The following is a 57,671-nucleotide window of genomic DNA, read 5'->3' on the forward strand; positions in this document are numbered from 1 at the left end:
CCGCCGGACGGCCACAACACCACCCACCCGAACCAACCTAACGAAGTACTACTAGCGCATCGCGGCGCTGAGGAGGCGGGTGACCTCGGGGGTGAGCGCGGCGCCCCTGGTGGAGAGCCAGGCCAGCCGGTTGCGGCCGCTGAAGGCGGCGAGCCTGCGCGCGTCGAGCCTCGTGAGGTGACCCGGCCCGCTGAGGACCGGGGTCAGCGCGATCCGGTTCCAGGCCGTGCCCCGGCCCAGGGAACGGGCCACCTGCGGGTGCGCGGCACGGACGGCCGAGGCGACCGGCCGCAGGCGGGCCCCGGTCGCCGGGGCGCCGACGGGGGCGAGAAGGTTGACGGTGGCGATCTCCGCCCCCTCGGCCCGCGTGGCGCGGAGCATCTCCTGGTCACGGCGGGTCAGGCCCGCTCCGGTGACGGGCAGGGTGAAGCTCACCATTAGAGGACGGCCCTCGCGGGCGGCCTCCCGCTGAAGGACGGCGATCGCCCGCGCGCGCCGCCGCACGGTCTCGGGCTCCGGGGACGAGGCCCGGCCGTGGATCTCGAAGTCGACGTACGCGGCTCCGAAGGCGGTGATCGCCCGGCGGTAGGCGGCGGTGAGCCGGTCCGGGTCGGTGCAGGCCGACGCGAGCTCGCGCCCCGTGGGCCCGCCGAAGGCGAGACCCGCGTGCCCGCCCGCGGCGCGCAGGCGGCCGAGCCGGTCGGCCACCGGGTCGTCGTCCGGTTCCCGGAACCCGCCCCAGGCGGGAACGCAGCTCTTCCGCCCGGCGACGAGATGGCCCAGCGTGAACCACCGCAGGTGATCCCTCCTGACCGCCCTGGACAGGTCGAAGCGCGGATCGCGTGCGGTGTCCACGAACGTCACGAAGCCCGACGGGCGGGAGACGGCGGGTTCGCCGCCGGGGGCGGGGCTCCTGCCGGGCACGGCCGGCGATCGCGTTCCCGGGGGCGTGGCCACGCCTCCCGGGCGATCGCCGCGGGGCGCCCACTCGCCCGTCGCGCCGGAGGGCAGCAGCCAGATCGCGGTGCCGGTGCCCGCGGCGAGCGCGATCGAGGCCAGCACCACGAGGGGGCGGGGCGGGGTGCCGGGCTCGCGGGCCCGGAGGGTGGTGCGGCGACGGGGACGATCGGTCGCCACGGGCATGTGATCCCCTCCTCGACGGCGGGACGATCGCTGTCTGTGCTCGATCCGCTACCCGATGGTCCGGAGGGCAGAACGTTAGCAAGTGCGCACGCCACGGCGCGGACTTTCTACGGATGCCGTCCGGAGTGCCCGGATAATGGTCCGCATGAAGTTGAGGATCTTCACTGAACCGCAGCAGGGCGCCACCTACGACGAGCTGCTCGCGGTCGCGCTGACCGCGGAGCGGCTGGGGTTCGACGCGTTCTTCCGCTCCGACCACTACATGCGGATCGGGGCGGGCGACCCCGGTCCCGGCCCCACCGACGCCTGGATCACCCTCGCGGGCCTGGCCAGGCAGACCACCACGATCCGTCTCGGCACGCTGGTCAGCCCGGCCACCTTCCGGCTGCCCGGGCCGCTGGCGATCAGCGTCGCCCAGGTGGACCGGATGAGCGGCGGGCGGGTCGAGCTGGGGCTGGGAACCGGCTGGTTCGACGCCGAGCACACCGCGTACGGCATCCCGTTCCCGCCGACCGGTGAGCGTTTCGGCAGGTTCGAGGAGCAGCTGGAGATACTGCTCGGGCTCTGGACCACGCCGGTGGGGGAGACGTTCTCCTTCGAGGGGGCCCACTACCGGCTGGCCGACTCCCCGGCGCTGCCCAAGCCCGCGCAGAGCCCCAAGCCGCCGATCATCATCGGCGGGACCGGTGCCACCCGGACCCCGCGCCTGGTCGCGCGGTTCGCCGACGAGTACAACGTGCCGTTCCGCACCCTGGAGGACAGCGCCGCGGCCTTCGACCGGATCAGGAAGGCCTGCGAGGCCGAGGGACGGGAGCCGGTCACGCTCTCCGTCGCGCAGACCGTCTGCGTCGGCTCCAACGACGCCGAGGTCGCGCGGCGGGCCGAGGCCGCCGGGCAGGACCTCGCCGCGCTGCGGGCCGTCGGGCTGGCGGGCACCCCCGCCGAGGTGACCGAGAAGATCGGCCGCTTCGCCGAGCTGGGCGTCGAGCGCGTCTACCTGCAGATCCTGGACCTGGTCGACCTCGACCACCTGGAGCTCATCGCGGAGGAGGTCATGTCCGATACGTGACCCGGCTGGGGCGGGCCGGTCGCCCCGTGGACGGCCCCGGCGTCGGGCCGGGCGACCCGCGGGCGACCCCGGCTGGGGCGGGCCGGTTAACCCGTGGCCGTCCCGCCGGCCGTGCGGCACACTGAACCGGGTGTTGCTGACGATCTCCACCACCGTACGGCCCGCCACGGATCTGGGCTTCCTGCTGCACAAGCATCCCGACCGCGTCCAGGAGTTCGACCGGTCCTACGGTGTGGCGCGCGTCCTGTATCCGGAGGCGGGCGAGGAACGCTGCACGGCCGCGCTGATGCTCGAGGTGGACCCGGTCCGCCTGGTGCGCTCGCGCGACCGCGCCACACCGGACCACACGCTGGGCCAGTACGTCAACGACCGGCCGTACGTGGCCTCGTCGCTGCTGGCCGTGGCGCTGGCCGACGTGTTCCGCACGGCGCGCACCGGGCGCTGTGCCGCCCGCCCCGACCTCGCGGCCGGGCCGATCCCGCTGGAGCTCACGCTGCCGGTGCTGCCCTGCAGGGGCGGCCCCGAGCTCGCGCACCGGTTCTTCGAGCCGCTGGGCTGGCAGGTCGAGGCGCGGGCCCTGCCGCTGGACGAGGCGTTCCCCGAGTGGGGCGACTCCCGTTACGTCCGGCTGACGCTGCGCGGGGAGGTCCGCCTGGCCGACGCGCTCAACCAGCTCTACATCCTGCTCCCGGTGCTCGACGACGCCAAGCACTACTGGGTCGCCCCCGACGAGGTGGACAAGCTGATCCGGGCGGGCGAGTCGTGGCTGGCCGCCCATCCCGAGCGCGGCCTGATCACCCGCCGCTACCTCGGCCGCCGCCTGGCGCTGACCCGGGCCGCCTTCGCCCGGCTCGCCGAGATCGGCGACGACGTCGAGGAGGAACTCGACCCGCCGATCCCGCCGACCCAGGAGGAGCTCGCCGCCCCGCCCCCGGGATCCGCCGCCGCGGCCCCGGAACCCGTCGCCCCGTCTCCGGGGCCCGGCACCCGGCCCTCGCCGGGCGTCTCGTCTCCGGAGCCCGCCGTCCCGGTCCCGCATCCCGTGGCCTCCGGGCCCGCCGCCGCGTCTGCGGGGCCCGGCGCCGGGCGGCCGCTGAACGTCCTGCGGCTGGAGGCGGTGCTCGAGACGCTGGAGCGGCTGGGCGCCACCAGCGTCATCGACCTCGGGTGCGGTTCCGGCCGCCTGGTCGCCGCACTGCTGGAGCGGCCCCGCTTCGCCAGGGTCGCCGGGACCGACGTGTCCTCGCAGGCGCTGGCGGTCGCGGCCAGGCGCCTGCGTCTCGACCGGATGCCCGAACGGCGCCGGGAGCGCCTGGAGCTGTTCCAGGGGGCGCTGACCTACACCGACGACCGGTTCGCCGGGTACGACGCCGCGGTGCTGATGGAGGTCGTCGAGCACGTCGACCTGGCGCGCCTGGGGGCCCTGGAGCGGGTCGTCTTCGGGACCGCCCGGCCCGGGCACGTGCTCGTCACGACCCCGAACGTCGAGTACAACGTCCGCTACACGTTCCTGCGGGGCGAGCGTCATCCCGACCACCGCTTCGAGTGGACCCGCGCGGAGTTCCGGGCGTGGGCGGCGAAGGTGTGCGGCGAGTACGGCTACCGCGCCGAGTTCCTGCCGGTGGGGGACGACGATCCGCAGGTGGGCCCGCCCACCCAGATGGCCGTGTTCGGCCCGGTGGACGCGCGCGGCCCCTCGGCCGGTGGCGCGGACGATGGCGCGGACGATGGCGCGGACGATGGCGCGGACGGTGACGTGAACGGTGGGGGCGGTGGCCTGAACGGTGGCGTGCGCGCGGGTGACGGTGCGGGCGTGAACGGTGTCGTGGGAGGTGGAGATGGCTGAGATCGTCGTACCGGAGATGTCGCTGGTCGTGCTCGTGGGGGTGTCGGGGAGCGGGAAGTCGACCTTCGCGCGCCGGCACTTCGGGCCGACCCAGGTCATCTCCTCCGACTTCTGCCGCGGGCTGGTCTCCGACGACGAGAACGACCAGACCGCCACGGCCGACGCCTTCGACGTGCTGAACTACATCGTCGGCACCCGCCTGCGGCGCGGCCTGCTGACGGTCGTGGACGCCACCAACGTCCAGTGGGAGGCCCGCAGGAAGCTCGTCGCGCTCGCCAAGTCGCACGACGTGCTGGTGGACGCGATCGTCCTGGAGGTGCCCGAGGAGCTCGCGGTCGCGCGCAACGAGAGCCGGCCCGACCGGGACTTCGGCGCGCACGTGATCACCCGCCAGCGCAAGGACCTGCGCCGCTCCATGGCCAGGATCTCCCGCGAGGGGTTCCGCCGGGTCCACGTGCTGCGCGGGCCCGAGGAGGTCGAGGCCGCCACGGTCGTCACCGAGAGGGCGTGGAACGACCGGCGCGAGCTGACCGGCCCGTTCGACGTCATCGGCGACGTGCACGGCTGCCGTTCGGAGCTGGAGACGCTGCTGCGCGCCCTGCGGTGGGAGATCGAGCCCGGCACCGCCGGCGCGGTCCACCCCGAGGGCAGGACCGCGGTGTTCGTCGGCGACCTGGTGGACCGGGGTCCCGACTCGCCGGGCGTGCTGCGGCTGGTCATGGGCATGGTCGCGGCCGGGACCGCGCTGTGCGTGTCGGGCAACCACGAGCAGAAGCTGGCCCGCGCGCTGGGCGGGCGCAAGGTCAGGGTGGCCCACGGGCTGAAGGAGTCGCTGGAGCAGCTCGCCGCCGAACCCGAGGAGTTCCGGCGGGACGCGCTGGCCTTCATGGACGGGCTGGTCAGCCACTACCGGCTCGACGGCGGCGCGCTCGTCGTCGCCCACGCCGGGCTCAAGGAGGCCTACCACGGCCGTGCCTCCGGCCGGGTGCGCGCCTTCGCGCTGTACGGCGACACCACCGGCGAGACCGACGAGTACGGCCTGCCGGTGCGCTATCCGTGGGCGCGGGAGTACCGGGGCCGGGCCATGGTCGTCTACGGCCACACCCCGGTCCCGGAGCCCGAGTGGATCAACAACACGATCTGCCTGGACACCGGCGTCGTCTTCGGCGGGAGGCTCACCGCGCTGCGCTACCCCGAGCGGGAGATCGTCTCGGTGCCGGCCGAGCGCATGTGGTACGAGCCGGCACGGCCGCTGACCGCCCCGGGCCACCGCGAGCCCGGCGTGCTCTCGGTCGAGGACGTCCGGGGCACCCGGCACGTCGAGGTGCGTCACGGCGGCGGCGCCGTCAAGGTCCGCGAGGAGAACACGGCCGCCGCCCTGGAGGTCATGAGCCGGTTCGCGGTCGACCCGCGCTGGCTGGTCTACCTGCCGCCGACGATGGCGCCCGCGGAGACCTCGCGGCTGGAGGGCTACCTGGAGCACCCGGCCGAGGCGTTCGCCGAGTTCGCCGCCGCCGGGGTGAGCCGGGTGGTGTGCGAGGAGAAGCACATGGGCTCGCGGGCGGTGGTGGTGCTGGCGGCCGACCCGGAGGCGGCGGCGGCGCGGTTCGGCGTCACCGACGGCAGCGCCGGGGCGGTCTACACCCGTACCGGCAGGCCGTTCCTCGCCGACACCGGCGCGCTGGTCGACCGGCTCAGGCGGGCGTGCGCGCCGCTGATGGAGGAGCTGGGGTCGGACTGGCTGGCGCTCGACTGCGAGCTGCTGCCCTGGTCGGCCAAGGCCGAGGGGCTGATCCGCGAGCAGTACGCGTCGGTGGGGGCCGCGGCCCGCGCGGCGCTGCCGGAGACGGTCGCCGTGCTGGAAGCGGCGGCCGGGCGCGGATTGGATGTGGGCGATCTTTTGGACCGCACCCGCCGCCGCTCCGACAACGCTGCCCGTTTCCGCCAGGCATATGCGCGTTACTGCTGGCCTGTCTCCGGGCTGGACGGGATCCGGCTGGCCCCGTTCCAGATCCTCGCCTGCGAGGGCCGGGCGACCGCCGCCACCGAGCCGCACACCTGGCACCTGGAGACGCTGTCGCGGCTCGACGACCCGCTGATCACGCCGACCCGGCACGTGTTCGCCGACACCTCCTCGCCGGAGTCGCTCGAGGCGGCGACCGCCTGGTGGGAGGCGCTGACCGCCGAGGGCGGCGAGGGCATGGTGGTCAAGCCGGTCCGGACGCAGGACGGGCGGAGCCGGGTGCAGCCGGGCGTCAAGGTGCGCGGCCGGGAGTACCTGCGGATCGTCTACGGACCCGACTACACCGAGAACCTGGACGTGCTGCGCCGCAGGTTCCTGGGACGCAAGCGCTCCCTGGCGCTGCGCGAGCACGCGCTGGGCCTGGAGGCGCTCTTCCGGCTGACCGGGGGCGAGCCGCTGTGGAGGGTGCACGAGGCGGTCTTCGCCGTCCTGGCGCTGGAGTCCGAGCCGGTCGACCCGCGCCTGTGACGCCCCCGTCCGTGATTTTTCGACAAAGCCGGATGAAGAAGGAGACATCTCCCGAGGTGTGACGATCGCCGTATCCGTCCTGGTCCCTAGGCTCTGAACACGCCGGAGGGGCCGGAGCGGGTCGCCGGCGGGCGGGCGGTGGCGCACGGTGGCGCACGGTGGCGCGCGGTGGCCCGGGAAACCACCGGCATTCGATGTCTCAGGCCCCTTGTTACGGGGGAAAGGACTCTCATGGCCGGCACTGCCCCTTCGGGGAACTCCAGTGAGAACATCGGGCACGTCGTCTTCATCACCGCCGCCGCGGCGATCGGCGGCTTCCTCTTCGGGTACGACAGCGCCGTCATCAACGGCGCCGTCACCGGCATCGAGAAGTACTTCGAGGTCGGCCCGGTGCAGACCGGCTTCGTCGTGGCGATCGCGCTGCTGGGGTCGGCCCTGGGCGCGTGGATCGCCGGAGGGCTGGCCGACCGCTGGGGCCGCACCAGGACCATGCAGGTGGCCGCGATCCTGTTCGCGATCAGCTCCGTCGGCCAGGCGCTGCCCTTCGCCGTGTGGGACCTGGCCTTCTGGCGGGTGCTCGCCGGCGTGGGCATCGGGATGGCGTCGGTGATCGGCCCCGCCTACATCGCGGAGGTCGCCCCGCCCGCCTACCGCGGGCGCCTGGGCTCGTTCCAGCAGCTGGCCATCGTCCTGGGCATCGCGGTCTCCCAGCTCGCCAACTACGCGATCGCGGAGCGGGCCGGGGGTGACGTCAACAACGAGCTGCTCGGCCTGCAGGCCTGGCAGTGGATGCTCGGCGCCTGCCTGGTCCCGGCCCTGCTCTACCTGGTCTTCGCGACGATCATTCCCGAGTCGCCGCGCTTCCTGGTCGCGGCGGGCAGGTCGGCCGAGGCGCGCAAGGTGCTCGGCGAGGTCGAGGGCGAGCACGGCGACCTGGACGCCCGGATCACGGAGATCGAGAACTCGCTGCGCAGCGAGCACCGGCCCCGCCTGCGCGACCTGCGCGGCTCCCGGCTGGGCCTGCTGCCGATCGTCTGGATCGGCATCCTGCTGTCGGTGTTCCAGCAGTTCGTCGGCATCAACGTCATCTTCTACTACTCGGCGTCGCTGTGGCAGTCGGTCGGCATCAACCAGTCGGACTCGCTGCTGATCAGTTTCTCCACCTCGATCATCAACATCGTCGGCACGTTCATCGCCATCGCGCTGGTCGACCGGATCGGCCGCAGGCCGCTGCTGCTGATCGGTTCCGCCGGCATGGCGGTGGCGCTCGCCGTGGCCGCGTGGGCGTTCAGCGCCGGAGTCCCGAGCGGCGAGCAGGTCAGGCTGCCCGAGACGCAGGGCACGGTCGCGCTGGTCGCCGCGCACGTCTTCGTGCTGTTCTTCGCGCTGTCGTGGGGGGTGGTCGTCTGGGTGCTGCTGGGCGAGATGTTCCCCAACCGGATCAGGGCGGCCGCGCTCTCGGTGGCGGCCGCCGCCCAGTGGGTGGCGAACTGGCTGATCACGGTCTCGTTCCCGTCGCTGTCGGAGTGGAGCCTGGCGGGCGCCTACGTGGGGTACACCGCCTTCGCCGTGCTCTCGTTCTTCTTCGTGATGTTCAAGGTGAAGGAGACGAAGGGCCGGAAGCTGGAGGACATGGGATGACCCCGCCCTTGGCGCGGCGGGGCGGATCCTGGTAGAAGGTGTGGCACCGAGGAGGTGCCCGGTGGATCTCATTCCCCTGGAGTTCGAAGCGTTCGACCGCCGCATCGCGGGGGTCTCCGGCGACCGTAACGTCGAGCGGCTCCACCGGGGCACGCGCTGGGCCGAGGGGCCCGTCTACGTCCCCGCGGGCCGCTACCTGGTCTGGAGCGACATCCCGAACGACCGCATGCTGCGGTGGGACGAGATGACCGGCCGGGTGGGGCCGTTCCGGCGGCCCGCCGGGTACGTCAACGGCAACACCCTCGACCGCGAGGGCAGGCTCGTCTCCTGCGAGCACGGCGCGCGCCGGGTGACCCGGACCGAGCACGACGGCTCGCTCACCGTGCTCGCCGACCGGTGGCGCGGCAAGCGGCTCAACAGCCCCAACGACGTGGTGGTGCGTTCCGACGGGTCGGTCTGGTTCACCGACCCGCCGTACGGCATCCTGAGCGACTACGAGGGGCACCGGGCCGAGCAGGAGATCGACGGCTGCCACGTCTACCGCGTCGACCCGCGCACCGGCGAGGTGAGCGTGGTGGCGGACGACTTCGCCCGCCCCAACGGCCTGGCCTTCTCCCTGGACGAGCGGCTGCTCTACGTCGCCGACACCGAGCGCCGCCACGTGCGGGTCTTCGAGGTCACCGACGGCGGCGCCCTCACCGGCGGCGAGGTGTTCGCCGAGCACGAGGGCGAGGGGAGCTACGACGGCATGCGCCTGGACGAGACCGGCCGCGTCTGGGCGGCCGTCGGCCCGGCGATCCACGCCTACCACCCGGACGGGACGCTGCTCGGCAGGCTGCTCCTGCCGGAGAGCGCCTCCAACCTGGTCTTCGGCGGCCCCAAGCACAACCGCGTCTTCATCACCGCCACGACGTCCCTGTACTCGATCATGCTGAGCGTCCGGGGCGCCGAGCCGGTGTGGGCGCGCCGGTAGGACCGGGAGGCGTCCGGGGGCCGGGCCGTGCGGACGGGGCCGGGGGTGCCGGCCACGCGACCGGGCCCGGAGGCGCCGCCGGACGGCTCGCCGGCGGCCGCCCGCCCGCCGGGCGTCGCGGTGGTATTGACCGGCCCGATGGCAGCGATCACACTGATGTGACGCCGATGTGACCTTTGTCCGGCAAGGGGTCGCGTGCCTGTTTCGGGCGTGCCGGTGACCACGTATCGCTGTGACGGACGAATTTCCGCGATGTGAGGTGTTAACGCTAACATCCGCGGGCCGACAAGAGGAACGGGTGTGACGCGCTCGTGTCCCCGCGACGCGGCCGGACCGGCCGCACGCGACAAGGAGAAACGCATGTCGAAGGCCTTGTCCCGGGTGGGCGCGATGCTCGCCGCCTGCCTGATGTTCATGTCCTGGCCGCTGGCCGCCCCGAAGGCGGCGGTCGCCCTGGAACCCTTCACCGGTTACCTGATGGCGCACTTCACCGGTGAGTCGGCGAACGGCGAGCAGATCCACCTCGCCCACAGCGACGACGGGCTGCGCTGGACCGACCTGAACAACGGCGCCCTGGTCCTGCGCTCCACGGTCGGCACGCGAGGGGTCCGCGACCCCGCCCTCGTCCGGTCCCCCGCCGGCGACCGGTACTGGATCGTCGCGACGGACCTGCGCATCGCCGCCGGCACCTCGTGGAGCGACGCCGCGAACCGGGGGAGCACCTCGCTCGTCGTGTGGGAGTCGGGCGACCTGGTGAACTGGTCGGCCCCGCGGCTGATCAACGTCGCGGGCGCCATCCCCGGTGCCGGCAACGCCTGGGCGCCCGAGGCCGTGTACAACCCCGAGACCGGCGACTACGTCCTGTACTGGGCGACGAACTCGCCCCGCAACGGCGTGACCAAGCACCGCATCTGGTACACGCGCACCAGTGACTTCCGCAGCTTCGCGGCACCGCAGCTGTACATCGAGCGCGGCGGCAGCCAGGGCGTCATCGACACGCAGATCGTCGAGGTGCCCGGTGCCGTCGGCGGCTACCGGTACTACCGGGCCTCGGCCGACGGCCACATCACGATCGAGGCGAGCAACTCGATCCTGGGATCCTGGACGAACCTCGGGAACCTGTCGCACATGGGGATCTCCAACGGCACGGGCGGCGGCAACGTCGTGGAGGGCCCGATGTGGGCGCAGTTCAACGGCCGCGACGAGTGGGCCCTGTGGCTGGACCAGTACGCCACCGGCCGCGGCTACATGCCCGTCACCTCCACCGACCTGGGCAGCACGCGGAACTTCCGGACGCGCTCCGACCACGGCATGGGAACCAACCGCAAGCGTCACGGCTCCATCCTCAACCTGACCGCCGCGGAGGAGAACCGCGTCCTCGGCCGCTGGGGCGCCACCGCGCCGGTCAACCGCATCCAGTCGTACAACTTCCAGACCCGGTACGTGCGGCACGCGGACCTCGACGTGCGCATCGACGCCAACGTCAGCCCCGCCCAGGACGCGCAGTTCCGGCTGGTACCGGGCCTGGCGAACGGGAACGGCTACGTGTCCTTCGCGTCGGTGAACTACCCCGGGTACTACCTGCGGCACTACGGGTTCGACTTCGTCCTCGCGCCCGACGACGGCACCGCGACCTTCGCGGCCGACTCCACGTTCCGCCAGGTCCCCGGGCTCGCCAGCGCGTCGTGGGCGTCCTTCCAGTCCTACAACCACCCCGACCGCCACATCCGGCACTACGGCTACCTGCTCCGGCTCGACCCGATCAACGACGCGCAGGGCCGTGGCGACGCGACCTTCCGCGTGACGTCGTGAGGTGGTGACGGCGTGACGTGGTGACGGCGTGAGGTGGTGACGCCGTGACGCCGTGACGCCGTGACCTGGTGACGGCGTGACGGCGTGACGGCGTGACGGCGTGACGTCCGGCGATCGGCCGGGCGGTCGTGAGGGGCACCGCGGACGGTTTCCCGCCGGCCTTTTCGGACAGGCGCAGTTAGTACAAAACTCCCGAAACGGTCAGCATCCCCACATAGGGTGGCGATCACCTCCCCTCGGAAACCCCGCGGACGATCCCACTTGGAGAACAGGTGCGAACACCCCCCTCGATCAACGGCCGCAGGTCATGGCGGCGCGTGCTGACGGCCGCGACGGCCGCACTGGCCACGGTGGCCGCCGCGCTCGCCATGACGGTGGCGGGCGCGGCGCCCGCCACGGCGGCGCCGGCGACCGTGGTCGGCGTGGCCTCCGGCCGCTGCCTCGACGTGATCGGCAACAGCACGGCCTCCGGGACCGGCGTCAACATCTACACCTGCAACGGGCAGGCCAACCAGTCCTGGACCTTCACCGCGGCCGGTGAGTTCCGGGTGTACAACGCCACGATGTGCCTGGACGTGGTCGGCCAGGACACCACCGCCCCGGCCGCGCTGCAGATCTACACCTGCACCGGCGGCGCCAACCAGCGCTGGAGGATCAACGCCGACGGCACCGTCACCGGAGTGCAGTCGGGCCTGTGCCTGGACGTGACCGGCGAGAGCACGGCGAACAGCGCCCTGGTGGGGCTGTGGACCTGCACCGGGCGCGCCAACCAGAGGTGGACGACGTCCGCGGGCGCCTCCGACACCCAGCCCCCGACGGTGCCGGGCGGCCCGCGGGTGAGCGGCCTGACGTGCGACACGGTGACGTTCGCGTGGAACGCCGCGACCGACAACGTGGGCGTGGCCTTCTACGACGTCTACCACGACGGCCAGCAGATGAAGACGGTGAGCGGCACCACGCTGTCCACGAGCCTCACCGTGGTCCCCGGGGCGACCTGGGGCCTCTACGTCAACGCGCGCGACGCCGCGGGCAACGTCTCACAGGCGAGCACCACGGTGACGATCACCCCGCCGCAGTGCCAGGCCGACACCCAGGCGCCGAGTGCCCCGGCGCGGCTCGCCGCCTCGGTGTCCGGCACCACGGTGACGCTGAGGTGGACCGCCTCGACCGACAACGTCGGGGTCCGGGCCTACGACGTCCACCGCGGCGGCGCCAAGGTCGGCACGGTCAACGGCACCCCGCCGGCCACCACCTTCATCGACAGCGCGCTGTCGGCCGGCACGGCCTACCAGTACCACGTGGTGGCCCGCGACGGGCAGGCCAACGTCTCGGCGCGCAGCAACACCGTGACGGCGACCACCGGCGCGGCGTGCGCCACCCCGGTGTGCACGGTGACGCAGGTCGCCACCGACACCGACATCCCGTGGGGCCTGGTCACGCTCCCGGACGGCACGATCCTCTACGGCCGCCGCGACGCCGACGACATCATCCGCCTCGACCCCGCCACCGGGGCGAAGACGACCGTGGGCACCGTGCCGAACGTGGCCGGCACCGACGGCGAGGGCGGCCTCCTCGGCCTGGAGATCGCGCCCAGCTTCGGCAGCGACCGCTGGGTGTACATCATGCACACCTCGCCGACCGACAACCGGATCGTGCGGATCAAGCTGGAGAACGACAGGCTCAACACCGCCACCGAGCAGATCCTGCTCAGCGGCATCCTGCGCAACAAGTACCACGACGGCGGCCGCCTGCGGTTCGGCCCGGACGGCAAGCTGTACGCCAGCACCGGCGACGCGCAGAACGGCGACCACGCGCAGAACACGGCCCACCTCAGCGGCAAGATCCTGCGGATCAACCCGGACGGCGGCGTGCCGTCGGACAACCCGTTCGGCAACGCCGTGTGGAGCTACGGTCACCGCAACCCGCAGGGGCTGGCGTTCGACTCCCAGGGCCGGCTGTGGGAGCAGGAGTTCGGCAACAGCGTCATGGACGAGACCAACCTCATCACCAGGGGCGGCAACTACGGCTGGCCGGCCTGTGAGGGCACCGGCGGCGCCTGCGGCACCGCCGGGTTCATCGCCCCCAAGCGCACCTACCCCACCGCGGACGGCTCCTGCTCCGGCATCGCCGTCGTGCGCGACGCGCTCTACGTGGCCTGCCAGCGGGGCACCCGGATGTACCGGGCGGTGATCAGCGGGAGTTCCCTGACCAACGTGCAGTCCTACTTCAACGGCACCTACGGCCGGCTGCGCACCGTGGAGCCCGCCCCGGGCGGCGGCCTGTGGCTGACCACCTCCAACACCGGCGACAAGGACAGCACCCCCAACAACAGCAACGAGAGGATCCTGCGCGTCACGCTCGGCGGCTGACCGGGCGCCGAGACGCCCGGCGCCCTTCGGGTCGCTCCGAAGGCCGCCGGGCGTCCCCGGGGCCCGCGGCGGCGCCGCGGGCCCCGGGCGGGCGGCTCCTAGGAGAACGCCCAGGTGAACAGGTGCAGTTGCCCGTCCTCGGGGGTGGAGAACGTCAGGCTCCGCACCTTCTTGGCCGGGTCCAGGGCGATGGGCCGCGACGCGTAGACGTGGGCCGGCACGGGCTGGAGCGCCCACGAGCCCCAGAACAGCCGGTGCGGGGTGCGGGCCACGACCTCGTTGCCGAACCGGGGCTCGTCCGAGCCGAAGTCCAGGATCCAGTCGCTGAGGCCTACCCGTCCCGTGCCGGTCGTGCCGTCGGTGTAGGTGACGGTGACGTCCGCCTCGGGCCAGCCGTTCACGCCCGTCCCGAGGAAGGCCACGCCGGTGGCGCCGTCCGGCGCCGCGACCTCCAGCGGTCCCGCGCCGGTGCGGACGTTGTCCCACTCGCCGCGCCTCCTGTCCGGCCAGGTGAAGGTGAAGTCGCGCCACGTCACCCGCGCGCCCGGGGTGAGGCCGGCCTCGGCCAGGTCGTGCGAGGAGAGGCTGAAACCGGGCCCGTCGATGTTGGCCTCGCCCGGAGCGGTGACGTCGCCGATGCCGGCGTTGTTGTGGTGCCACTCCGGGGTGCCGCGACCGGCCACGTTGAGCCGCACCGAGGCGGTGAGGTCGCCCACCACGACCGGCACCGTCAGCATGCCGCGCGCCGTGCCGCCGGACACCGAGATCCTGACCTCCTGACGGGCCTGCCCGCCGGCGGTCAGGGCGAGCGTGCCGCGCGCGGGCGACACGGTGACGCCGGCCGGGGGCCTGGCCTCCCAGGTGAGGGTGGCGGCCCGGCCCAGCGACCGGACCGCGAGCTCCGTCGTGAGCGTGCCGCCGGGCTCGACCGGGCCGCTGCCGCGGCTGAACCCGGCCAGGTACGGCCTCGTCCCGGTGCCGAACGACGGCGGCGCGTCCTCGGGGGCGGTGCCGAAGGCCCGGTTCGGGGACGTGCCGCGGACGAAGTCCAGGCGCCCGCCGCCGGTCGCGAACGACTCCGGCAGCCACGCCCGGCTCGTCGCCGCGCCGTTCACCGTGAGCGAGCGGACGTACTGTCCGGAGCCCCGGGCGTCCACCACGATGTCCCCGGCGTCGCCGCCCGGGCGGTCGATCGTGACCCGCTCGAACAGCGGGGTGCTGACCAGCAGCTCGGCGCGGCCGGGGACGGCGGGGAAGAGCCCCAGGGCCGACCACACGTACCACGACCCCATCGCGCCCAGGTCGTCGTTGCCGACCAGGCCGTCAGGCCCCGGCCCGTACAGCTCCTGCTGCACGCGCCGCACCAGCGCCTGCGTCCTGTAGGGCCGGCCGGCCCACGCGTACAGCCACGGCGACGTCATCGCCACCTCGTTGCCCAGGTAGGCGTACGGTTCGGCGGGACCGGCGTTGAGCTTGGTGAAGTAGGTGTCGAGCCGGGGCACGACCTCGCGGGGGCCGCCCATCGCGGTGAACAGCCCGGCCGGGTTGTGCGGCACCAGCCAGTGGTACTGGGCGCCGTTGCCCTCCATGTAGACGTCCGGGTGGGCCGGGTCGAACGGAGCGGTGAACGCGCCGTCGCCCTGACGCGGCTGGACCCAGCCGGTGCCCGGGTTGTAGAGGTGCTGCCAGGCCTGCGAGCGTCCCATGAACTCCGTGGCCGTCGCCCGGTCACCGAGCCGGGAGGCGAGCTGGGCGATGCCGAAGTCGGCCACGCCGTACTCCAGCGTCGCCGACGGGTCGTTGGGGACGTACCCCTGGCGCATGTACGCGGCGTTGCCCGGCCGCTCGTCGTACTGCAGCAGCGGGTGCCCGATGTCGCGGGGGCCGGTCCGCCTGGCCGCCTCGGCCATCGCCCGCAGCGCCGCCGGCGCGTCGAAGTCGCGCGCGCCGAACGCGTACACGCTGGCCAGGATCGAGTGGTACGGGTCGCCGACCATGACGCCGGTGACCGCGGTCTGGTGCGACCAGCGGTCCCACACGTTGCCGAGGGCCTGGGCGTTGTCGTACATCGACCCGGCGATGTCGGAGGCCACGTCCGGCGCCAGCAGCGCGAGCAGCTGCACCTGGCTGCGGTAGATGTCCCACCCGGAGAAGGTCGCGTAGTGGTGGCGGCCCGGCCTCACCCGGTGCGGCTCGTAGTCGCTCCCGGTGTAGGTGCCGTCCACGTCGTCGGAGACGTGCGGCTGCAGCAGCGTGTGGTAGAGGTTGCTGTAGAAGGTGCGCTGCTGGTCCTCGGTCCCGCCGCCGACCCGCACCCGGCCCAGGCGCTCGCGCCACACGCCGGCCGCCTCGCGCGCCACCTGGTCCACGCCCTTGCCGGCGATCTCGGCCCGGAGGTTGCGCCGGGCGCCCTCGAGGCCGACGTAGGAGAGCCCGACCCGCATCTGCACCGGCCGCTCCGGGGCGAACTGCAGGTACGCCCCCGATCCCGGCCCGTTGACGGTCACGTCCTCGCGGGTGACCACGTCGCCCTTCACCCTGGCGGGGCCGGCGTTGGCGACCGTGCTCCCGCCGGGACGCACCTCGCCGTCCTTCCAGGTGCCGAACGCGGTGACCGGCCGGTCGAACGTGGCGTGGAAGTAGATCTTGTAGCGGGTCGGCGGGCCGCAGAACCCCCCGGTCTGCACCCAGCCCTCGACGGTGTTGCCGCTGATCCTGGTCTCACCGTCGTCGACGCCGTTGACCGAGCCGCTGGTGTTCAGCAGCACCGTGCCCGGCCTGCCCCTGGGGAAGGTGAAGCGGGCGACGCCCGTCCGCATGCCGGTGGTGAGCTCGGCCTTGACCCCGCTGTCGAGCGTGGTGCCGTAGAAGCCGGGGGAGGCGCGCTCGTTGTCGTGCGAGAACGTCTGCACGTAGTCCTCGCCGTGGGTGGCGGGCGAGCGGCCGATCGCCCCCGAGACGGGGATCACCGGGAAGTCCTGCGCGCCGGTGCAGCCGGGCCCGGAGATGTGCGTCATGGAGAAGCCGCGCAGCCGGTCGTCCTCCCACCGGTAGCCGCCGCCGGCGTCGGACACCGTGTCGGGGCTCCACTGCATCATCCCGAACGGCAGGACGGCGCCGGGGAAGGTCATGCCCCCGCCGCCGCCGTGGTCGAAGTCGGGCGCCGCCTCCTTGGTGCCGTGGAAGACGTTGACCAGGGACACGGGGTCGCGCTCGGCGGGCACGCCCGGCGGCGCGCCGAGCGGCAGGGCGGTGGCCGCGAGCAGGGCCGTGACGACCGGCACGGACCAGTGGGGCAGGGACCAGAAAGACACGACAGTCCTCCAGAGGTGGGGTCGCCGTATCGAACCCCGGCCCCGCTCGGCCGGTCAACGGACGGCGGCGACGGCCACAACCGGCCACCGGTCACGCCCGCGAACAGGGGTTGACACCTCTCGCGGCCGGGCGTGGCCGGGACGCCTCCCCTCCCGCGGGCCGGGACGCCTCCCTCGTGGACGGGCGCGGCCGGAGCCGTTCCCCTCCGGCGAGGCGGGCGCGCCCCTCACCGGCCGGGGCGGTCAGAGCCGTTGCCCGGTCAGGGTCTCCGGCAGGTCGGCGCGCCGCGTCACGCTGAGCTTGCGGTAGACGCGCGTCAGGTGCTGCTCCACCGTGCTCACCGTGATGAACAGCTTGGCCGCGACCTCCCGGTTGGAGTAGCCGTCGGCCGCCAGCGTCGCCACCCGCCGCTCGGCGTCGCTGAGCACCGGCCGCGCCTCGGCCTCCTCACCGGTCCACACGCCGTCCCCGTCGCCCGGCAGCGCCCGGCTCAGGGCGCCGGCCTGGCACTCCTGGGCCAGGGTACGGGCCCGGCGGCCCAGCACCGCGGCCCGCCGGAACTCGCCGACCGCGTGGTAGGCCTCGGTGAGGCCGGTCAGCGACCTGGCGAGCTCGTACTTGTCGCCGCCGTCCTGCAGCAGCTCGGCCGACTGGCGCAGCAGCATCACGCGGTGGCGCCGCTCGGCGGTGGCGGCCAGCACGCGCAGCCCCATGCCCTGGATCCGCCGGGAGCCGCCGGAGCGCGCGAGCTGCTCCTCCACGAGCAGGCGGGCCTCCCGCGCCTCGCCCAGGGCGAGCAGGGCCTGCGCCGCGTCCAGCCGCCAGGCGATGAACTCGGCGCTGTCGAGCCCCCACTCGCCCATGAGCTCGCCGCACAGCCGCAGGTCGCGCAGCGCCTGCCGGGCCTGGCCGGCCGCCAGGTGGAAGCGGCCCTTGCCGTGCAGGTACTGCAGCCCGAACCGGGTCTCCAGCATGGCCTCGGGCACCGGCCGGGTGACGGGCGGCAGGAACTCCTCCTGGCGGCCCATCGCCGCGCAGGCCAGCAGCAGGCTGCTCAGCGGCCCGCCGACGGCGACCCCCCAGCTGTCCGGCGGGATGAGCTCCAGGGCGCGCCGGGCGTCGGCCGCCGCCGCGGCAGGCTCGCCCCGGCGCAGGCCGATCTCGGCGCGGATGGCCGACAGGCGGGCCTGGCGGCTCGGGGCGCGGCGCGAGGCCGCCTCGGCGATGAAGGAGTCGCACCAGGGCGCGGCCAGGTCGGCCCGGCCGGTGTAGGTCAGGGCCAGCAGCGCGCTCTCCACCGTGTCCATCGACATCTCGTCCAGCCGCGAGCCGCGCAGGATGCGCTCGGCCGTCGCCGCCGTCTCCGGGAGCGGGCCCCGCGTCAGCGCGCGCACCAGCGCGTCCGCCGACTCGGTCCGGCGGTCCGCGCTGAGGGAGTGGGCGGCGCCGCCCGCCTGCTCGGCGGTCAGCTCGGGCAGGTGCGGCAGGAACGAGGGGAAGCTGCTGCGGAACCAGGCGCGCGCCACGGCCAGCTCCGCCACCGCGTCCCGGTCCAGCTCCTCCAGCTTCCTCAGGTGCGCCAGGACGTCCCTGGCGTCCTCGGCGTGGCCGTGCCACAGCAGCGCCTTGGCCAGCACCACGGTGTCGCCGCCGGTCAGGTGGCCCCGGTGCAGCGCCTCGGTCAGCTCGGTCAGGTGCCCGGCCGGGGTGCCGGGGTCGATCCGCCACTTGGCCCGCACCAGGACGGTGGCGATCCTGGCGCGCCGCCGCTCGTCCGGGCAGGACCGCAGGGCCAGCAGGAGGTAGTCGATCGCGGACTCCACGCCGTCCTGGCGCAGCGCCCGCGCCGCGGCCTCCTCCAGGATCGCCGGCGCCCACGGCTGGCCCGCGTGGCCGGCCCCCAGCAGGTGCCCGGCCACCACCGTCACCGGCGCGCCGTCGCGGTAGGTCAGCTCGGCGGCCCGGCGGTACAGGTCGACGCGCTCGTGGTCGTCCAGCCCGGCCAGCACGGCGGACCTGGCGGCCTCGTCGCGGAACCGGCCGTCGTCCAGCAGCCCGGCGCGGGTCAGCTCCCGCACCGCCCTGACGGTGGCCGTGTCGTTCTCGCCGAGCAGCCGGGAGACGGGCCCGGCCTCGCCGAGCACGGCCAGCGCCCCCGCCACCCGGGGCGTGTCGTCCCCGCCGCGGTGCAGGCAGGCGAGCACGGCCTCGGCGTACCGCTCGCCCCGGCCGTCCCCGGCCCGGTGGTCCTCCAGCAGGGCGTCCACCAGCAGCCGGTTGCCGCCGGTCAGCGCGTGCCAGCGCGCCGGCTCGGCGCCGGCGTCCCCGGACGCCAGGTGCGCCACCTGTTCCCGGGACAGGTGGCCGAGACGGATCGCCCGGCAGTGCGGCTGCCGCTGCACCTCGGTGTGCAGGCTGCCGAGGGTGTGCGCGTCCGGCACGCTGAAGACCAGCATGACCCTGGCGTGCGCGATCCTGCGGGCCAGGTGCGACAGGCAGAGCTGCGAGGCGCGGTCGGCGTGGTGCAGGTCGTCGACGACGACGAGCAGCGGGTGCCGCTCCGACAGCTCCAGCAGCACGGTGCACAGCGCGTCCACCACCGGCAGGTCCACGAGCCCCCCGGCCAGCCCGCCCCCGTGGAGCAGGCCGGTGGCGGCGGCGCGGTCGGGCCCGGTCATCGGCGCGCCGAGCACGAGCCGCGAGAACACCCCGAGCGGGAGCGCGCTCTCGGCGCGTGAGCCGGTGGCGGTGAGAAGGAGGGCGTCACGGCCGAAGGCGTGCTCGCCGAGGCCGTACAGGAGCGCGCTCTTGCCGGTGGCGATCGCGCCGGTGACCATCGCGACGTGGCCCCTGCCGGCCGCCGCCTCGTCAAGGAGCTCCCGCAACGTGACCATCTCGTGCCGCTGGACGTCCTCGGCCATGACGGCCCTCCGTGTTCGGTAGAAGAACGACCGGCCGGCCGTTGCCGGGCGGCGCGGTTCGTCGGTGGAGAAGCGGTCAGCCGGCCGTCGCCAGGCGGCGCGGCTGGTGCAGGGGGCGGACCGGCAGCGACCGCGGGCCGCCCGCGAGGCGGGCGGTCGCCGCGCGTACGGCGGAGAACGCGGCCGTGGCCACGTCGGCGCCGACGCCCACACCCCACGCCCCCTTCGCCGTCCCGGTGCCGGAAGGGGCGCCCGCGGACGTGCCGCGGGGCGCGCACTCCGCGTAGACCACGACGTCGCGCCGGGAGCGGCGGGCCAGGGCGGGACGTCCCGGCTCCATCTCGTGCCCGTCCAGCGCCGGGGCGGTCCCGTGCACGGCGAGCACGTCGATCCCCCACGGGCCGAGTTCGGCGCGCAGGTCGCACGGCCCGGCGGGGGTGCGGGCGCCGTCGATCCAGAGCGTGACGCCGACCGTCTCGTCGCCGGGCACGCGGGGCTCGCCCTGGGCGTCGTGGTCCAGGTACTCGGCGCGGAACAGCTCGCCGATCCGGCTCGGGGACAGCTCGCCGCCCTCGGCGTCGGCCTGCGCCTGCACCCGGGCCGACAGGTCGGCCTGCAGGCCGCGGGGAAGGTCCAGCCCGTGCCAGGCGCTCATCACGTACGCGACGCCGCCCTTGCCGGACTGGCTGTTGACCCGCACGACCGCCTCGTAGGTGCGCCCCACGTCCCTGGGGTCCACCGGCAGGTACGGCGTCCGCCACGGCAGCTCGCCGGCCGGCACCCCGGCGCGGGCCGCGAGCCGCTCGTGCTCGTCGAACCCCTTCTTGATGGCGTCCTGGTGCGATCCGGAGAAGGCGGTGTAGACCAGGTCGCCGGCGTAGGGGTGGCGCGGGTGGACGGGCATCTGGTTGCACTCCTCCACGACGCCCCGGACGGCGTTGATGTCGGACAGGTCGACGCCCGGGTCGACGCCGTGCACGAACAGGTTCATGCACAGGGTGACCAGGCAGACGTTGCCGGCGCGCTCGCCGTTGCCGAACAGGCAGCCCTCGATCCGCTCGGCCCCGGCCAGCAGGGCCAGCTCGGCCGCGGCGACCCCGGTCCCGCGGTCGTTGTGCGGGTGGACCGACAGGCACACGTGCTCGCGGCGCGACAGGTTGCGGTCGAGCCACTCGATCTGGTCGGCGAAGACGTTGGGCAGCGACCGCTCCACCGTGGTCGGGAAGTTGAGGATGATCCCCCGGCCCTCCTGGGGCCCCCAGGCGTCCATGACCGCCTCGCACACCTCCAGGGCGAAGTCCGGCTCGGTCTCGTTGAACAGCTCCGGGGAGTACTGGTAGGACAGGTCGCAGTCGCCGAGCACGCGTTCGGCCTGGTCCATCATGACCCGCGTGGCCCGGACCGCCATGTCGCGGCAGCCGGCGCGGTCGACGCCGAGCACCAGCTCCCGGAACTGCGGAGACGTGGCGTTGTAGACGTGGACCGCCGCGCGCGGCGCGCCCCGCAGGCAGTCCACGGTGGCCCTGACGAGCTCCTCGCGGGCCTGGGTGAGCACGGTGATGCGCACGTCGTCGGGGATGAGGTCCCCCTCGATGAGCAGCCGCACGAAGTCGTGGTCGTCCCGGCTGGCGACGGGGAAGCCGACCTCGATCTCCGTGAAGCCCAGCCTCACCAGCAGGTCGAACATCATGAGCTTGCGCTCGGGGGACATCGGGCGGGCCAGCGACTGGTTGCCGTCCCGCAGGTCGGTGGAGAGCCACCGGGGGGCCGAGCGGATGCGCCTGCCCGGCCAGGTGCGGTCGGTCAGATCGAGGGGAGTGAATCCGGTGTAGCGTCCGGCACCCTGCATGGTGGATTTTCCTTTCGTGGACGACCCTCGTTCTCTGAAATGCTCAAAACAGGGGTTGGAAATCCGCGGCACCGTTTTCTATGGTGAGGACCGTCCGCCCCGCGTCGTTCCACCGGTGTTATGGGCGGACGCTATAGGGGCTCCGGCGGCCGGGCAATACGGGGATCAGGAGTTCGGCGGGAATGACCCGGGAAGCCCACCCGGTATCGAAAGGAGTACCCTCCGCTACAACTTTCGGATCACCCCCTATCCGGGGCGCCGTCACCGATCACAATGCGAGTCATGGCAGCCCTCTCCTCCCGTGCCCCCGCCCCCCGCGCCCTCTTCTCCCGCGTCCTCGTCCTGTGCGTCACCGAGGCCCGTCCCGCGGTGCTGGCCGTCTCGGCCATGCGCTACCTGACCGGTGTCGCGCTCGCGCTGCCGGCCGCCACGGCCGCCGCCTCCTTCCCCCGGGTCGCCCAGGGGGCGGTCGCCTGGGTGCTGTCGATCCTCGCGATCTACCTCTACAACGGTGTCACCGACGTTACGGAGGACCGGATAAACGGTTCCGGCCGCCCTATCGCCAGAGGGGATCTGGAGGCGCGGACGGCCGCCGCCGTCGCCGCGGGCGCGGGCGGCCTGGCGCTCCTGGCGACGTGGGGCCTGCCGTCGCAGCTGTTCTGGATCGTCGCCGCCAACCTCGGGCTGGGGTACCTGTACTCGGGGCCGCCGGCACCGCTGAAGGACAGCTCCGGCGGCACGGTCGCGGTGCTGTGCCTGTCGGGCCTGCTGTCCTACCTGGCGGGCTTCACCGTCGCGACGCAGGGCGGGGACGTGGCGCCGCCGGCCGCGCTCGTGCTGTTCGCGGCCGTCGCCATCGGCTGGATGGTGTTCGTCGGCATGCCCGCCAAGGACCTGTCCGACATCGCGGGGGACGCGGCGGCGGGCCGGCGCACCCTCGGGGTGCTGCTCGGCGAGCGGCTGTCACGGCAGGTCATGGTGGGGGCCGCGGTCGTGCTCCTGACGGGGTTCGCCGTGACGGTCTCGCTGACCCAGGTGCGGCTTGCGGGCGTCGTGCTGGCCCTGGCCGCCGGGGTCGTCGCGGTGGCGCTCGCGGCCCTGCCCGCGGCGGCGCGGCCCGGAGCCGGCGGCCGCCGCCGCACCCGCCGCGCGTACGAAGCGTTCATGGGGACGCAACACCTCCTTCATGTGGCCGCATTTTTGTCCTGGATCTGACCGAAACGTTGCATGTGTCTCCTGCTCGCGCGATAGTTTGGTGAACGCTTGGCGCTCGGCGGCGGAGGGGGACGCTGGAGGTGAATCACGGGGCCACGGGGGACCCGGCGGAATTAGTCGAATCGTGTCGTGAAGAAATCCTCGACGAATTCGAATCGGCCCTGAGGTCCGCCGGAAACGCCGCCTTCGCAGACCGGATCGCTCGTGAGCAGGCGCTGCGCACAGCCCATCACATACTCGACGACGTCACGGCCACATTACGCGCCGGTAAGGTACAGGTGGGTGAGCTCTACCAATTCCAGGCGCGCGAGCTGGGAAACGCGCGCGCGGCCGGGGGAGTGCACCCCAAGGCCTCCCTGGAGGCGGGCTCGCTGTTCTTCCGCGCGGCGCTGCGCCACCTGACCCGCAGGATCACGGAGGCGTACGAGTCCCCGGCCGACGTCATCGTGCTGGCCATCGGCGGCATGGAGGAGAGCCTGTCCCAGCGCGTCCGGGAGTCCGCCGACGGCTACCACAGCTTCCTGCTCAACCAGGTCCAGGAGACGCAGGAGGACGAGCGCCGCCGCATGGCCCGCGAGCTGCACGACCGTATCGGGCACGGTGTCAGCGTCGCCCACCAGCAGCTCGCGCTGTCGGAGGTCTACCGGCCCGTCGACGCCGCCCGCGCCGGCGTCAAGATCGGCCTCGCCCAGCAGGCCATCCGGGAGACCATGGAGAACCTCCGGCAGATCACCTCCGAGCTGCACCCTCAGATCCCGGTCAGGAGCCTGGAGAAGTCCCTGCTGGGTTTCCTGGAGACCGTCGAGGACGAGGTGGTCTCCGTCAGGCTGGACGTGAACGGCGACGAGTCGTGGGCCGGTCCGCGCGTCCTGGACGAGGCGTTCCTCATCGTCCGCGAGGCCGTGCGCAACGCGCTCGGCCACGGCCGGCCCAAGGCCGTCCTGGTCCGGGTGAACATCGCGCCGCACGAGCTGTCGGCGTCCGTCCAGGACAACGGGCGCGGCTTCGACCCCGCGCGGGCGCGCGAGCGGGGCGGGGTGGGCCTGACGTCCATGCGCGAGCGGGCCGAGCTGCTCGGCGGCCGGGTGCTCATCTCCAGCGACCCCGGCAACGGGTGCCTGGTCGAGCTGTACCTGCCGCTCCAGCGGAGGGCCGGTGGCGACCGTGACGCCTGAGAGCGGGATCTCGGTCGTCCTGGTCGACGACCACGCCCTGTTCAGGGAGGGCCTGCGGGAGATCCTGGAGACGGCCGGCGGCATCAGCGTGGCGGGCGAGGCGGGCGACTCCGCCACCGCCGTGCAGGTGGTGGCGAGGACCCGGCCGGACGTGGTGCTGCTCGACGTGGAGATCCCCGGCGACGAGGTGACCGAGACCGTCGGCCGCATCCGCGAGCTCTCCCCCGACAGCGGCATCATCATCCTCAGCATGTACGACGGGCCCCACCTGCTCGCCCGGCTGCTGTCGGCCGGCATCCGCGGCTACCTGCTGAAGAGCGTGCACCGCCACGAGCTGATCTCGGCGGTGCGCAGCGTCCACGAGGAGCCCTCCCGCCTGGTGCTCGCCGTCTCCCGCAGCAGCCTGACCCGGGTGGAGGCCCCCTCGGCGGGAGTGCTGTCGGAGAAGGAGCTGGAGGTGCTGCAGCTCGCGGCGCAGGCGCTGAGCAACAACCAGATCGCCCGTCGCCTCGGGCTGGCCGAGGCGACGGTCAAGCGCCACATGCGCAACATCTTCGTCAAGCTCAACGCCGCCTCCCGGATCGACGCCGTCAACAAGGCCGTGGCCGCCTCGCTGATCTCGCCTCAGAGCAGGGGCGCCGAGGGCTGACCCTCGGCCCGCGGCGGGAAGAGCCCCGACAGCGCCTCGCGGGTCCCGGCCGGCAGCTCGACCGACGAGGCCGACAGGTTCATCTCCAGGTGGACGGGGTCACGCGTGCTGGGGACGGGCACGACCTGGTCCTCCTGGGCCAGGAGCCAGCTCAGCGCGAGCCGCCCGGCGCCCACGTCGAGCCGCGCGGCCATGGACTCCAGCGCCTTGAGGCGGGAGTCGTCCGAGTGCCGCGCCTCCGGGTCGAAACGGGCGTCGGCGCGCCGCCAGTCACCGGGCTCGAAGCCCGAGCGCGACCCCACCCGGCCGGTGAGGAAGCCCCGGCCCAGCGGGCGGGCGGCCACCATGGCGATGCCCAGCTCGCGCACGGTGTCCAGCAGGCCGGGCGCGGGCCGGCGGCCCCACAGGGAGTACTCCACGGCCAGCGCCGTGATCGGGTGCACGGCGTGCGCCCGGCGCACCTGCTGGGGGGTGCCGCCGGTCAGCCCCAGATGGCCGATCTTCCCGGCCGCCACCAGCTCCGACAGCCGCGCCACGCTCGGCTCGACGGTCACGCGCTCGTCCTGGCAGTCCAGGTAGAACAGGTCGATTCGGCCGGTGCCCAGGCGCCGCAACGAGGCGTCGCAGTCGCGGTCCAGCGAGGCGGGACGCCCGTCGGCCTCCTCCGTCCCCCGGGGACCGTGGCGGCGCACCCCGCCGCGCGTGGTCACCGTCACCTCCTCGCGCCGCCCGCCGACGGCCCTGCCGATCAGGCTCTCCACCCGGCCCCCGGCGTAGAAACCGGCCGTGTCGAACAGGGTCACACCGGCGTCGAGGGCCGACCGGATCAGCCGGTCCGCACCGGCGGTCCCGGAACGCCCGTAGACGCCCGTGAGGGCGAGCGAGCCGAGCCCGACACTGGAGATAACCGGCCCCGAAGGGCCGAGCCTCGTGTACCGCACGAATCACCTTTCATTCCGCCGATTTCCGGTGCGCGTCCCCAGTTAAAAGGAGAGTTAATTACCAGGGCAACCCCGTGGTTCACAAATGACGGGATTCGATCGTCATGTCCGGTGGATCCCTGCGCATGATAGAGGAACATCCGGGCCGGCGGACGCACCCCGACCCCTATGGGCACCCCTGAAATACCGGTGACACCCATAAAGATGATTGCGCTTCCTTTCGAGGGTCCCGGGCGGTGGCTAATGTGCCGGTTATACGGGGTCCGAGGAGGTTCAGTGATCGAGCAGATCCTGCCCGTGACGGTCAAGGTTTTCGACACCTTTACCGACCCGTCCGATGCCGTCCTGTTTCCCGGGGAGGCCGCGCTGGTGCGCGGGACGGCCGCCGGGCGGCGCGCGGAGTTCACCACCGCCCGCGACTGCGCCCGCCGTGCCATGCGCCGTGCCGGCGTAGCCCCCGTCCCGATCCTGAGCGGCCCCTGCGGCGAGCCGCTCTGGCCCCCGGGGGTCGTCGGCAGCATCACCCACTGCGCCGGCTACCGCGCCGCCGCCGTCAGCGTGGAGCCCGGTGCCGTCGGCATCGACGCCGAGCCCGACCTCCCGCTGCCCCCCGGGGTGCTGGAGGCCGTCTCCGTCCCCCGCGAGCGCGAGATGCTGCTCGGGCTGGCCGCCCGGCACCCGCGCACGAGCTGGGACCGGCTCCTGTTCAGCGCCAAGGAGGCGGTCTACAAGGCGTGGTTCCCGCTGGCCGGGCGCTGGCTCGACTTCCAGGACGCGGTGATCGGCCTCGACGCCGAGCGCGGCACGTTCAGGGCCGAACTGCTCGTGCCGGGGCCGCGCTGGATGGGCAGGCCGCTGACCGGCTTCAACGGCCGGTGGCGGACCGGCGAGGGCCTGATCGTCACCGCCGTCGCCGCACCGGCGGCCCCGCCGCCCGTCCCGCCCGCCCACCCCCCGGAAGGAGACCCGTCATGACCAGGTTCGGGGTCGTGCTCATCGCCGAGGACTGTTCCAGGAACGAGTGGGCGGCCAGGTGCCGGCGCGCCGAGGCGCTCGGCTACGACGTGATCGCCGTGCCCGACCACCTGAACCTGCTCGCGCCGTTCCCCACCGCGCTGCTGGCCGCCGAGGTCACCGAGCGGGTGATGATCGGCACCTACGTGCTCAACGCCTCCTTCCACCGCCCGGCCCTGCTCGCCAGGGACGTCGTCACCCTCGACCGGCTCATGGACGGGCGCCTGGAGCTCGGGCTCGGCACCGGCTACGTGCGGGCCGAGTTCGAGGCGGCCGGGCTGCCCTTCGGCGCCGGGGTCCGCGCCCGCACGCTGGAGAGGCTCGTCGCCGAGCTCGACCACCTGCTGGAGCACAAGCGCCCGCCCCTCATGATCGGCGGGCACGGCGACCGGGTGCTGAGCCTCGCCGCCCGCAACGCCGAGATCGTCAGCTTCACCGGCGCGCCGTTCCGCCCGGAGTACGGCAGGACCGCGCTCGTCGACGCCGGCACGCTGCTCGGGCGCGTCGCGCACGTGCGCGCGGCGGCGGGCGCGCGCTCCACCCAGCCGGAGCTCAACGTCCTGTCCAAGGGCACCGTGCTGACGCGCGACCGCCGCGCCGGGGTGCGGAGCCTGCGCCGCTACGCCCCCGACCTCACCGTCGAGCAGCTCCTGGAGGTGCCGACGCTCTTCACCGGCACCCCCGCGCAGATCGCCGAGCAGATCCGCCGGGACCGGGAACGCTACGGGTTCACGTACGTCACCGTGATGGACTCCGCGATGGAGGACTTCGGCAGGGTCATCGAACACCTCCGGTGACGGGCCGCCGGCGCTCGCCCGCCGCCTCCGCGTTCACCGCGCCCGTCGCGTTCACCGCGCCCGTCGTCCTCACCGTGCCCGCTGCGCCCGCTGCGTCCGTCAGGCCGTGCAGGCAGGCGATCAGGGTGCGCGCCTGGATGTTCAGGTAGTAGCTGTGCCGCAGCAGCTCGTCGAGCTGATGCAGGGCGAGCCAGCGGAAGGAGGGGTGGCCGGGCAGCGGGTCCTCGTCGGTCTCCACCACCAGGTAGCGGTTGCGCGCGTGGTAGAAACGGCCGCCCTCCTCCGACAGGACGGTGTCGAAGCGCACCCGCTCCGCGGGGGCCTCCAGCACCTGTTCCAGCAGTGCCGGCCTGGCCCGCGCCGGCAGGTGGTCGTAGTTGCCCGGCGTGCACTGCACGGTCGGGGCCAGCTCCACCACGTCGGTGTAGCCGGGCTCGACGCGGGCGTGCACCAGCGCGTGCAGCACCCCGCGTACCGGCCTGACCAGGAAGGCGACGAGCCCCGTGCCCACCGGCTCGATCATCGGCTGCGTCCACCGGTTCACCTCGCGGCCGTGCGCCTCCACGCGCACGCCGACGACGTCGAAGAACCTGCCGGTCTCGTGCGAGATGCGGCCGCCGGAGCGGTGCCAGCCGCGCAGCCGGTTGAGCGGCAGCGGCCTGGCCTGGACGTCCACCGTGGAGCGGATGCCGCTGAGCCAGCTCAGGATCTCCCGCACACCGTGCGCGGCGTCCGCGCGCGGGTCGCGCGAGCGCTCCAGCAGGGCACCGAACCCACCGGGCCCGCCGGACCCGCCGGACCCGCCGGACGGCACGGCGGGCCCGCCGCCCGCCGTGCCGTCCCGCGACGGCAGGCACGCCAGCACCGTCCGGGCGTCCATGTTGACCAGGTCGGGCACCGACAGCAGGTCCCGCACCTCCCGCAGCGGCAGCCACCGGAACCCCTCGGCCGCCACCACCTCCTCGCCGACCTCCACGACCATGTTGCGGTTGCGCTTGCGGTAGAACCAGGCGCCCTGCTCCGACTGGCGCACGTCGGCCAGCACCCGCCCGCGCGGCTCCCGGAAGAAGTCCAGGTACGGCACCGGCCGCCCCCGGTGCACCCCGGTGTAGTTGCTCCTGGTCGCCTGTACGGTGGGGGAGAGCTGCGGCCCGTCGACGTTGCCCGGCTCGTTCTTGGCCTGCATCAGCAGGTACGGAACACCGCCGACGCGCTTGAGCAGGATGCCGAGGATGCCCGCCTCGGGCTGGTTGATGATCGGCTGGGTCCAGGCGGGCACCGCCCACCCGGGCCGGCGCACGTCGAGCCCCTCGACCGTGAAGAACCGGCCGCTGCGGTGGCGGATGTCGCCCGTCTCCGCGTCCTCGTGCCAGCCGGCCAGCTCCTCCAGGGGCAGCCGGGTCACGCTCATGAACGTGTGCCCGGCCGTCTCGCGCAGCCACTCCTGTACGTCGGTGATGGCAGGCTCCTCACAGCGCGATCCACCGGCGGGTCGCAGGCGACACGCCGGCTCGTCGGCGATACGTGGGCGGCTCGTGGGCGGTACGCGGCCGGTACCTCGGCGGTCCGTTCGCGGTGCGCCGACGGTCCGCCGGCGGTTCGTGCGCGGTTCGTTCGCGGTCTGTCACGGGTGACGCTGCCACGGGCCGCCGGAGCCGCTCAACCCCTGCTCCCGCGCCGACCCCTGTCCCGCGCGCGGCCCGACGATAGGGGTTCTGCTCTGGGCCGCGGCGTTCCTACCCTTCTAGGGTGGACGCCATGACCGATCACCGGGAAGTGCGGGCCAGTGACCACGACCGTGACAGGGTCGCCGAGGCGCTGCGCGTCGCCGTCAGCGAGGGGCGCATCACCCTGGAGGAGCTGAACGAGCGCGTCGACCGCACCTACGCGGCCCGCACGCTGGGCGAGCTGGACGACGTCGTGGCCGACCTGCCGCTGCCCGGAGCGCCGTCGGGGACGCCGGGGGCGCCGAGAGCGTCGTCGCTCTCGCCGCGCACCGTGCCGCTGCCCGTCGCGACGGGCGGCGACGTGCTGCAACTGCACACGACCAGCGGCCGGGTCGAGCAGGCGGGCCGCTGGAGCGTGCCCCCGTACCTGAGCGCCAAGGCCGGGCGGTGGGGCAAGGTGAAGATCGACTTCACCCTGGCCGACTGCCCGCACCCGGAGGTCGTGCTCGACCTGGAGATCACCTCCTGGTTCGGCGACATCGTCGTGGTGGTGCCGCGCGGCTGGGTGGTCCGCGACGAGGAGGTCGTCCGCCGCTGGATGGGCGCCGTCTACAACCGCCCGCCGGTCCCGCTCGCGCCCGACGGCGTCACCGTGCGGCTCACCGGCTACGTCCAGACCGGCGACGTCTGGGTGAGGTACCGCAAGGCCACGACCTAGGAGGATCGCATGGCGTGCCGGATCTGTTCGGGCCGTCTCCACCGTTTCGCCGACTTCGGCCGCCAGCCGATCTCCGACGCCTTCGTCCTGCCGGGCGACACCGGTGAGGAGTTCTCCTTCGACCTGGCCGTGGGGGTGTGCGAGGACTGCACGATGGTGCAGCTCCTGAACGAGGTGCCCCGCGAGCGCATGTTCCACGACGGCTACCCCTACCTGTCGTCGGGCTCGGCGGTGATGCGCGAGCACTTCCGCTCGCTGGCCGATCGGCTGCTCGCCACCGAGCTGGCCGGGCCCGACCCGTTCGTCGTCGAGCTGGGGTGCAACGACGGCACCATGCTGGCGACGATCGCCGCCGCGGGCGTCCGCCACCTCGGCGTCGATCCGTCGGGCGGCGTGGCCGACCTGGCCGCGGCCCGCGGCGTGCGGGTGCGCAAGGACTTCTTCGAGGCCGCCGTCGCGGCGGACATCCTGGCCTTCGAGGGACCCGCCGACGTCGTCTACGCCGCCAACACCCTGTGCCACATCCCCTACCTGGACTCGATCATGAAGGGGGTCGCCACGCTGCTGCGCCCCGGCGGCGTCTTCGTGTTCGAGGACCCCTACCTGGGCGACATCCTGGAGCGCGCCTCCTTCGACCAGATCTACGACGAGCACTTCTACCTGTTCTCCGCCACCTCCGTACGGGAGACGGCCCGCCGCCACGGGTTCGAGCTGGTGGACGTGGAGCGGCTGCCCGTGCACGGCGGGGAGGTCCGCTACACGCTGGCCGCGCGCGGCGCCAGGACGCCGAGCCCGGCCGTGGCCGAGCTCCTGGCCGCCGAGGAGGCCGCCGCCCTGGCCGACCCGCGCACGCTGCGCGCCTTCGCGGACCGCGTGGCCGGCATCCGCGACGACCTCGTGGACCTGCTGACCGGACTGCGCGCGCGAGGGGCCACGGTCCACGGCTACGGCGCCACCGCCAAGAGCGCCACGGTGCTCAACTACTGCGGCATCGGCCCCGACCTCGTCCCCCACATCTGTGACAGCACCCCGGCCAAGCAGGGCAGGCTCGCGCCCGGATCGCGCATCCCGGTCCGCGGCCCCGAGGCGTTCGCGTCCCCCTACCCGGACTACGCGCTGCTGTTCGCCTGGAACCACGCCGAGGAGATCATGGCCAAGGAGACCGCGTTCCGCGACGCCGGCGGCACGTGGATCCTGTACGTCCCCGACGTGCACCTGGTGCGGGGCTGACCGGTGAAACGCCGTGAGCTGGCCGTGGCCGGCGCCTTCGTGTTCGATCCCGACGTCCACTCCGACCCGCGCGGCAACTTCGCCTCCCCGTACCAGGAGAGCACGTTCGCCGCCGCGGTGGGCCGCCCGCTCTTCCCCGTCGCGCAGGCCAGCCGGAACGTCTCCCGGCGCGGCGTGGTGCGCGGCCTGCACTACACGCTGGCCCCGCCCGGCACCGCCAAGTACGTCTTCTGCGCCGGCGGCCGGGCCCTGGACATGGTCGTCGACCTGCGGGTTGGATCGCCGACGTTCGGCCGCTGGGAGGCGGTGGAGCTGACCGCGGGCAACGGCCGCGCCGTCTACCTCCCGCCGGGCGCCGGCCACGCGTTCGCCGCCCTGGAGGACGACACCGTGATGTGCTACCTGCTGTCCGCCGAGTACCGCAGGGAGGACGACCTCACCCTGTCGGTCCTCGACGAGGACCTCGCGCTGCCGCTGCCGGGCGGGCAGCCGCCGGCGCTGTCGGAGCGCGACGCCGCCGCGCCCACCCTGGCCGAGGCGGCGGCGCGCGGGCTGCTCCCGGACTACGCACCCGTCCCGGCGCCGTACGCGGTGCGCTGACGGCCCGTGCGGCGCCTCCGGGGTGGTTGCACTCCTGGCGCCTTCGCAGGGGTGGTGACCGCTACGGCGCCTTCCGCGGGAGCGGTACCCCCGGCACCCCCGGCACCCCCTGGTGACTCCTACAGCCGGTGACCCCTACAGGGCCTTCCGCAGCGCGGTGACGACCCGCTCCTGCGTCCCCACCGGAAGCGACGGGTACATCGGCAGGGAGAAGATCTCCCCGGCCAGCGCCTCGGTCACCGGCAGGCTGCCCGGCGCGTACCCCAGGTGGGCGAAGCCCGACATGGTGTGCACCGGCCACGGATAACTGACGTTGAGGTGGATGTCGTGGGCGCGCAGTTCCTCGATGATCTCGTCCCGGCGCGGGTGGCGCACCACGTACAGGTAGTGGACGTGCTCGTTGCCCTCGGCGGTCCGCGGCAGCACCAGGCCGGTGCCGGCCAGGGCCTCGTCGTAGCGGGCGGCCACCGCGCGGCGGCCGGCGACGTAGCGGTCGAGCCGGCCCAGCTTGCGGCGCAGGATCTCCGCCTGCACCTCGTCCAGCCGCGCGTTGTGGCCGGGCGTCTCGACCACGTAGTACGTCCGCTCCATCCCGTAGTAGCGCAGCCGCCGCAGCGCGCCCTCCACCTTCCCGTCGGAGGTGATCGTCGCGCCCCCGTCGCCGTAGGCGCCCAGCACCTTGGTCGGGTAGAAGGAGAAGGCCGCCGCGTCGCCCATCGAGCCGGCGGTCCTGCCGTGGTGGCGGGCGCCGTGGGCCTGCGCGCAGTCCTCCAGGATCACCAGCCCGTAGGTGGCGGCCAGCCGCTCCAGCGGCGCCATGTCCACGCACTGCCCGTACAGGTGGACCGGCAGCAGGCAGCGGGTGCGCGGCGTGATCGCCGCCTCCACCCGCTCGACGTCCATCAGGTACGTGTCCGCGCGCACGTCGACGAAGACCGGCGTGGCGCCGGTGGCGTCGATCGCCACCACCGTCGGCGCGGCCGTGTTGGAAACGGTGATGACCTCGTCGCCCGGGCCGACGCCCAGCGCCTGCAGGCCCAGCTTGACGGCGTTGGTGCCGTTGTCGACGCCGACGCAGTGGCGCACGCCGTGGTAGGCGGCGAACTCCTCCTCGAAGGAGCGCACGCTCTCGCCCAGGACGAGCCGGCCGGAACGGAACACGGTCTCGACGGCGTCCAGGATGTCGGCTCGTTCGGATTCGTATTCGGGAAGGTAATCCCACACGCGCGTGGCCATTCGTCCTCCTCGGGCTCCGGCGGCCCCAGGATAAACACCCCGAGCCGGAACCGGGGAACCCCTAGAACGGGCGCGAACATGAGGGGCGCTCTAGGGGTGACCGTTTCTCGCCGCCGTCCATAGATTGGGCATCGCACGCAATGCGCAAATCCTGCGGGGAGGCTCCACATGACGGGGCGTTTTCTTTTCATGTGCCAACCCGACCACGGTCATGTCATTCCCAGCCTCGCCGTGGTCGCCGAACTGGTCCGCCGGGGGAACCAGGTCACCTATCTCACCTCGCCCGCCATGGCCGGGCCGGTGACGCAGGCCGGAGCCACCGTGCTCCCGTACGGGTCGATCTACCAGGACGTGGAGCTGCGGAAGCTGGAGGACGACCCGCTCGGCCTGCTCTCGCTCTTCCTCGACGAGAGCGCGGCGATGCTCGCCGCGGCCGGTCCGGAGCACCGGCCGGACGTGATCGTCTACGACGTCTCCGTCCTGCACGCCGGGCGGATCCTGGCCAGGAAGTGGGAGCTGCCCGCCACGCAGCTCATCCCCGTCTTCGCCTCCAACGCCCACTTCTCCTTCCTGTCGGCCATCTACGCCGGGCAGGAGGGCGGGGCCGTCCCCGAGTTCCCGGGCTGGGTGGACGACATGCTCGCCAGGACCCGTGACCTGGCCGGCGCCCACGGGGTGGGCGTCGACCCGGCCGAGCTGTGGTGGGAGGTGCAGGACTCCAACCTGGTCACCCTGCCGCGCGCCTTCCAGTTCGCGGGCGACACCTTCGACGAGCGGTTCTCCTTCGTCGGCCCCTGCCTGGGCGAGCGCCCCTTCCTGAGCGGATGGGAACCGCCGGGGGACGGGCTGCCGATCGCGCTGCTGTCCTTCGGCACCGTGCTCAGCAGCCGCCCGGAGCTGTTCCGCACCTGCGTGCGGGCCTTCGCCGAGCTGCCCTGGCGGGCCGTGATCACGGTGGGCGACGGCATGGACCCGGCCGACCTCGGCCCGCTGCCGCCCACCGTCGAGGTCCGCCGGTGGGTGTCGCACCTGGACGTGCTTAGCCACGCCTCGGTGGCGGTCACCCACGCCGGCATGGGAACGGCCATGGAGACGCTCTACCGCGGCCGTCCCTCGGTCGTGCTCCCCGCCACCGCCATCGACCGGCTGGCCGCCCGCCGCATCGAGGAACTCGGCCTCGGCCGGACGCTCGACCCGGCCGGCCTCACCCCCGGCCGCCTGGTGGAGACGGTGCTCGCCGTCGCCGCCGACGAGGACCTGCGGCGGGCCGCGGGCGGGATGCGGCGGGAGATCGAGGCGGCGGGCGGCACGGCCCGCGCCGCCGACGTGCTCGAACGCCGTCTGGACGCCTGATGGAGCGGCCCGCGCCCGGCCGGGCGCCCGCGTTCGAGTTCCACGTGCTGGGCCCGCTCACCGTGTTCAAGGACGGTGCCGAGCTGCCCATGAGCGCCAACAGGGAACTGGTCATCCTGGCCAGCCTGCTGCTCAACGCCAACCGCGTGATGAGCGTGGAACGGCTGGTCGAGGCCGTGTGGGCGGGCTCGGCGCCGCCGAGCGCCTGGCGGCAGGTGGCGATCTGCGTCTCCCGGCTGCGCCGCACGCTCGGCGCCGGCCTGATCGAGACCTCCAGCCCCGGCTACCTGCTGCGCGCCGCCCCCGCCAGCATCGACTGGCTCCGCTTCCGGGACCTGGTGGCGCGCTCGCGCGGACAGGCCGCCGCCGGCGAGCGGGAGGACGCGGTCCTGCTGCTGCGCGACGCGCTCGCGCTCTGGCGCGGCCAGCCGTTCGAGGACATCCGCGGGCTGCGCTACGACGCGGCGCGGATGGCCGAGTCGCGGCTGGAGGCCCTGGAGACCTGCCTGGTCCTGGAGATCGAGCTCGGCCGCCACCACCAGGTGATCCCCGAGCTGCTCGCCCTCGTGGCCGAGTCGCCCTTCCGGGAACGGGTACGGGCGCAGCTCATGCTGGCGCAGTACCGGGCGGGCCGCCGCGCCGACGCGCTGCGGACCTACCAGGAGACCCGCCGCTACCTGCTGGAGCAGATCGGTCTCGAACCCGGCCCGGCCCTGCGGCGGCTGCACGAGCAGATCCTGCGGGACGAGTCGGTCCTCATGCGCCCGCCCGCGTCGCGGCCCGCCGCCGGCCGGCCGGTGCCCTCGCAGCTCCCGCCGCAGGTCCTGCCGTTCGTGGGCCGCGACGAGGAGCTGGCCACGCTGGACGCGCTCCTGGGCTCCGCCCGCGCGCCGGGCGCCATGGTGCTGTGCGGGGCGGCGGGCGTCGGCAAGACCACGCTGGCGGTGCACTGGGCGCACCGCCAGGCGGACCGCTTCCCCGACGGGCAGCTCTACGCCGACATGGGCGGCACCGGGCCCGCGCCGGTGATGGACCGGTTCCTGCGCGCGCTGGGGGTGCAGGACATGCCGTCCGACCCCGCCGAGAAGCTCGCCCTCTACCGGAGCTGCACGGCGCGCAGGCGGCTGCTGGTCGTGCTGGACGGCGCCGAGCACGCCGACCAGGTGCTGCCGCTGATGCCCAGCGGGCCGGACTGCCGCGTCATCGTCACCGGCGCCGACCCGCTCGACGACCTGGTGGCGCGGCAGGGGGCCGACCGGGCGTTCCTGCGGCCCCTGACCGACGACGCGGCCAGGCACCTGGCGGACCTGCTGGCCGGTGAGGCGCTCGACCCCCGGGCGCTGTCGGACCTCGTGGCCACCTCGCGCGGCAACCCGCTGTCGCTGCGGCTCGGCGCCGCCCGCCTGCGCTCCCACCCGGGCCGTCCCGCCGCCTGAGGACCGTCCGGCGGTCCGGCCGCGGGCTCAGCCGGTGCGGTACTCCACCCACGCCCGCCCGGCCGCCGCGGCCCGCGCCCGGGACGCCCGGATGCCAGCGGGGCCGTTGCGGGCGACGAACTCGCGGAACAGTGACCACGCGGCGGCCAGACCGGTCACCGCGTCGGCGGGAGCGCTCTTCCACGCGGCCACCTGCCCGACCAGGCGCTCGGTCTGTTCAGGGGAGTGACCAGCCAGGATCAGCCGCGGCACGAACAGTGCGGTCTCCACCCAGGCGGCGCCTTGGCAGGCGAGCCCCCAGTCAACGACCCGTACCCCGGCCGAGCACGTGAGGAGATTGCCTTCGTGAAGGTCGGCGTGCAGCAGCGCGGACCCGGCGAGCGCATCCAGATCCAGCAGACCGCGGGCTCGGCGGTAGGCGTCCGCCGCCAGCAGGTCGGGAGGCGGGGCGGCGAGTAACGCATCGGCCCGGCGGATCAAGAACTGCACGTTGTCGACGACAGGCGGCACCTGGGCGCCCGGGTTCGGGGTGAGCGTCTCACCGAGCACCTGGACGAGTTCCAGAACGCCGTGAAGGTCGGAGGAGCCGGGGCTGAGGTCGACCTCCCGCGCGTCGTCGACGTGCTCGATCAGGAGGGTGATCCACCCGGCGGTGTGCCCGCTCCACAGCAGTCGCGGAGCGGGAACCCCTTCGGGGAGTGCGGCACCGACGAGGCGCTCACGCTGGTAGAGCGGTGCGGACGGCGACGACTCGGGCAGGGCTTTGACGAACATCCGCCCGGCCGCCGTGTCCAGACGGGCGGCGAGTCCCGCGGTCAGGCCTCCCGGCAGCGAGGTCACGCCCAGGACGGGCCCGCACTCGGCCGTGATCTCTGCGTGGACCTCAGCAGGAAGGTCGTCCCATCGGCACCCGCCCATGCTCCGCACGGTACGCCTTCCCTACCAGACAGGGGGCCTATTTGTTGCTGTCGGTGCAACCCTGATGGCACTGGCTGCACTTGCCGGTGCCACTGCCCTCGCACGCGGCGGCGTGTCCCCACAGGCCGGCGACGACCGGCAGGCCGAGCTCGCGCATGACGGTGACGGTGTCAGCCGCCGTGCACCCACCGCTCTCGGCGCCTCCCTCGTCGGTGGGGCTGTGGTGGATGAACCGGCCGGCGTTCTGCTCGCAGAACTCCGCGTACTCCTGGGTGTGGAGGATGAACGTGTGCCAGCCGATGTCGACGATTTCGGAGGGTGCGAGCCGGGCTCCCGGGCGTGCGGCGCAGGCGGCGAGGAACGCGAGTGCCTGCTCCATGATGACGTCAGCCTGGTGGGCGTGCTCGGGGTGATCGACGGCGATCCGTGCGGTCAGCCGACCCCACAGGGCGGGGCCGATGAGGGCGCGGGGGGTGATGGCGGGCCGGTCGAGGATGACGCTCATGGGTCCTCCGAACGGTTGGGGCCTTAACTCTGTGTTAAGGGCCGCTACTCCTTGACGTTCCTCTGGCCGAGGTTCATCGTCGAGACTCCAGCGATGTGAACCGATGTGAATGGTCTGCGATGCCCCCCAAGCGAGTACGCCCGATCAGCAACACGGCCCTGGCCGCGGCGATCGAAGCCGCCGGGTGGACCCGCACGCAGACGGCGCGGCACATCAACGCCGTGGCCACGGAGAACGGTGTCCCGCTGCACTATGACCACTCGACGGTCGGTCACTGGCTGACCGGGACGACACCGCGGCCGGAGGGCATATGCGCCGGCACGGAGGCGTTTCGCCGCGGCCTTCGCCGACCGGACCTCGTACCGGGTGACCTGGGGTGGCCGGAGGTTGCCGGGCTCGCCGAGGCGGCGGATGATCCGTGGCAGGGCGACGTGGTCGCCCGGCTGACCGCCCTCGGGGAGGACGACATGCTGCGTCGCCGTACCGTGCTGACCGCTGGTGCTTTCTCCCTGGCCGGACTCGCCGCACCTCCGGCAAGCTCGGCTCGCGTCTCAGCGCGCCGGGGAGGCGCCGGAGACGCCGCCCGGATCCGCGATACCGCTCGCCGTTTCGGCGACCTGGACGACCTGTACGGCGGTGGCCACGCCCGCCACGCCGTCGCCGCCTACCTCGTTCACGACGTCGCTCCTCTGCTGCAGGGCACCGCCGGCCGGGCCCGCCCGAACCTGTTCCGCGCCGCGGCGGAGCTCACCTACCTGGCGGCGTACATGGCGATGGACGCCGGCGCCAACGGCCTCGCGCTGCGATACCACGTGCAGACCGTCCGCCTGGCGGACGAGGCGGGGGATCGGGTGTTGCGGGCCACGTCGCTGCGATCCATGGCGGTACAGGCCCGGGAGCTCGGCCACGACCGGGAGGCGCTGGTCCTGGCGGACGCGGCGGCGTCGGCTCTCGGCGGCCGGGCGCCGGGACGGACGGTGGCGTGGGTGACGGGCATGCAGGCCGAGGCGCACGCCGGGGTCGCGAACCGCCAGGACGCGCTGACCTTGCTGCGTCGCACGGAGGCGCAGTTGGAGAGGGTGGATTCGTCGCCGGAGGTGGAGTGGACGGGCAACTACCGGCGTGAGTCGCTGGCGCATCAGACCGGGTTGGCGCTCACCGCACTGGGTGACCACGTCGCGGCAGCGGAGCACTACGCGGCGTCGACAGGGTCGCGGCGGCCGGTGGAGCGCCGTACCCGCGCCCTGGTGGGGTTGCGGTGCGCCCGAGCGTACCTACGGGCCGGGGATGCGGAGCGGGCCGCAGTGGCGGTGCTCAGCCTGCGAGAGTACCTCGAAGGCGTCGTGTCGGCGCGGGTCCGCGGCGAACTACGGGTGCTGCGGCAGGGCTGGGTGCGATGCCGCGCCGACGCGCACGTGGCGCAGGCCGATGTGTTGGCGGCCGGGCTTCTGCGCTGACGCCAAGGCCCCGACTCTCCGCTCGGGATCGGGGTCGATCACGAGCCGTCTCATCCGCTTCATCTCTTGGACAGGACCCGGTCGAGGGCTTCGACGAGCGCCCGCGCCGACACCGGGCCCTCCGGGGAGCGCCAGGCGACGTGACCGTCCGGGCGGACCAGGACGGCGCCGACGGGGCCGAGCCCGTACTCCTTGGCCCAGGTGGGGGAGACGAGCGGGCCCTTGGCCCCGGAGGCCTCCGCGTCCGGGATCTCCGTGTCCGGGATCTCCGCGTCCGGGATCTCCGTGTCCGAGATCTCCACGGCGGTGAGCGGGACGCCGGTGAGGGCGGCGGCCTCCGCGGCCGCCCCGGGCCAGCCGGCGCCCGCGGGGGCGAGGAGCGTGAAGCGCGGGCCGAGCAGGTCCAGCGTCGAGACACGCCCGTCCGGTCCGTGAAGCCACACGTGCGGGGCCCGGTGGCCGGGACGGGCCACGGGGACGTAGGTGCGGTAGGGGTCGGCGGGAGCGGGGGCAGCGGTGCCGTCGGGCAGCACGGCGCCGGAGTCGTAGCCGAACCCCAGCACCAGTCCCTCGCAGCTACGCCGTCCGGCCTGCTGTTCGATCGCCTCCCGCATGGACAGCCGGCCCTCCATCATCGCGAAGGTGATCAGCGCGTTGTTCAGGCTCTGGTCCACCGTGCGGGCCGCGACGGGCCGGCGTTCGGTCTCGTAGGTGTCCAGCAGTTCCTCGCCCGCCGTGCCGCGCAGCACCGCGGCCAGCTTCCAGGCCAGGTTGTGCGCGTCCTGGATGCCGCAGTTCATGCCGAACCCGCCCTGCGGCGTCGCCACGTGCGCGGCGTCGCCCGCCAGGAAGACCGGCCCGGCCCGGAAGGCGGTGGCGACCATGGCCTGCTGCAGCCACGGCATCACGCCGAGGAGGGTGACGGGCAGGTCGGGCACGCCGACCGCGGCGCGCACGGCCGCCAGGCAGGCCTCCTCGGTGAAGTCCTCCGGGCTGCCGCCCAGCTCGGGCTCGTAGCCGGTCTGCACCATCCAGCGCCGCTCGTGGTCCACCGCCTCCACGGCGCAGGGCGGGTCGCGCAGGAACGACAGCGCGGCCCGCCGCTCGGGGGGCAGGAAGCCGAGGTCGGCCTCGAACATGATGCTGATCATGTGCCCGAGCGGCGGCGGCCCCTCGACGGCGATGCCGAGGTCCTCGCGCACGCCGCTGCGGCTGCCGTCGGCGGCCACCAGGTAGCGGCAGCGCACCACCGTCTCGCCGCCGGGGCGCCTCACGGCCGCCGTGCCGCCACCGGCGGTGGCGTCCGTGCCGGTCGCCGTCCCGTCGCCGGCGTGTCTCACGACCGCCGTCACGCCGCCGGCGGTGGCGCTCATGCCGGTCATGGTGGTGCCGAACCACACGGTGGCCTCCGGCCGGGACTCGGCCCGCCGCCGCAGGATCACCTCCAGGCGGTCCTGCGCGCACAGGAAGGTGTAGGTGGGGCTCTGCGGGGCGTCCCGTTCCAGCTCGGCGGCCGACCGGACGAAGTCGTCGGCGGTCAGGGAGCTGCCGACGCCCACCGCGAGGAACTCCTCCCGGGGCATGCCGGTGCGCTCCACCTCGTCGTGGACGCCCCAGCCGCGCAGGAGCTCCATCGTCCTGGTGGTGATCAGACGGGCCTTCGGGAAAGCGGACGTATCCGTACGCCTCTCCACCAGCAGCACCGATATTCCGTGACGGGCGAGCTCGATGGCCGCACTGAGCCCGACGGGCCCGCCTCCGACGATCAGAACTTCGGCGTCAATCTCATTCATGAACTCAGGGTCATATATTGCGAATATTCAGGTCAATGGCCAGATATCTGGGTGATACAGGCGTGATATCGGCGCTTAGTAGCTTATGTGTAAACCCCCATCAATCGTCCGGCGATTATCGAATTCCTGGAGAGATGATGCTCTTTGCCCCCGGCTCCGTGGCCGTGGTCACGGGCGGGTCCCGCGGGATCGGCCGGGCCGTCGCGCTCGACCTGGCCCGGGAGGGCGCCCACGTCGTCGTCAACTACGCCCGCTCCGAGACCGACGCCAAGGAGGTGGTCGACCAGATCGCCGGCGAGGGCGGCAGCGCGAGCGCCGTACAGGCCGACGTCACCGACGAGGACGCCGTCAAGCGCCTCTTCCGTGCGGTACGGGCCGACCACGGGCGGCTCGACGTGCTGGTGACCAGCGCCGGCGTCACCCGGGACCGCTACCTCATCGCGATGAGCCTGGAGCAGTTCCGCGCCCCCCTGGACACCAACCTCGTCGGCACCTTCCTGGCCTGCCGCGAGGCGCTGAAGCTGATGCAGCACCAGCGGAGCGGGTCCATCGTGACCATCTCCTCCTCCAGCGGGCTCGACGGCGGCTTCCCCGGCCAGACCAACTACGTGGCCTCCAAGGGCGCGATCATCGCCTTCACCCACGCGCTGTCCAACGAGGCGGCCCCGCACGGGGTGCGCGCCAACGTGGTCGCCCCCGGTTTCGTCTCCACCGACATGACCCGCACGGTGCCCGCCGACATCCGGAAGCGCTACGAGTCGCGCATCCGCCTGGGCCGGATGGGACGGCCGGAGGAGATCGCCTCCATCGTCAGCTTCCTCGCCTCGGACAAGGCCTCGTACATGTCCGGCTCGGTGGTCGTCGCGCACGGCGGCGGCCTCCAGTGACCCGCCCGACCCCCAGCCCGGCGCACAAGGAGAACCCATGACCATCGACGAACTGCGGGCGAAGGCCGCCCACCGGCGGCAGACCTGCAGCCAGATCAAGAAGATGATCGTGTCGCGGCTCGACCTGGAGATCGAGCCCGGCTGGATCACCGACGACCAGCCGCTGTTCGGCCGCGGTCTCGAACTGGACAGCCTCGACGTGCTGGAGCTCTACGTCGCCATCGAGGCCGAGTTCGGCGTCGCGCTCTACGACAGCGACATGGCGGTGTTCGGCTCGGTGTCGCGGCTCGCAGACGAGGTCGACCCCGCGCTGAGGGCGCCGGCATGACGGTTACCCAGACGGGGACCGACGCGGTGACCGGGACGACGACCGGGACGACGACCGGGACGACGACCGGGACGACGACCGGGACGACCGGGACGACCGGGACGACCGGGACGACGACCCGGGCGGCGGGCCGGCAGGCGCCGGTCCCCTCCTCGCTGACCCACGACCAGGTCCGCGCCGTGCTGCCGCACCGCTGGCCGATGCTGCTGCTCGACCGGGTCGTCAAGGTGGTCCCGGGCGTCAAGGGGACGGCGACCAAGAACGTCGCCGGCACCGAGCTGTGGTTCCAGGGCCACTTCCCCGGCCAGGCGGTCCTGCCCGGCGTCGTCGTCGTCGAGGCCATGGCCCAGCTCGCCGGCGTGGTCTTCGCCCTGGCGGGCGCCAGCGAGATCGGCTACCTGGCGGGCGTCCGGTCGATGCGCTTCCGCCGCCCGGTCGTGCCCGGCGACCAGCTCGTGCTCACGGCCGAGCAGACCGGCGGCGGCGCCGGATTCGCCGAGTACCGGGTCTCGGCCCGGGTGGACGGCCAGATCGCCGCCGAAGGAAACCTCACGATCGCCGACCCGGCGAACCAACGTCCCGCGCGAAAGGTGTGAACCATGGCCAACGTCCTCGCCACACGGCATCCGGAGGGGACCGTCTACGGTGACGTGGGCGACACCACCGTCCCGCTGCGCTTCTCCTCGCTCTCGCAGGAGTACCGGGTGCTCAGGGAGCGCGCGGCCGTGCTCGACCTCGACGGGCACGGGCTCGTCGAGATCACCGGCCCCGGCGCCGTGGACCTCGCCCAGCGGCTGCTGGCCCGCGACGTGGAGTACCTCACCTCCGACCGCTGCATGATGAGCCTCGTCCTGGACGGGTCCGGCCGGGTCGTGGACCAGGTCATCGCCTTCGGCCGGGAGGACGGGCTGCTGCTGGAGAGCTCCTGCGGCGCCGGCGCCCGCCTGCTGGACCACGTGCTGGCGCACGCCGAGGACGGCGTCGAGGTCGTCGACCGCTCCGCGGAGCTGACGGTCATCGGCCTGGAGGGCCCCTACGCCTGGGGCGTGGTCGGCCGGCTGATCGACGGGGAGCTCGCCTCGCTGCCGTTCGAGTCCGTCGTGGACACCGACTGGAACGGCGTGGACATGATCTTCGCCAGGACCGGCTACACCGGCGAGTACGGCTACCAGATGATCGTCCCGCGCGAGGCCGCCGCCGAACTGTGGGCGGGCGCGCTGGAGCACGCCGAGCCCGCCGGGCAGGAGGCGCTGGAGCTGGCGATGCTGGAGGTGCGCCAGCCGATCCCGCGCCACGAGGTCACCCCGGGCGCCTCGGTGATCGAGATCGGCGCCAACTGGCTGGTCGACATCACCAAGGCCGACTTCGTCGGCCGCGACGCCGTGGTCGAGGCGTTCGAGTCCGGGGGAGGGCGGCGCACGGTCGGGTTCACCGGCGGCGACGGCGTCCCCGCGCCGGGCACCCGCGTGCTCGCCGGCGGACAGGACGTGGGCGAGGTCGTCCACGCCGTGCACAGCGCCGGTCTCGGCGCCACCCTCGGCCTGGCCCGGGTGGACCCCGAGCTGGCGGCGGCCGGCCTCGACCTCACCGTCGACGGCCTCGGCGTCACCACGCTGACCAGCCCGTACATCGTGCCCAAGAGCTGGAGCATCCCGATCATCTGATCGGCCGGTCACGCTGAGAAGGAGGCAGAGCATGGCGCTGCGACCCGTCGTCGTCACCGGCCTGGGCATCATCTGCGCGGCCGGCAGGGACCCCGCGGAGTTCTGGACGCGGCTCACCACGGCCAGGGGCGGTCTCACCCCCATCGAGGACGAGGCGTTCGCCGTGTTCACGGCCAGGTACGCCGGACAGGTGCCCGACGCCTGGATCGACGACCAGCTCCCCGCCGAAGAGGCGGCCGGGGACCGCACCGCCCGGCTCGCGCTCGTCGCCGCCAACCAGGCGATCGAGCAGGCCGGGCGGCCGGGGCGGGCCGGGGCGGTACGGGCGGCACCCGCCCCCGACCGGTTCGGCGTCATCCTCGGCAAGTGCCAGGCCACCCCCGGCCCCGGCGGGAGCTACCAGCCCATGCACCACACCGCCGACGTGGTCGCCGAGCGGCTCGGGCTGGGCGGGCCGCGCATCCTCGTCTCGACCGCCTGCGCCGCCGGCGGCAACGCGGTCGGCCTGGCCAGGGACAAGATCCTCACCGGCGAGGCCGACGCGGTCCTGGCCGGCGGCGTCGACCCGCTGCTGTTCGGCACCTACGCCGGCTTCGCCGGGCTGCAGGCGCTCAGCACCGGCCCGTGCCGCCCCTACAGCCACTCCGACGGCCTCAACCTCGGCGAGGGCGCCGCGTTCCTGCTGCTGGAACCGCTGGACCTGGCGCTCGCCCGGGGGGCCACGCCGCTGGCCGAGGTCGCCGGCTACGGCCTGTCCGCCGACGCCTACCACGCCACCGCCCCCGACCCCACCGGGCGCGGCGGCGCCGGCGCCGTGCGCCGCGCGCTGGCCGAGGCCGGGCTCACCCCCGACGACGTCCACTACGTCAGCGGGCACGGCACCGGCACCCCGGCCAACGACACCATGGAGGCCAAGGTCATGCGCCTGGTCTTCGGCGACCGCGCCTCCCGGGTGCCCACCAGCAGCATCAAGTCCTTCGTCGGCCACACCCTCGGCGCGGCCGGCGCGGTCGAGGCCGTGGCCAGCGTGCTGGCCCTGCGCCACGGCGTGGTGCCGCCCACGATCGGCTTCGACGACGACGGCGACGGCGCACGGGCCGACCTGGACTACGTGCCCAACCGGGCCAGGGAGATGACCGTCGACACGGTGGTCTCCAACAACTACGCCTTCGGCGGCAACAACGTCTCGCTCGTGCTGACCCGGCCCCGGGACCCGGCCCCGTACGGGCCGGCGCCCCGCCGGGAGGCGGTGATCAGCGGGCTGGGGCCGGTCACCTGCGCCGGCACCGGCATCGCCGAGACGGCCGCGGCGATCACCGCGGGCCGCCGCGCCGACGGGCGCGCCCCCTCCCTCGAGGGCCGGACGTTCGCGCCGCGCTCGCTGTGGCGGCACATGAACCGCCTGTCGCGCCTGGCGATCGCCGCCTCCCGCCTGGCCTGGGAGGACGCCGACCTCAAGCTGCCGCGCAAGGCGCTGGACGACGTCGCGCTGGTCTTCGCGACCGGCGCCGGATCGGCCGAGAGCACCGGCGGCTTCGACGACAGCATCGCCCTCAACCCGAACAAGCCGGCCGTGCTGAGCTTCTCCAACGTGGTGCTGAACGCCACCGGCGGCGCGGTCTGCCAGACGCTCGGCCTGCGCGGCCCCACCACGACCCTCTGCAACGGCGCGGCCTCGGCGTCCATCGCCCTGGACTGCGCCCTGGAGATGATCGACGCGGGCAAGGCCGAGGTGGTCCTGGTCGTCGCCGCCGACGAGACCGCCGCCCGGCAGGCCCTCGCCTCCTTCGAACTCCTCGACGCCTCCGGAGCCGCCGGGGACGCGGGACCGTCCGGTGACGGCGGGCCGGTGCCCTACGGGGAGCGCCCGGCGCCACCCGCCGGGCCGGAGGCCGCATCAGGGACCGGGGCGGGGCCCGGAGCGGGGGCGGGAGCCGCATCGGGCATCGGGCCGGTGGCCGGATCCGCGGCCGTGGCCTTCGTGGTCGAGTCGGCCGAGCACTGCGCCGGGCGCGGCGGAAGGCCGTACGCCCGCGTGGCCGGCACCCGGCACGCGGCCGGGCGGGGAGCCGAACCGGTGGCGCGCAGCCTCGCCCTGCCCGGGGCGGCACCCGCCCTGGTCGTCGGCGCCGCCACCGGCCTGCCCCGCGACGGCGAGGAGGCGGCGGCGGTCCTGGCCCGCGTGCCGGACGCGCTGCTCACCGCCTCGGCGGCGCTGATCGGCGACTGCCAGGCCGCCACCGGCGCGATGAACATCGCCCTGGCCGCGCTCGCCGTCCGCGACGGCCTCGCCCCGGCGCTGGCCGGGCTCGGCACGCCGCTCGCCGGCGGCCGGGACTCGTACGTGACCGCCCCCGAGCTCGACGGGCCGGTGGAGAGCGCGCTGGCGCTGACCGCGGCGCACGACTCGGTCCGCGGCGCCGTCCTGCTGGAGGCGGTGTGAACGGGACCCCCGCCGGCGCCCTCCCCGCCGGCGCCCCTCCCGGCGCCTTCTCGGGCACCCCCGGCGGCACACCCTTCGACGTGGCCGAGACCGACCGGTTGCTGACCACCACCCGCTCGGTGCGGCGCAGGCTGGACCTGGACCGGCCCGTCCCCCGGGAGGTCGTGGAACAGGCCCTGGAGGTCGCCGTCCAGGCGCCCACCGCCAACAACCACCAGAACTGGCGCTGGCTGGTGATCACCGAGGCGGGCGTCAAGGAGAGGCTCGCCGAGATGATCCGCTCGTCGTGGACCTTCCACCGCAACGACATGTGGACCAACGCCGGGCGGCGCCGCAACGACGCGCAGGCGCGCCGCAACTACGACTCCGCCCAGGCGCTCACCGAGACGATCGCGAGGGTGCCGGTGCTGGTCATCCCCTGCGTGCTCGGCCGGCCGCCGGACATCACCGCCATCAACGCCCACTGGCGCGCGCGGATGTCCGACAAGGTCGACGAGGACCCCGGTCACCTCGTCCAGCACGGCGAGACACGGGCCAGCATCTTCTACGGCTCCATCTTCCCCGCCGTCTGGTCCTTCCAGCTCGCCCTGCGCAGCCGGGGACTCGGCAGCACGATCACGTGCCTGCACGTGCCGCACGAACGCGAGACCGGGCGCCTGCTCGGCATCCCGACCGGGGTCACGCAGGTCTGCATGATCCCGGTCGCCTACACGCTGGGGACCGGCTTCCGCCCGGCCGAGCGCTACCGCGCCAAGGAACGGACCTACTGGGAGAGGTGGGGTCAGTGACCCGATCCGAGCAGCCCGACGTCGTCATCGTCGGCGGGGGCATCGCCGGCGCGTCCGCCGCCTGCAAGCTGACCGCCGGCGGGCTCTCCGTGGTGGTGCTGGAGAAGCAGGACAGCTACCGGGACCTGGTCCGCGGCGAGTGGCTCGCCCCCTGGGGGATCAGGGAGGCGCAGCGCCTGGGCGTCGACGACTGCTTCTCGGCCGGCGGCGCCTGGGAGATCCGCGAGTGGATGACCTGGGACGAGGCCGTCGCCGCCGACGAGGTCGAGGCGGTGGACATGACCAGGTTCATCCCCGGCATCGGCGGGCCCATGTCGTTCCCGCACCACGCCGTGTGCGAGCTGATGGCCGAGCAGGCCACGGCCGGGGGCGCCCGCCTGGTGATGAACGCCTCCAGGATCGCCGTCGTCGCCGGGGAGCGGCCCGTCGTCACCTACCGGACGCCCGAGGGCCCGGCCGAGCTGCGGCCCCGCCTCGTGATCGGCGCCACCGGCCGGGGCTGCACGGTCGGCCGCCAGGTCGGCATCACCATGAGCAACTCCATGCACCACTGGGGCGGCGGCATGATGGTCGAGGACCTGGCCGGCTGGCCGCCCGACGTGCAGGCCATGGGCACCGAGGGCGACGTCATGTTCATGGTCTTCCCCCAGGGGCACGGCCGGGCGCGCCTCTACCTCAACTTCCCCACCGTCAACAAGCACCGCTACCGGGGGCCCGGCGCGGTCGAGCGCTTCCTGGCCGCGTTCGAGCTGGAGTGCCTGCCCGACCGGGGCAAGGCGGTCACCGAGTCGACGCCCGCCGGCCCGCTGTCGGTGTGGCCGTCGGTGTCCAGCGTCCCGGAGGGACCCCCGCTGACCGAGGGCGTCGTGCTGATCGGCGACGAGGCGGGCAACGCCGACACCGTGCTCGGCACCGGCCTGTCGTGCGCCATGCGCGACTCCCGCACGGTCTGCGACATCCTGCTGGACTCCTCCGACTGGTCGCTCGGGGCGTTCGCGCCGTACGTGAGCGAGCGGGAGTCCCGCCTGGAGCGCCTGGCCTTCGGCGCCTCCATCATCAGCAGGCTGCACGTGGAGTTCGGTCCCGCCGCCGTCGAGCGCAGGCGCCGGGTGCGAAGGCTCATGGCGCGCAACTTCGCCGCGCAGGTGACCGGGCTGCTCAACATGGTCGCCCCGGAGGACGTGCCGGAGTTCGGCTTCAGCGAGTTCTTCGCCGAGCGGTTGTTCAGGGAGACGGCGTGATGTTCAGGGAGACGGCATGACCGAGAAGAGAACCGTACGCGTCAACGACGTGGACCTCGCCTACGTGGACGAGGGCGAGGGCGACCCCGTGATCCTGCTGCACGGCTTCCCCGACTCCTCCTACCTGTGGCGCCACCAGATCCCGGCGCTCGTCGAGGGCGGGTTCCGGGTCATCGCGCCCGACCTGCGCGGCTTCGGTGACTCGGGCAAGCCGCAGGAGGCCTCCGCGTACGGGATGCAGACCATCGTCAACGACATCGTGGCGCTGACGCTGCACCTGGGGATCAAGCGCCCGCACCTGGTCGGCCACGACTGGGGGGCGGCGATCGCCTGGATGTACGCGTTCCTGATGCCGCGCAGGCTCGACCACCTGGCCGTCCTGTCGGTCGGTCACCCCGGCGTCTTCGCCACGCCCTCGCTGGAGCAGCGCGCGGCCTCCTGGTACATGCTCTTCTACCAGTTCCCCGGGGTGAGCGAGGAGCTGCTGCGGCGCAACGGCTGGCGGCTGTTCAAGGAGATCATGGGCCGCGAGGGCGACCACGACCGCTACCTGCGCGACCTGGCCAGGCCCGGCGCGCTCACCGCCGGGCTCAACTGGTACCGGGCCAACCGCTCGCCCGAGGCCGAGCTGCGCCCGGCCCGGCCGTTCCCGCCGGTGTACGCGCCGACGCTCGGCATCTGGGGCGCGGGCGACAAGGCGCTCCTGGAGGAGGGCATGTCCGCCTCCGGCAAGTACGTCAAGGGCCCCTGGCGCTACGAGCGCGTCGAGGACGCCGGCCACTGGCTCCCGCTGGACGCCCCCGACGAGGTCAACAAGCTGCTGCTCGGCTTCCTCGGCACGGAACGGCCCGCGCACCAGGAACGACGCCCCCGGCGCCGGCTGTAGCCGGCGAGGGCCGGCGAAGGGAGACGACGACATGCTGGGCTACCTCTTTCCCGGACAGGGAACGGTCCGCGTCGGCATGGGCGCCTGGCTGCACCGCAGCCCGGTGGCCCGGCGGCGCCTCGACCGGATCGACGCGCTGCTGGCCCGGCCGATCTCGCCGCTGTGCGCCCGGGGGCCGCTCGAGCGGCTTGTCGCCACCGAGCACGCCCAGATCGCGGTCACGGCCTGCAACCTGGCCGCGCTGGCCGTCCTCGACGAGGAGGGGTACGAGCCCACCGTCGTGGCCGGGCACAGCGTGGGCGAGCTGAGCGCGCTGCACGCGGCCGGGGTGCTGGACCTGGACTGCACGGTCCGGCTGGTGGAGCTGCGCGCCCGGCTCATGGCCGGCGTCGCCGCCTCCGGCGCGATGACGGCGGTGATGGGCCTGCCGGTGGAGCGGGTCGAGGAGCTCGCCGAGGCGGCCTCCGCGCCCGGGGAGCCGGTCGTGGTGGGGCTGGAGAACGCGCCCGGCCACGTGGTGGTGTCGGGCTCGCGGGCCGCGCTCGACCGGCTCGCGGACCTCGCCGCCGACGCCGACAAGATCGTGCCCCTGAAGGTGGGCAACGCCTTCCACTCGCCGCTGATGGCCGGCGCCGAGCGCGCCTGGGCCGAGGCGGTCGCGGGGGTGCCCATGCGCGAGCCCCGCGTGGCCGTCGTCCCCAACGTCACCGGCGAGCCCACCCTGGACCTCGGTGTCCTGCGCGGCGCGCTGGTCGCCCAGCTCACCGGCCGCGTCCGCTGGACCCGCACGATGGAGGCCGTCGCGCCCGCCCCGCCGGCCCCCGGGCCGGTGTCCGTCGTCGAGGTGGGCGACAGCAAGGTGCTCACCGGGCTGGCCCGCCGTACCGGGGTGCGCTGCCTGAGCATGGCCGACCCCGCCACCCTCAGGCGGCTGGCGAAGGCGGTGGCGGCGTGAGGCGGTGGGGCAGCGCGATCGTCGGGCACGCCGGGCTCAGCGGCCCCCGCGAACTCGTCGGCGACATGCCGCTGGAGGTCGTCTACACGCGCGCCGAGCGCCTCAGGTCGTCGGGCGGGCGCACCCTGCAGCGCTGGGCGGGACGGCTGGCCGCCAAGCACGCCGTCCTGCGGCTGCTCGGCCTGCCGCCGACCCCCGAGCGTCTCGGCCAGGTGGAGATCCTGCCGCTCCCCACCGCGGCCTGCCGGGCGGACAGGGCCTGCCTGGGCGGGCACCCGCCCGTCGTACGCCTGCGCGGCGACCTGGCGGCGCTCGCGCCCGCCGCCGGCCCCGGCGACTCCCGGGGCCCCGCGGATCTGACGGGTCCCGCCGATCCCGAGGAGCCCGCCGATCCCGAAGGGCCCGCGACGTCCGGCGGCGCCGGATGGATCCGGGTGTCGATCAGTCACACCGACGTCCGGGCGGTCGCCCTGGCGGTGCGCACCCGGCGGCTGCCGGAAGACGAGGAGGGCTGATGGACGCCAGGAAGACGGCCGAGGCGCACCTGGAGGCGTGGCTGGCCGGCGACGCCGAGGCGGTCGCGGCCACCGCCGACACCTACACCGACCCCGACTGCCCCGGACCGCTGGCCGGCGAGGCGCTGACCGCGCACGCCGCCGCCACGCTGGCCCGATTCAGGAACCTGACCTTCCAGGTCGACCACGTCACCGGCGACGAGGACGCCGCCGCCGTGTCCTGGCGCCTGGAGGCCGACCACCGCGAGGCGTACCTGGGCATGCCCGCGGCCGGCGGCACCGTCACCGTGTCCGGCCTCGACCTGGTCACCGCCGACGCCGGCGGCACGCACGTGCGGCGCGTGTTCGACCGGCTCGCGGTCGCCGAGGCGCTCGGCTACACCGCGCGCTTCGTGCCCGCCGCCGACGAGAGCCGCGAGTTCGGCGTGAGCGCCAGGACCGCCACCGGCCGCACCGAGCGGCCCGGCGCGCTCGTCCTGACCTGGCTGGAGATCCGCGACGACGCCGAGTCCGCCGACGTGGACCTGCTCAGCGTGGAGATCGTCAAGTCGCTGCGCGCCTCGCGCGGCTTCCTCGGCGTGGCCACGTTCGACGTCGGCGGGCGCAAGTTCACGCTGAGCGCCTTCGACCGGCCCGAATCGCTGCGCGCGGTCCACGCCCGGCCGCACCAGCGGGCCATGCGCCGCTTCTTCAAGGGCGGGCTGTGCACGCGCGTCCACACCAGCGTCTGGTACCCCGCCACCGTGCGGGACTACGCCCGCTGCCCCGGCTGCGCGCAGGTCGTGGCGGCCGGTACGGGCGCGGCCTGCGACTGCGGATGGACCCCCGACGACGCCTCGACGCTGTGACCGAGTGACTGGAGCCTTGACGATGAGGGAATTCACCACCGAGCACCGGCCCGGTGACCGAGCACCGGCCGTGGTGTTCATGTCCGCGCTGTTCGCCGGCGGCTGGATCTGGGACCACCCCTACGAGAGCCTGGCGCGGGCGGGCCGCACGGTGCTGCGCACGAACGAGGCGATCTGCGCGATGGAGCGCCAGGTGGCCGGCTCCATCGAGAGGCTCGGCGACGCGCTGCTGTCGGCCTGCGACGCCGCCGGCCTGGACGACATCGTGGTCTGCGCCAACTCCCTCGGCGGCCTGGTCGCCATCGACCTGGCGGGCCGCCGGCCCGACCGGGTGCGCGGCATCGTGGTGAGCGGGGCGCCCGGCCTCACCGCCGACCCGGACGTCGGGCTGAGCTTCGACCGGCGCGGCAGCATCCGGCCGACCGGCGAGGACTTCGGCCGCCGCATGGTGGCGGCGCTCTTCCACCGGGGCTGCCACTTCTCGGCCGAGCGCATGGCCGAGGCGGGCGAGCTCATCAACCGCCCCGACTCGATGGTGTCCATGGCCCGCAGCCTCAAGGCCACCCGCGCCTACCGCGTCGCCCCCGCCCTGGACAAGGTCGCCTGCCCCGCCCTGTACGTGTGGGGCAGGCACGACCGGATGACGCCGGTGGCCCCATGGCTGGAACTTCTCGCCGGCCGGGAGGGGCACGAGACGCTCGTCGTCGAGGAGAGCGGCCACATCCCGATGGTGGAGTGCGCCGAGGAGTACACCGCGGCGCTCGGCCCGTTCGTCACCCGGTGCGCCGGAGCGCTCGCGTGAGGCCGCCGCCCGCGGCGGAGCGCCCGCGCGATCCCGCCGTCGCCGTCGCCGTCCGTGCCGGGGCGTTCGCGTGAGCCCGCCCGCCGTCCTGCTGGGCGTGGACATCGTGGAGACCGGCCGGCTGGACCGGGCCGCGGACCGGGGCGGGGAGACCCTCGCCCGCCACGTCGCCACCGCGGCCGAGCGGAGCCTGGGAACGGGCCGCGTCGCCTTCTCCGTCAAGGAGAGCCTCATCAAGGCCGTCGGCGGGCGCCCGCCCGGCTTCACCTGGCACGACTTCGAGGCCGTGACCGCGCCCCCGCCGCCGTGGGCCGGGCCGCTGCTGGACGAGGCCGCCGGCGAGCTGGTCGCCTCCACCGGGCTGCCGCTGACCGCCGGGGCGGCGTACGCGGTCCGCGGCGCCAGCGCGGGCGCGGCGCTGGCCCGGCTGAGCCCCGGCGCGCCGGGAACGGTCGCGGCCGTCGCCCGCTGGGGCGAGGGCGGCGGGGTGCTCGTGTCGGTCGCCGTCGTCTACGCCGGCCCGCCGGCCTCGCGGGGAGATTCGCGGAGGGATCCGCAAGGGGATCCACAGGGGAATTCGCAGGGGGAGGAGAGCTGATGTCCGCGACGAGAACGGTCCACCCGGGGGAGTCGATCCAGCGGGCGCTGGACGAGAGCGGCCCCGGCGCCCGCATCCTGCTGCGGGAGGGGACGTACGCGCAGAGCGCCTGGATCAGGCATCCCGGCGTGACGCTGACCGGCGCCGGGGCCGGGCGCACGGTGCTGGTTCCGGGCGACGGCGGGCCGCCCGACGTCCCCCGCCTGCACGACGCCGCCGAGGACGTCGTCAGCGGCCTCACCGTGCACGGCGACGCCGTCGGCGACGTGCGCGTGGAGGCGCTGACGGTGCGGGGCTTCTCCGGCGCCGGCGTCTACGCCCACTCGGCCGCCGGGGTGGGCGTGCACGAGGTGGAGGCGCGCGACAACGCCGTCTGGGGGATCTACCTGCGCGAGTCCACCGGCTGCGCGGTCACGCGCTGCCGCGCCTCGGGCAGCCAGTACGGCGGCGTCGCCCTGAGCTTCTGCCCCCGCTCCGCCGCCGAGATCACCGGCAACGAGTGCTTCGCCAACGCGTTCGGCGTCTTCGTGGACAACTCCTCCGGCGCCGCGCTGCGGGGCAACGCCTGCCACGGCAACGCGATCGGCGTCCTGATGCTCAACCAGATCTACGAGGGCGAGCCCGAGGGCGGCGTGCGCGACTGCCTGGTGGCCGGCAACGACCTGTACGGCAACACGCTGGCCGCCGGAGCCGAACCCGGCGGCCTGGGCGCCGCCGGGCCGCCGATCTCCGGCGTCGGCCTCGCCCTGATCGGCACCCACCGCGTCACCGTCGTCGACAACCACATCCACGACAACCACCCCGGCGGCGAGTCGGTGATGGGCGCCGGGTTCGTCATGGGCTCCTCCGCCGACTTCGGCGGCGACGACGTCCTCGACTGCCACGTGCTGTGGAACCGCGTCGCCGGCAACACCCCGCTGGACTACCAGCTCGGCGCCGACCTGGCCCGGCAGGCGTTCGCCGCCAACAGCGCCGCCAAGGGCGACCCGCCGGAAGCGCCGGGGTGGCGGAGATGACGGCCGCGACGGCCGCCACGGCCGCGACGACCGCGACGGCCACCACGACCGCGGCCCTGTCCTGTCTGGGCCTCGGCAAGCGCTACGGCGACCTGGTCGCCGTGCACGACGTCGGCTTCTCCGTCGCCCCCGGCCAGGCCTACGGCCTGCTCGGCCCCAACGGCGCGGGCAAGACCACCACGATCTCCATGCTGGTGGGGCTGCTGCGGCCGGACACGGGCACCGTCACGGTCGGCGGCGTCGACCTGGCCGCCGAGCCGCTGCGCGCCAAGTCCAGGATCGGCTACGTACCGCAGGAGATCGCCCTCTACCCCGAGCTGACCGGCCGGGAGAACCTGCGCTTCTTCGGCAGGATCTTCGGCCTGCGCCGCCGCGCCCTGGCCGCGCGCATCGCCGAGGTGCTCGAACTGGTCGGCCTCGCCGACCGGGCCGACACCAGGCTCGACACCTACTCGGGCGGCATGAGGCGGCGCATCAACATCGGCGCCGCCCTGCTGCACCGTCCCGAGGTGCTCATCCTCGACGAGCCCACCGTGGGCGTGGACCCGCAGAGCCGCAAGGCCATCCTCGACGGCCTGGAGAACCTGGTCTCCGAGGGCATGGCGCTGCTGTACACCTCCCACTACATGGAGGAGGTCGAGCGGGTCTGCGACCGGGTGGCGATCATCGACCGCGGGCGCATCGTCGCCGACGGCACCCGCCGCGAGCTGGTCTCCCTGGTCGGCAGCGCCGACACCGTCGAGCTCGTGCTCGACGGCGACGTCGAGACCGCCTTCGCCGAGCTGCGCGCCGTGAGGGGCGTGACCGAGGCCGCCAGGACCGGGACCGCCTCCGTACGCCTGATGGCGGAAGGCGGCAGGTACCTGCTGCCGTCGCTCATCACCGCCGTGCAGGGGCACGCCGTCGTGACGGCCGCCCAGGTCGTCGAACCCGACCTGGAGGCGACCTTCCTCCACCTGACCGGCACCACCCTCCGGGACTGACCATGTGGCGAGCCATGCTCACGGTGAGCGCACTCGAACTGCGCACCCGGCTGCGCGACGGCACCGCGATCGTCATCGCGATCCTCGTGCCGGTCACCCTGGCCACCCTGTTCGGGCTGGCGCTGGGCGGCGACGACCCGCCGCTGCGCGCCACGATCGGCTTCGTCGACCTGGACGGCGGCGAGTTCCCCGCCGGCGTGCGGCGCGAGGTGACGGCCGACGAGGAGCTCAAGGGCAGCGTGACGCTGCGCGACCTGCCCGGCGAGGCGCAGGCGCGGCGGGCCCTCGCCGCCGACGAGATCGGCGCGGCCGTCGTCTTCCCCGCCGGGTTCAGCCGCGGCGTCGGCGCGGGGGAGGGCGGCGACGTCACCGTCCTGACCTCGCCCCGCTCGCCGCTGGCCGGCGTGGTCGCGAGCGCCGTCGTGGACCGCATCTCCGCGGTCGTGGACGCCAGGACACTGGCGGTACGCGCGGCCCTGCTCGCCGGGACGCCCGGGGACCGCGTCAAGGAACTGGTCGAGCGCAACGGCGCGGCCGGGCCCGCCCTCACCCTCACCGGCGACCCGCTGGCCGGCGGCAAGGTGGACCTCGCGGTCTACTACGGCTCCGGCATGGCGGCGCTGTTCGCCTTCTTCGTCGTGGGCGCGTCGTTCCGCAGCCTGCTCACCGAGCGCAAGCTCGGCACCCTCGACCGGATACGGGCCGGACCGGTGGCCGCCTGGGTCCCGGTCGCCGGCAAGGCCGTGGTCGGGTTCGCCCTGGCCATGGTCGGCGTCTGCGCCACCTGGCTCTCCGGCACGCTGATCTTCGGGTCGAGCTGGGGCGACCCGCTCGCCGTGCTCGCCGTGCTGACCGCCCACGTGCTGGCCGCCGCCGCGATCACCATGCTGGTGGCCGTCCGGGTCAGGACCGACGCCCAGGCCGACGGGGTGATCATGGTCATCTCGTTCGTGATGGCGTTCCTCGGCGGCAGCCTCGTGCCGCTGCACAACCTGCCCGGCGTGCTGCAGACCGTGGCGCTGCTGACGCCGAACGGCTGGACCTCCACGGCGCTGGCGGAACTGGCCGGGTCCGGAGCGGGCGTGACCGCCGTCGCCGGCCCGATCGCCGCCCTGCTGGCGATCGCGCTCGTCACGGGCGGCCTGGCCGTCGCCGGCCTCAGGAAGGGGATGCTGCTGTGACCACCCCCACGACGCCCGTGCCTCCCGCGACCCTCACGGCACCCACGACGCCCGTGCCCCCCGCGACCGTCACACCCCCCGGCAGGCCCGTTCCCGCCGGGACGCTCCGGCCGAGCCCGGTGACCGCCCTGGTGGCCGCCAACCTGCGCAGACTCACCCGCGACCGCACCGGCCTGTTCTTCATGCTCGTCATGCCGTTCGTGTCCATCCTGTTCGTCGGCATGACGCTCGGCGGCGGCACCGGCTCGTCCCGCCTCCCCGTCGGCGTCGTCGCCCCCGGCTCCGACACCGTCACCGCCTCCCTGCTCGCCGAGCTGCGCCGCAGCCCCGACCTGGACGTGCGGCTGATGGACGCGGCCGGGGACGTGCGATCCGGCGTGCGGACCGGCGCGCTGGCCGCCGGGTTGATCATCACGCCCGGCGCCTCCCGCCTGGACCTCGTCGTGACCCAGACCAACGGCAGCGGTCTGGCCGCCCGCGGTGCCGTCGACGGCGCCGTCGCCAGGGTCGCCGCCGTCCTGGAGGCCACCGGGGCCGCCGTGACCGCCGGCGCCACCCCCGAACAGGCCGCGGCGTACGTACGCCGCGCCCAGGCCGAGTCGGGACGCGTCGGCGTGACCGGCTCGTCCGCCGGCGTCGGCGACCCGCGCGGCTTCGCGTACACCGCCCCGGCCAACCTGCTGCTGTTCACCTTCATCAACTCGATGGCCGTGGCGGCCGCCATGGTGGAGAGCCGCCGCCTGGGAATGCTGCAGCGCGCCCTCACCGCGCCCGTGCGGCGCCGGTCGGTGCTGCTGGGCGAGGCGCTGAGCCGCCTGCTCGTCGCGCTCGCCCAGGCCACGATCATCGTGGTGGTCAGCGCGCTGGTGTTCGGCGTGTCCTGGGGGGACCCGCTCGGCGTGGCCGCCGTCGTGGGGGTGTTCGCGCTCGTCTCGACCGGGGCCGCGATCCTCGTCGGCACGCTGCTGCGCTCGCCCGACCAGGCCCCGGCGATCGGCCCGCCGCTCGGCGTGGTCCTCGGCATGCTCGGCGGCTGCCTGTGGCCGCGCGAGTCCTCCGGGGAGGTGATCGACGCCATCGGCCACCTCTTCCCGCACGCCTGGGGGATGGACGCGCTGCTGACGCTCACCGAACCCGGCGCCGGCCTGACCTCGGTCCTGCCCCAGCTCGGCGTGCTCGCCGGGATGGCGGCCCTGCTCCTGACCGTCTCACTGGTCCTGTTCAACCGCCGCACCCCGGCCCGCACGTGAGCGCCGGGCGAAGGGAGGGAACGCGATGAAGGGCATCCTGCTCGCCGGAGGACGGGGCACCCGCCTGCTGCCCAGCACGCTGGCGGTCTCCAAGCAACTCCTGCCGGTCAACGACAAGCCGATGGTGTACTTCCCGCTGTCGGTGCTCATGCTGGCCGGCATCAGGGACATCCTGATCATCACGATGCCCCGCGACCTGCCGCAGCTGCGGCGCCTGCTCGGCGACGGCTCCCAGCTCGGGCTCCGCCTCGACTACGCCGAGCAGCCCGAGCCCAACGGCATCGCCGAGGCCCTCCTGATCGGGGCCGACCACATCGGCGGAGACCCGGTCGCGCTCGTCCTGGGCGACAACGTCTTCCACGGCCACTCCTTCCAGGAACTGCTCCGCACCGAGTGCCGCCAGGTGGACGGCTGCGTGCTGTTCGGCTACCCGGTCGGCGACCCCCACCGGTACGGCATCGCCGAGACGGCACCGGACGGCCGGCTGCTGTCCATCGTGGAGAAACCGCGGGAACCCCGCTCCAACCGCGCGATCGTCGGCCTCTACCTGTACGACGGCGACGCGGTCGACATCGCCAAGAACCTCACCCCGTCCGCGCGCGGCGAGCTGGAGATCACCGATCTCAACCGCGCCTACCTCGAACGCGGCAGGGCCAAGGTGGTCGACCTCGGCCGGGGCTTCGCCTGGCTGGACGCCGGGACCCCCGAGTCGCTGCTGCAGGCGAGCCAGTACGTCCAGCTCATGGAACAGCGGCAGGGCGTGCGGATCGCCTGCCTGGAGGAGATCGCCCTCCGCATGGGCTACATCGACGCCGAGACCTGTCACCGGCTCGGCGCCGAACTCGGTACGTCCGCCTACGGCCAGTACGTCATCTCGGTGGCCGAGCGGTTCGCGAACAGTAAGGAGTCACCATCATGTCCATGACGACCCTGTTCACCGGCAGGTCGCCCTCCGACGGCGAGCATGTGACCGATGTGTACCACTACGCCACCCGCAAGGGGGCGATCGAGGCGATCGACGTGGCCGCCGCCGACCTGGGGATCGACGCCGGCCTGGTGAGCGAGGCGGTGCGGCACCTGGTGGAGAACCGCCTGCTGCGCACCGACGACGGCGCCGACGGCGCCGACGGCGCCGGCGGCCTCGGCGGCCGGT

At 73.8% G+C, this 57,671-nt stretch carries 47 protein-coding genes (1 of these 47 running past the window's edge); 37 read left to right on the forward strand and 10 right to left on the reverse strand.

What is annotated here, in order from left to right; genetic code table 11:
* Positions 1-51: 51 nt before the first annotated feature.
* Positions 52-1,143: a hypothetical protein gene (locus tag AB0G16_RS24745; RefSeq protein ID WP_362809321.1), complete on the reverse strand. Its 1,092-nt coding sequence runs from the start codon at positions 1,141-1,143 to the stop codon at positions 52-54.
* 145 nt (positions 1,144-1,288) lie between these two features.
* Between AB0G16_RS24745 and AB0G16_RS24750 the strand changes: the two genes are divergently transcribed.
* The 7 genes from AB0G16_RS24750 (at position 1,289) to AB0G16_RS24780 (ending at position 13,344) form a co-directional block, all read left to right on the forward strand.
* Complete coding sequence (locus AB0G16_RS24750) at positions 1,289-2,212, forward strand: LLM class F420-dependent oxidoreductase (RefSeq protein ID WP_362809324.1); 924 nt, start codon at positions 1,289-1,291, stop codon at positions 2,210-2,212.
* Positions 2,213-2,342: 130 nt separating this feature from the next.
* Positions 2,343-4,058, forward strand: a complete 1,716-nt coding sequence (locus AB0G16_RS24755) for a 3' terminal RNA ribose 2'-O-methyltransferase Hen1 (protein WP_362809328.1) — start codon at positions 2,343-2,345, stop codon at positions 4,056-4,058.
* The gene (locus tag AB0G16_RS24760; RefSeq protein WP_362809330.1) at positions 4,051-6,549 is read left to right on the forward strand and encodes a polynucleotide kinase-phosphatase; all 2,499 of its coding nucleotides are present in this window, start codon (positions 4,051-4,053) and stop codon (positions 6,547-6,549) included. Before AB0G16_RS24755 ends, AB0G16_RS24760 begins: the two co-directional genes overlap by 8 nt.
* Before the next feature lie 231 nt (positions 6,550-6,780).
* Complete coding sequence (locus AB0G16_RS24765) at positions 6,781-8,190, forward strand: sugar porter family MFS transporter (RefSeq protein WP_362809334.1); 1,410 nt, start codon at positions 6,781-6,783, stop codon at positions 8,188-8,190.
* 61 nt (positions 8,191-8,251) lie between these two features.
* Entirely contained in the window at positions 8,252-9,163 is a 912-nt protein-coding gene (locus AB0G16_RS24770; protein ID WP_362809337.1) for an SMP-30/gluconolactonase/LRE family protein, read from the forward strand.
* 360 nt (positions 9,164-9,523) lie between these two features.
* Positions 9,524-10,975: a glycoside hydrolase family 43 protein gene (locus AB0G16_RS24775; protein ID WP_362809340.1), complete on the forward strand. Its 1,452-nt coding sequence runs from the start codon at positions 9,524-9,526 to the stop codon at positions 10,973-10,975.
* Positions 10,976-11,247: 272 nt separating this feature from the next.
* Entirely contained in the window at positions 11,248-13,344 is a 2,097-nt protein-coding gene (locus AB0G16_RS24780; protein ID WP_362809343.1) for a PQQ-dependent sugar dehydrogenase, read from the forward strand.
* A gap of 98 nt (positions 13,345-13,442) precedes the next feature.
* On the opposite strand, the gene AB0G16_RS24785 is transcribed toward AB0G16_RS24780, so the two are convergent.
* From AB0G16_RS24785 to AB0G16_RS24795, 3 genes are all read right to left on the reverse strand, one after another.
* A complete protein-coding gene (locus tag AB0G16_RS24785; RefSeq protein WP_362809346.1) occupies positions 13,443-16,658 on the reverse strand; it encodes a GH92 family glycosyl hydrolase in 3,216 nt (1,071 codons plus the stop codon).
* Between the two features lie 243 nt (positions 16,659-16,901).
* Complete coding sequence (locus AB0G16_RS24790) at positions 16,902-19,580, reverse strand: AAA family ATPase (protein WP_362809349.1); 2,679 nt, start codon at positions 19,578-19,580, stop codon at positions 16,902-16,904.
* Between the two features lie 76 nt (positions 19,581-19,656).
* Positions 19,657-21,429, reverse strand: a complete 1,773-nt coding sequence (locus AB0G16_RS24795) for a 2-isopropylmalate synthase (protein WP_362809352.1) — start codon at positions 21,427-21,429, stop codon at positions 19,657-19,659.
* A gap of 282 nt (positions 21,430-21,711) precedes the next feature.
* Here AB0G16_RS24795 and AB0G16_RS24800 point away from each other — a divergent pair, with 282 nt between their 5' ends.
* The 3 genes from AB0G16_RS24800 (at position 21,712) to AB0G16_RS24810 (ending at position 24,468) form a co-directional block, all read left to right on the forward strand.
* A complete protein-coding gene (locus AB0G16_RS24800) occupies positions 21,712-22,644 on the forward strand; it encodes a UbiA family prenyltransferase (RefSeq protein WP_362809355.1) in 933 nt (310 codons plus the stop codon).
* Between the two features lie 278 nt (positions 22,645-22,922).
* Positions 22,923-23,819, forward strand: a complete 897-nt coding sequence (locus AB0G16_RS24805) for an ATP-binding protein (protein WP_362809358.1) — start codon at positions 22,923-22,925, stop codon at positions 23,817-23,819.
* Entirely contained in the window at positions 23,809-24,468 is a 660-nt protein-coding gene (locus tag AB0G16_RS24810; protein ID WP_362809361.1) for a response regulator transcription factor, read from the forward strand. The genes AB0G16_RS24805 and AB0G16_RS24810 overlap by 11 nt, the downstream gene beginning before the upstream one ends.
* Here the strand turns inward: AB0G16_RS24810 and AB0G16_RS24815 are convergent.
* The gene (locus AB0G16_RS24815; protein ID WP_362809364.1) at positions 24,444-25,409 is read right to left on the reverse strand and encodes an aldo/keto reductase; all 966 of its coding nucleotides are present in this window, start codon (positions 25,407-25,409) and stop codon (positions 24,444-24,446) included. The two genes, AB0G16_RS24810 and AB0G16_RS24815, sit on opposite strands and share 25 nt — an antisense overlap.
* A 276-nt stretch (positions 25,410-25,685) precedes the next feature.
* Here AB0G16_RS24815 and AB0G16_RS24820 point away from each other — a divergent pair, with 276 nt between their 5' ends.
* The gene (locus AB0G16_RS24820) at positions 25,686-26,384 is read left to right on the forward strand and encodes a 4'-phosphopantetheinyl transferase superfamily protein (protein WP_362809366.1); all 699 of its coding nucleotides are present in this window, start codon (positions 25,686-25,688) and stop codon (positions 26,382-26,384) included.
* On the forward strand, positions 26,381-27,220 hold the full coding sequence (locus tag AB0G16_RS24825) for a TIGR03621 family F420-dependent LLM class oxidoreductase (RefSeq protein ID WP_362809369.1): 840 nt from the start codon (positions 26,381-26,383) through the stop codon (positions 27,218-27,220). Before AB0G16_RS24820 ends, AB0G16_RS24825 begins: the two co-directional genes overlap by 4 nt.
* Here AB0G16_RS24825 and AB0G16_RS24830 read toward each other — a convergent pair.
* Positions 27,201-28,742 carry an NDP-hexose 2,3-dehydratase family protein gene (locus AB0G16_RS24830; RefSeq protein ID WP_362809479.1) on the reverse strand — a complete coding sequence of 514 codons (1,542 nt, stop codon included), beginning with the start codon at positions 28,740-28,742 and terminating at the stop codon, positions 27,201-27,203. The two genes, AB0G16_RS24825 and AB0G16_RS24830, sit on opposite strands and share 20 nt — an antisense overlap.
* 236 nt (positions 28,743-28,978) lie before the next feature.
* Between AB0G16_RS24830 and AB0G16_RS24835 the strand changes: the two genes are divergently transcribed.
* From AB0G16_RS24835 to AB0G16_RS24845, 3 genes are read left to right on the forward strand one after another with little or no spacing between them, the layout of a single operon-like run.
* Positions 28,979-29,605, forward strand: a complete 627-nt coding sequence (locus tag AB0G16_RS24835) for a DUF1707 domain-containing protein (protein WP_362809372.1) — start codon at positions 28,979-28,981, stop codon at positions 29,603-29,605.
* Positions 29,606-29,614: 9 nt separating this feature from the next.
* A complete protein-coding gene (locus AB0G16_RS24840; RefSeq protein WP_362809375.1) occupies positions 29,615-30,835 on the forward strand; it encodes a class I SAM-dependent methyltransferase in 1,221 nt (406 codons plus the stop codon).
* 3 nt (positions 30,836-30,838) lie between these two features.
* Positions 30,839-31,435, forward strand: a complete 597-nt coding sequence (locus AB0G16_RS24845) for a dTDP-4-dehydrorhamnose 3,5-epimerase family protein (RefSeq protein WP_362809378.1) — start codon at positions 30,839-30,841, stop codon at positions 31,433-31,435.
* 135 nt (positions 31,436-31,570) lie between these two features.
* On the opposite strand, the gene AB0G16_RS24850 is transcribed toward AB0G16_RS24845, so the two are convergent.
* Positions 31,571-32,671 (reverse strand): DegT/DnrJ/EryC1/StrS family aminotransferase, encoded by a 1,101-nt coding sequence (locus AB0G16_RS24850; protein WP_362809381.1) that lies wholly within the window; start codon positions 32,669-32,671, stop codon positions 31,571-31,573.
* A gap of 189 nt (positions 32,672-32,860) precedes the next feature.
* On the opposite strand from AB0G16_RS24850, the gene AB0G16_RS24855 reads away from it, so the two are divergent.
* Both AB0G16_RS24855 and AB0G16_RS24860 read left to right on the forward strand, forming a co-directional pair.
* On the forward strand, positions 32,861-34,024 hold the full coding sequence (locus AB0G16_RS24855) for a macrolide family glycosyltransferase (RefSeq protein WP_362809384.1): 1,164 nt from the start codon (positions 32,861-32,863) through the stop codon (positions 34,022-34,024).
* Positions 34,024-35,460: an AfsR/SARP family transcriptional regulator gene (locus AB0G16_RS24860; protein WP_362809388.1), complete on the forward strand. Its 1,437-nt coding sequence runs from the start codon at positions 34,024-34,026 to the stop codon at positions 35,458-35,460. Before AB0G16_RS24855 ends, AB0G16_RS24860 begins: the two co-directional genes overlap by 1 nt.
* A gap of 27 nt (positions 35,461-35,487) precedes the next feature.
* On the opposite strand, the gene AB0G16_RS24865 is transcribed toward AB0G16_RS24860, so the two are convergent.
* Both AB0G16_RS24865 and AB0G16_RS24870 read right to left on the reverse strand, forming a co-directional pair.
* Positions 35,488-36,378 (reverse strand): phosphotransferase, encoded by an 891-nt coding sequence (locus AB0G16_RS24865; RefSeq protein WP_362809391.1) that lies wholly within the window; start codon positions 36,376-36,378, stop codon positions 35,488-35,490.
* Positions 36,379-36,415: 37 nt separating this feature from the next.
* Positions 36,416-36,883 (reverse strand): hypothetical protein, encoded by a 468-nt coding sequence (locus AB0G16_RS24870; protein ID WP_362809394.1) that lies wholly within the window; start codon positions 36,881-36,883, stop codon positions 36,416-36,418.
* Between the two features lie 119 nt (positions 36,884-37,002).
* Between AB0G16_RS24870 and AB0G16_RS24875 the strand changes: the two genes are divergently transcribed.
* Positions 37,003-38,340, forward strand: a complete 1,338-nt coding sequence (locus tag AB0G16_RS24875) for a hypothetical protein (protein WP_362809397.1) — start codon at positions 37,003-37,005, stop codon at positions 38,338-38,340.
* A gap of 59 nt (positions 38,341-38,399) precedes the next feature.
* Here AB0G16_RS24875 and AB0G16_RS24880 read toward each other — a convergent pair whose 3' ends face one another.
* Positions 38,400-40,133, reverse strand: coding sequence for an FAD-dependent monooxygenase (locus AB0G16_RS24880; protein ID WP_362809400.1), 1,734 nt, complete (start codon positions 40,131-40,133; stop codon positions 38,400-38,402).
* A gap of 134 nt (positions 40,134-40,267) precedes the next feature.
* On the opposite strand from AB0G16_RS24880, the gene fabG reads away from it, so the two are divergent.
* The 19 genes from fabG to AB0G16_RS24975 all read left to right on the forward strand — a co-directional run.
* Positions 40,268-41,020 carry a 3-oxoacyl-ACP reductase FabG gene (fabG, locus tag AB0G16_RS24885; protein ID WP_362809403.1) on the forward strand — a complete coding sequence of 251 codons (753 nt, stop codon included), beginning with the start codon at positions 40,268-40,270 and terminating at the stop codon, positions 41,018-41,020.
* 37 nt (positions 41,021-41,057) lie between these two features.
* Positions 41,058-41,348 (forward strand): phosphopantetheine-binding protein, encoded by a 291-nt coding sequence (locus AB0G16_RS24890; RefSeq protein WP_362809405.1) that lies wholly within the window; start codon positions 41,058-41,060, stop codon positions 41,346-41,348.
* Positions 41,345-41,944 carry a 3-hydroxyacyl-ACP dehydratase FabZ gene (fabZ, locus tag AB0G16_RS24895; RefSeq protein ID WP_362809408.1) on the forward strand — a complete coding sequence of 200 codons (600 nt, stop codon included), beginning with the start codon at positions 41,345-41,347 and terminating at the stop codon, positions 41,942-41,944. The genes AB0G16_RS24890 and fabZ overlap by 4 nt, the downstream gene beginning before the upstream one ends.
* Positions 41,945-41,947: 3 nt before the next feature.
* Entirely contained in the window at positions 41,948-43,012 is a 1,065-nt protein-coding gene (locus tag AB0G16_RS24900; RefSeq protein WP_362809411.1) for a glycine cleavage T C-terminal barrel domain-containing protein, read from the forward strand.
* 31 nt (positions 43,013-43,043) lie between these two features.
* On the forward strand, positions 43,044-45,455 hold the full coding sequence (locus AB0G16_RS24905) for a beta-ketoacyl-[acyl-carrier-protein] synthase family protein (RefSeq protein ID WP_362809414.1): 2,412 nt from the start codon (positions 43,044-43,046) through the stop codon (positions 45,453-45,455).
* Positions 45,452-46,243, forward strand: a complete 792-nt coding sequence (locus AB0G16_RS24910; protein ID WP_362809417.1) for a nitroreductase family protein — start codon at positions 45,452-45,454, stop codon at positions 46,241-46,243. Before AB0G16_RS24905 ends, AB0G16_RS24910 begins: the two co-directional genes overlap by 4 nt.
* Positions 46,240-47,484: an FAD-dependent oxidoreductase gene (locus tag AB0G16_RS24915; protein ID WP_362809420.1), complete on the forward strand. Its 1,245-nt coding sequence runs from the start codon at positions 46,240-46,242 to the stop codon at positions 47,482-47,484. The genes AB0G16_RS24910 and AB0G16_RS24915 overlap by 4 nt, the downstream gene beginning before the upstream one ends.
* 16 nt (positions 47,485-47,500) lie before the next feature.
* Positions 47,501-48,370 (forward strand): alpha/beta fold hydrolase, encoded by an 870-nt coding sequence (locus tag AB0G16_RS24920; protein ID WP_362809423.1) that lies wholly within the window; start codon positions 47,501-47,503, stop codon positions 48,368-48,370.
* A gap of 31 nt (positions 48,371-48,401) precedes the next feature.
* Positions 48,402-49,325, forward strand: coding sequence for an ACP S-malonyltransferase (locus AB0G16_RS24925; RefSeq protein ID WP_362809426.1), 924 nt, complete (start codon positions 48,402-48,404; stop codon positions 49,323-49,325).
* A complete protein-coding gene (locus AB0G16_RS24930; RefSeq protein ID WP_362809429.1) occupies positions 49,322-49,840 on the forward strand; it encodes a phosphopantetheinyl transferase in 519 nt (172 codons plus the stop codon). The genes AB0G16_RS24925 and AB0G16_RS24930 overlap by 4 nt, the downstream gene beginning before the upstream one ends.
* Positions 49,840-50,688, forward strand: coding sequence for a nuclear transport factor 2 family protein (locus tag AB0G16_RS24935; protein WP_362809432.1), 849 nt, complete (start codon positions 49,840-49,842; stop codon positions 50,686-50,688). The genes AB0G16_RS24930 and AB0G16_RS24935 overlap by 1 nt, the downstream gene beginning before the upstream one ends.
* Before the next feature lie 22 nt (positions 50,689-50,710).
* Positions 50,711-51,490 carry an alpha/beta hydrolase gene (locus AB0G16_RS24940; RefSeq protein WP_362809435.1) on the forward strand — a complete coding sequence of 260 codons (780 nt, stop codon included), beginning with the start codon at positions 50,711-50,713 and terminating at the stop codon, positions 51,488-51,490.
* Positions 51,491-51,560: 70 nt separating this feature from the next.
* Positions 51,561-52,088, forward strand: a complete 528-nt coding sequence (locus AB0G16_RS24945; RefSeq protein ID WP_362809437.1) for a 4'-phosphopantetheinyl transferase superfamily protein — start codon at positions 51,561-51,563, stop codon at positions 52,086-52,088.
* Positions 52,088-53,104 carry a right-handed parallel beta-helix repeat-containing protein gene (locus AB0G16_RS24950; protein ID WP_362809440.1) on the forward strand — a complete coding sequence of 339 codons (1,017 nt, stop codon included), beginning with the start codon at positions 52,088-52,090 and terminating at the stop codon, positions 53,102-53,104. Before AB0G16_RS24945 ends, AB0G16_RS24950 begins: the two co-directional genes overlap by 1 nt.
* Positions 53,101-54,087: an ABC transporter ATP-binding protein gene (locus AB0G16_RS24955; RefSeq protein WP_362809443.1), complete on the forward strand. Its 987-nt coding sequence runs from the start codon at positions 53,101-53,103 to the stop codon at positions 54,085-54,087. Before AB0G16_RS24950 ends, AB0G16_RS24955 begins: the two co-directional genes overlap by 4 nt.
* A gap of 14 nt (positions 54,088-54,101) precedes the next feature.
* Positions 54,102-55,268 (forward strand): ABC transporter permease, encoded by a 1,167-nt coding sequence (locus tag AB0G16_RS24960; RefSeq protein WP_362809446.1) that lies wholly within the window; start codon positions 54,102-54,104, stop codon positions 55,266-55,268.
* Positions 55,265-56,518, forward strand: coding sequence for an ABC transporter permease (locus tag AB0G16_RS24965; protein ID WP_362809449.1), 1,254 nt, complete (start codon positions 55,265-55,267; stop codon positions 56,516-56,518). Before AB0G16_RS24960 ends, AB0G16_RS24965 begins: the two co-directional genes overlap by 4 nt.
* A gap of 25 nt (positions 56,519-56,543) precedes the next feature.
* A complete protein-coding gene (rfbA, locus tag AB0G16_RS24970) occupies positions 56,544-57,443 on the forward strand; it encodes a glucose-1-phosphate thymidylyltransferase RfbA (protein WP_362809452.1) in 900 nt (299 codons plus the stop codon).
* Positions 57,434-57,671: the beginning of a hypothetical protein gene (locus AB0G16_RS24975; RefSeq protein WP_362809455.1), read on the forward strand. Its footprint extends 791 nt past the window's final position; the window shows 238 of its 1,029 coding nt (coding positions 1-238); its start codon is at positions 57,434-57,436; its stop codon lies beyond the right edge, outside the window. The genes rfbA and AB0G16_RS24975 overlap by 10 nt, the downstream gene beginning before the upstream one ends.

It is taken from the genome of Streptosporangium sp. NPDC023615 (genome assembly GCF_040640155.1).
Taxonomy (GTDB): domain Bacteria; phylum Actinomycetota; class Actinomycetes; order Streptosporangiales; family Streptosporangiaceae; genus Streptosporangium.

What these genes read in the sequence shown, in the direction of transcription:
- AB0G16_RS24960 (WP_362809446.1), top strand. Translation starts at nt 54,102, where the DNA reads ATGCTCACGGTGAGCGCACTCGAACTGCGCACCCGGCTGCGCGACGGC.
- AB0G16_RS24940 (WP_362809435.1), top strand. Translation starts at nt 50,711, where the DNA reads ATGAGGGAATTCACCACCGAGCACCGGCCCGGTGACCGAGCACCGGCC.
- fabZ (WP_362809408.1), top strand. Translation starts at nt 41,345, where the DNA reads ATGACGGTTACCCAGACGGGGACCGACGCGGTGACCGGGACGACGACC.
- AB0G16_RS24750 (WP_362809324.1), top strand. Translation starts at nt 1,289, where the DNA reads ATGAAGTTGAGGATCTTCACTGAACCGCAGCAGGGCGCCACCTACGAC.
- AB0G16_RS24900 (WP_362809411.1), top strand. Translation starts at nt 41,948, where the DNA reads ATGGCCAACGTCCTCGCCACACGGCATCCGGAGGGGACCGTCTACGGT.
- AB0G16_RS24870 (WP_362809394.1), bottom strand. Translation starts at nt 36,883, where the DNA reads ATGAGCGTCATCCTCGACCGGCCCGCCATCACCCCCCGCGCCCTCATC.
- AB0G16_RS24955 (WP_362809443.1), top strand. Translation starts at nt 53,101, where the DNA reads ATGACGGCCGCGACGGCCGCCACGGCCGCGACGACCGCGACGGCCACC.
- fabG (WP_362809403.1), top strand. Translation starts at nt 40,268, where the DNA reads ATGATGCTCTTTGCCCCCGGCTCCGTGGCCGTGGTCACGGGCGGGTCC.
- AB0G16_RS24775 (WP_362809340.1), top strand. Translation starts at nt 9,524, where the DNA reads ATGTCGAAGGCCTTGTCCCGGGTGGGCGCGATGCTCGCCGCCTGCCTG.
- AB0G16_RS24935 (WP_362809432.1), top strand. Translation starts at nt 49,840, where the DNA reads ATGGACGCCAGGAAGACGGCCGAGGCGCACCTGGAGGCGTGGCTGGCC.
- AB0G16_RS24850 (WP_362809381.1), bottom strand. Translation starts at nt 32,671, where the DNA reads ATGGCCACGCGCGTGTGGGATTACCTTCCCGAATACGAATCCGAACGA.
- AB0G16_RS24875 (WP_362809397.1), top strand. Translation starts at nt 37,003, where the DNA reads ATGCCCCCCAAGCGAGTACGCCCGATCAGCAACACGGCCCTGGCCGCG.
- AB0G16_RS24745 (WP_362809321.1), bottom strand. Translation starts at nt 1,143, where the DNA reads ATGCCCGTGGCGACCGATCGTCCCCGTCGCCGCACCACCCTCCGGGCC.
- AB0G16_RS24840 (WP_362809375.1), top strand. Translation starts at nt 29,615, where the DNA reads ATGGCGTGCCGGATCTGTTCGGGCCGTCTCCACCGTTTCGCCGACTTC.
- AB0G16_RS24795 (WP_362809352.1), bottom strand. Translation starts at nt 21,429, where the DNA reads ATGCAGGGTGCCGGACGCTACACCGGATTCACTCCCCTCGATCTGACC.
- AB0G16_RS24835 (WP_362809372.1), top strand. Translation starts at nt 28,979, where the DNA reads ATGACCGATCACCGGGAAGTGCGGGCCAGTGACCACGACCGTGACAGG.
- AB0G16_RS24865 (WP_362809391.1), bottom strand. Translation starts at nt 36,378, where the DNA reads ATGGGCGGGTGCCGATGGGACGACCTTCCTGCTGAGGTCCACGCAGAG.
- rfbA (WP_362809452.1), top strand. Translation starts at nt 56,544, where the DNA reads ATGAAGGGCATCCTGCTCGCCGGAGGACGGGGCACCCGCCTGCTGCCC.
- AB0G16_RS24855 (WP_362809384.1), top strand. Translation starts at nt 32,861, where the DNA reads ATGTGCCAACCCGACCACGGTCATGTCATTCCCAGCCTCGCCGTGGTC.
- AB0G16_RS24925 (WP_362809426.1), top strand. Translation starts at nt 48,402, where the DNA reads ATGCTGGGCTACCTCTTTCCCGGACAGGGAACGGTCCGCGTCGGCATG.
- AB0G16_RS24825 (WP_362809369.1), top strand. Translation starts at nt 26,381, where the DNA reads ATGACCAGGTTCGGGGTCGTGCTCATCGCCGAGGACTGTTCCAGGAAC.
- AB0G16_RS24800 (WP_362809355.1), top strand. Translation starts at nt 21,712, where the DNA reads ATGGCAGCCCTCTCCTCCCGTGCCCCCGCCCCCCGCGCCCTCTTCTCC.
- AB0G16_RS24760 (WP_362809330.1), top strand. Translation starts at nt 4,051, where the DNA reads ATGGCTGAGATCGTCGTACCGGAGATGTCGCTGGTCGTGCTCGTGGGG.
- AB0G16_RS24860 (WP_362809388.1), top strand. Translation starts at nt 34,024, where the DNA reads ATGGAGCGGCCCGCGCCCGGCCGGGCGCCCGCGTTCGAGTTCCACGTG.
- AB0G16_RS24765 (WP_362809334.1), top strand. Translation starts at nt 6,781, where the DNA reads ATGGCCGGCACTGCCCCTTCGGGGAACTCCAGTGAGAACATCGGGCAC.
- AB0G16_RS24790 (WP_362809349.1), bottom strand. Translation starts at nt 19,580, where the DNA reads ATGGCCGAGGACGTCCAGCGGCACGAGATGGTCACGTTGCGGGAGCTC.
- AB0G16_RS24890 (WP_362809405.1), top strand. Translation starts at nt 41,058, where the DNA reads ATGACCATCGACGAACTGCGGGCGAAGGCCGCCCACCGGCGGCAGACC.
- AB0G16_RS24905 (WP_362809414.1), top strand. Translation starts at nt 43,044, where the DNA reads ATGGCGCTGCGACCCGTCGTCGTCACCGGCCTGGGCATCATCTGCGCG.
- AB0G16_RS24880 (WP_362809400.1), bottom strand. Translation starts at nt 40,133, where the DNA reads ATGAATGAGATTGACGCCGAAGTTCTGATCGTCGGAGGCGGGCCCGTC.
- AB0G16_RS24920 (WP_362809423.1), top strand. Translation starts at nt 47,501, where the DNA reads ATGACCGAGAAGAGAACCGTACGCGTCAACGACGTGGACCTCGCCTAC.
- AB0G16_RS24950 (WP_362809440.1), top strand. Translation starts at nt 52,088, where the DNA reads ATGTCCGCGACGAGAACGGTCCACCCGGGGGAGTCGATCCAGCGGGCG.